52 protein-coding genes (2 of these 52 running past the window's edge) are annotated in these 55734 nt (G+C 62.9%); 25 read left to right on the forward strand and 27 right to left on the reverse strand.

Features of this window, described 5'->3' with window-relative positions:
• From odhB to sucD, 5 genes are all read left to right on the forward strand, one after another.
• On the forward strand, positions 1-928 hold the 3' portion of the coding sequence (gene odhB / locus HA052_RS02230) for a 2-oxoglutarate dehydrogenase complex dihydrolipoyllysine-residue succinyltransferase (RefSeq protein ID WP_081544315.1). It extends 314 nt beyond the left edge of the window; 928 of the gene's 1242 nt are visible here — the last part of the coding sequence; its start codon lies off the left edge, out of view; the stop codon is at positions 926-928.
• Positions 929-982: 54 nt separating this feature from the next.
• A complete protein-coding gene (locus HA052_RS02235; protein ID WP_081544316.1) occupies positions 983-1165 on the forward strand; it encodes a hypothetical protein in 183 nt (60 codons plus the stop codon).
• A gap of 49 nt (positions 1166-1214) precedes the next feature.
• A complete protein-coding gene (lpdA, locus tag HA052_RS02240) occupies positions 1215-2648 on the forward strand; it encodes a dihydrolipoyl dehydrogenase (RefSeq protein WP_166450602.1) in 1434 nt (477 codons plus the stop codon).
• A gap of 199 nt (positions 2649-2847) precedes the next feature.
• Positions 2848-4020 (forward strand): ADP-forming succinate--CoA ligase subunit beta, encoded by a 1173-nt coding sequence (gene sucC, locus HA052_RS02245; protein ID WP_166450603.1) that lies wholly within the window; start codon positions 2848-2850, stop codon positions 4018-4020.
• A 27-nt stretch (positions 4021-4047) separates the two neighbouring features.
• Entirely contained in the window at positions 4048-4932 is an 885-nt protein-coding gene (sucD, locus tag HA052_RS02250; RefSeq protein ID WP_043592732.1) for a succinate--CoA ligase subunit alpha, read from the forward strand.
• Positions 4933-5046: 114 nt separating this feature from the next.
• On the opposite strand, the gene HA052_RS02255 is transcribed toward sucD, so the two are convergent.
• Positions 5047-5691 (reverse strand): TetR/AcrR family transcriptional regulator, encoded by a 645-nt coding sequence (locus HA052_RS02255; protein ID WP_081544319.1) that lies wholly within the window; start codon positions 5689-5691, stop codon positions 5047-5049.
• A 291-nt stretch (positions 5692-5982) separates the two neighbouring features.
• On the opposite strand from HA052_RS02255, the gene HA052_RS02260 reads away from it, so the two are divergent.
• Both HA052_RS02260 and HA052_RS02265 read left to right on the forward strand, forming a co-directional pair.
• On the forward strand, positions 5983-7869 hold the full coding sequence (locus tag HA052_RS02260) for a methyl-accepting chemotaxis protein (RefSeq protein ID WP_081544320.1): 1887 nt from the start codon (positions 5983-5985) through the stop codon (positions 7867-7869).
• Positions 7870-8000: 131 nt separating this feature from the next.
• Positions 8001-8435: a hypothetical protein gene (locus tag HA052_RS02265; protein ID WP_166450604.1), complete on the forward strand. Its 435-nt coding sequence runs from the start codon at positions 8001-8003 to the stop codon at positions 8433-8435.
• A 46-nt stretch (positions 8436-8481) separates the two neighbouring features.
• On the opposite strand, the gene HA052_RS02270 is transcribed toward HA052_RS02265, so the two are convergent.
• The gene (locus HA052_RS02270) at positions 8482-8934 is read right to left on the reverse strand and encodes an LEA/WHy family protein (RefSeq protein WP_166450605.1); all 453 of its coding nucleotides are present in this window, start codon (positions 8932-8934) and stop codon (positions 8482-8484) included.
• 27 nt (positions 8935-8961) lie between these two features.
• A complete protein-coding gene (locus HA052_RS02275) occupies positions 8962-9852 on the reverse strand; it encodes a LysR family transcriptional regulator (RefSeq protein WP_166450606.1) in 891 nt (296 codons plus the stop codon).
• Positions 9853-9973: 121 nt separating this feature from the next.
• Between HA052_RS02275 and HA052_RS02280 the strand changes: the two genes are divergently transcribed.
• Positions 9974-10405: a CidA/LrgA family protein gene (locus HA052_RS02280; RefSeq protein ID WP_081544324.1), complete on the forward strand. Its 432-nt coding sequence runs from the start codon at positions 9974-9976 to the stop codon at positions 10403-10405.
• Complete coding sequence (locus HA052_RS02285) at positions 10395-11078, forward strand: LrgB family protein (RefSeq protein WP_052370280.1); 684 nt, start codon at positions 10395-10397, stop codon at positions 11076-11078. Before HA052_RS02280 ends, HA052_RS02285 begins: the two co-directional genes overlap by 11 nt.
• A 180-nt stretch (positions 11079-11258) precedes the next feature.
• Here HA052_RS02285 and HA052_RS02290 read toward each other — a convergent pair whose 3' ends face one another.
• Positions 11259-11918 carry a YiaD family glycine zipper/OmpA-like lipoprotein gene (locus HA052_RS02290; protein ID WP_081544326.1) on the reverse strand — a complete coding sequence of 220 codons (660 nt, stop codon included), beginning with the start codon at positions 11916-11918 and terminating at the stop codon, positions 11259-11261.
• Positions 11915-12385, reverse strand: a complete 471-nt coding sequence (locus HA052_RS02295) for a Cd(II)/Pb(II)-responsive transcriptional regulator (protein ID WP_019103421.1) — start codon at positions 12383-12385, stop codon at positions 11915-11917. Before HA052_RS02295 ends, HA052_RS02290 begins: the two co-directional genes overlap by 4 nt.
• Positions 12386-12661: 276 nt before the next feature.
• Between HA052_RS02295 and HA052_RS02300 the strand changes: the two genes are divergently transcribed.
• Positions 12662-14908, forward strand: a complete 2247-nt coding sequence (locus HA052_RS02300; protein ID WP_166450607.1) for a heavy metal translocating P-type ATPase — start codon at positions 12662-12664, stop codon at positions 14906-14908.
• A gap of 173 nt (positions 14909-15081) precedes the next feature.
• Here the strand turns inward: HA052_RS02300 and HA052_RS02305 are convergent, their stop codons facing one another.
• Positions 15082-15750, reverse strand: coding sequence for a putative metalloprotease CJM1_0395 family protein (locus HA052_RS02305; protein ID WP_166450608.1), 669 nt, complete (start codon positions 15748-15750; stop codon positions 15082-15084).
• Between the two features lie 153 nt (positions 15751-15903).
• Between HA052_RS02305 and HA052_RS02310 the strand changes: the two genes are divergently transcribed.
• Positions 15904-16410 (forward strand): acyl-CoA thioesterase, encoded by a 507-nt coding sequence (locus HA052_RS02310; protein ID WP_081544329.1) that lies wholly within the window; start codon positions 15904-15906, stop codon positions 16408-16410.
• Entirely contained in the window at positions 16403-17089 is a 687-nt protein-coding gene (locus HA052_RS02315) for a TIGR01621 family pseudouridine synthase (RefSeq protein WP_166450609.1), read from the forward strand. Before HA052_RS02310 ends, HA052_RS02315 begins: the two co-directional genes overlap by 8 nt.
• 19 nt (positions 17090-17108) lie before the next feature.
• Here the strand turns inward: HA052_RS02315 and HA052_RS02320 are convergent, their stop codons facing one another.
• The 12 genes from HA052_RS02320 to ccoN all read right to left on the reverse strand — a co-directional run bounded on the left by HA052_RS02320 (position 17109) and on the right by ccoN (position 28607).
• On the reverse strand, positions 17109-17930 hold the full coding sequence (locus HA052_RS02320) for a ChbG/HpnK family deacetylase (protein ID WP_166450610.1): 822 nt from the start codon (positions 17928-17930) through the stop codon (positions 17109-17111).
• Positions 17931-17983: 53 nt separating this feature from the next.
• Complete coding sequence (locus HA052_RS02325; protein ID WP_166450611.1) at positions 17984-18391, reverse strand: GtrA family protein; 408 nt, start codon at positions 18389-18391, stop codon at positions 17984-17986.
• Positions 18388-19401 (reverse strand): glycosyltransferase family 2 protein, encoded by a 1014-nt coding sequence (locus HA052_RS02330; RefSeq protein WP_081544333.1) that lies wholly within the window; start codon positions 19399-19401, stop codon positions 18388-18390. Before HA052_RS02330 ends, HA052_RS02325 begins: the two co-directional genes overlap by 4 nt.
• Before the next feature lies 1 nt (position 19402).
• Positions 19403-20887, reverse strand: a complete 1485-nt coding sequence (locus HA052_RS02335; RefSeq protein WP_166450612.1) for an ArnT family glycosyltransferase — start codon at positions 20885-20887, stop codon at positions 19403-19405.
• A 185-nt stretch (positions 20888-21072) separates the two neighbouring features.
• Positions 21073-22449, reverse strand: coding sequence for a peptide MFS transporter (locus tag HA052_RS02340; RefSeq protein ID WP_081544335.1), 1377 nt, complete (start codon positions 22447-22449; stop codon positions 21073-21075).
• A gap of 437 nt (positions 22450-22886) precedes the next feature.
• Positions 22887-23303 (reverse strand): YbaY family lipoprotein, encoded by a 417-nt coding sequence (locus HA052_RS02345; RefSeq protein WP_085951918.1) that lies wholly within the window; start codon positions 23301-23303, stop codon positions 22887-22889.
• A gap of 2 nt (positions 23304-23305) precedes the next feature.
• A complete protein-coding gene (locus HA052_RS02350; protein ID WP_166450613.1) occupies positions 23306-23833 on the reverse strand; it encodes a FixH family protein in 528 nt (175 codons plus the stop codon).
• A 3-nt stretch (positions 23834-23836) separates the two neighbouring features.
• Positions 23837-25288 carry a cytochrome c oxidase accessory protein CcoG gene (ccoG, locus tag HA052_RS02355; RefSeq protein ID WP_166450614.1) on the reverse strand — a complete coding sequence of 484 codons (1452 nt, stop codon included), beginning with the start codon at positions 25286-25288 and terminating at the stop codon, positions 23837-23839.
• 154 nt (positions 25289-25442) lie between these two features.
• A complete protein-coding gene (gene ccoP / locus HA052_RS02360; protein ID WP_081544339.1) occupies positions 25443-26360 on the reverse strand; it encodes a cytochrome-c oxidase, cbb3-type subunit III in 918 nt (305 codons plus the stop codon).
• A complete protein-coding gene (locus HA052_RS02365) occupies positions 26357-26548 on the reverse strand; it encodes a cbb3-type cytochrome oxidase subunit 3 (RefSeq protein WP_019102682.1) in 192 nt (63 codons plus the stop codon). The genes ccoP and HA052_RS02365 overlap by 4 nt, the downstream gene beginning before the upstream one ends.
• 3 nt (positions 26549-26551) lie before the next feature.
• A complete protein-coding gene (gene ccoO / locus HA052_RS02370) occupies positions 26552-27166 on the reverse strand; it encodes a cytochrome-c oxidase, cbb3-type subunit II (protein ID WP_019102681.1) in 615 nt (204 codons plus the stop codon).
• A gap of 16 nt (positions 27167-27182) precedes the next feature.
• On the reverse strand, positions 27183-28607 hold the full coding sequence (gene ccoN / locus HA052_RS02375) for a cytochrome-c oxidase, cbb3-type subunit I (RefSeq protein ID WP_081544340.1): 1425 nt from the start codon (positions 28605-28607) through the stop codon (positions 27183-27185).
• Positions 28608-29078: 471 nt separating this feature from the next.
• Between ccoN and HA052_RS02380 the strand changes: the two genes are divergently transcribed.
• The gene (locus HA052_RS02380; RefSeq protein WP_166450615.1) at positions 29079-30857 is read left to right on the forward strand and encodes a M61 family metallopeptidase; all 1779 of its coding nucleotides are present in this window, start codon (positions 29079-29081) and stop codon (positions 30855-30857) included.
• A gap of 82 nt (positions 30858-30939) precedes the next feature.
• On the forward strand, positions 30940-33564 hold the full coding sequence (gene pepN / locus HA052_RS02385) for an aminopeptidase N (RefSeq protein ID WP_166450616.1): 2625 nt from the start codon (positions 30940-30942) through the stop codon (positions 33562-33564).
• 83 nt (positions 33565-33647) lie between these two features.
• Here the strand turns inward: pepN and HA052_RS02390 are convergent, their stop codons facing one another.
• Together HA052_RS02390 and HA052_RS02395 are read right to left on the reverse strand one after the other, a co-directional pair.
• A complete protein-coding gene (locus HA052_RS02390) occupies positions 33648-34079 on the reverse strand; it encodes an Hsp20/alpha crystallin family protein (RefSeq protein WP_166450617.1) in 432 nt (143 codons plus the stop codon).
• A 108-nt stretch (positions 34080-34187) separates the two neighbouring features.
• On the reverse strand, positions 34188-35867 hold the full coding sequence (locus HA052_RS02395; protein ID WP_166450618.1) for an SgrR family transcriptional regulator: 1680 nt from the start codon (positions 35865-35867) through the stop codon (positions 34188-34190).
• Between the two features lie 119 nt (positions 35868-35986).
• Between HA052_RS02395 and HA052_RS02400 the strand changes: the two genes are divergently transcribed.
• From HA052_RS02400 to HA052_RS02420, 5 genes are all read left to right on the forward strand, one after another.
• Positions 35987-37198: an MFS transporter gene (locus tag HA052_RS02400; RefSeq protein WP_166450619.1), complete on the forward strand. Its 1212-nt coding sequence runs from the start codon at positions 35987-35989 to the stop codon at positions 37196-37198.
• 101 nt (positions 37199-37299) lie between these two features.
• On the forward strand, positions 37300-38217 hold the full coding sequence (locus HA052_RS02405) for an alpha/beta hydrolase family protein (RefSeq protein ID WP_166450620.1): 918 nt from the start codon (positions 37300-37302) through the stop codon (positions 38215-38217).
• 59 nt (positions 38218-38276) lie between these two features.
• Positions 38277-38921 (forward strand): 2OG-Fe(II) oxygenase, encoded by a 645-nt coding sequence (locus HA052_RS02410; protein ID WP_166450621.1) that lies wholly within the window; start codon positions 38277-38279, stop codon positions 38919-38921.
• A 57-nt stretch (positions 38922-38978) separates the two neighbouring features.
• Positions 38979-40079 carry a chorismate synthase gene (gene aroC / locus HA052_RS02415; protein WP_166450622.1) on the forward strand — a complete coding sequence of 367 codons (1101 nt, stop codon included), beginning with the start codon at positions 38979-38981 and terminating at the stop codon, positions 40077-40079.
• Positions 40080-40129: 50 nt separating this feature from the next.
• The gene (locus HA052_RS02420; protein ID WP_081544347.1) at positions 40130-41566 is read left to right on the forward strand and encodes an EAL and HDOD domain-containing protein; all 1437 of its coding nucleotides are present in this window, start codon (positions 40130-40132) and stop codon (positions 41564-41566) included.
• Positions 41567-41653: 87 nt separating this feature from the next.
• Here HA052_RS02420 and HA052_RS02425 read toward each other — a convergent pair whose 3' ends face one another.
• The 3 genes from HA052_RS02425 to HA052_RS02435 all read right to left on the reverse strand — a co-directional run bounded on the left by HA052_RS02425 (position 41654) and on the right by HA052_RS02435 (position 44346).
• Positions 41654-42013, reverse strand: a complete 360-nt coding sequence (locus HA052_RS02425; protein WP_166450521.1) for a hypothetical protein — start codon at positions 42011-42013, stop codon at positions 41654-41656.
• A 121-nt stretch (positions 42014-42134) separates the two neighbouring features.
• Complete coding sequence (locus HA052_RS02430) at positions 42135-43319, reverse strand: FAD-dependent monooxygenase (RefSeq protein WP_166450623.1); 1185 nt, start codon at positions 43317-43319, stop codon at positions 42135-42137.
• Positions 43320-43413: 94 nt separating this feature from the next.
• Positions 43414-44346, reverse strand: a complete 933-nt coding sequence (locus tag HA052_RS02435; protein WP_166450624.1) for a LysR family transcriptional regulator — start codon at positions 44344-44346, stop codon at positions 43414-43416.
• A gap of 328 nt (positions 44347-44674) precedes the next feature.
• Between HA052_RS02435 and HA052_RS02440 the strand changes: the two genes are divergently transcribed.
• The 3 genes from HA052_RS02440 (at position 44675) to adhE (ending at position 49401) form a co-directional block, all read left to right on the forward strand.
• Entirely contained in the window at positions 44675-45040 is a 366-nt protein-coding gene (locus HA052_RS02440; protein WP_081544350.1) for an ester cyclase, read from the forward strand.
• Positions 45041-45198: 158 nt separating this feature from the next.
• The gene (locus HA052_RS02445; RefSeq protein ID WP_240937249.1) at positions 45199-46302 is read left to right on the forward strand and encodes a carbonic anhydrase; all 1104 of its coding nucleotides are present in this window, start codon (positions 45199-45201) and stop codon (positions 46300-46302) included.
• 429 nt (positions 46303-46731) lie between these two features.
• A complete protein-coding gene (adhE, locus tag HA052_RS02450; RefSeq protein WP_166450625.1) occupies positions 46732-49401 on the forward strand; it encodes a bifunctional acetaldehyde-CoA/alcohol dehydrogenase in 2670 nt (889 codons plus the stop codon).
• Between the two features lie 67 nt (positions 49402-49468).
• On the opposite strand, the gene HA052_RS02455 is transcribed toward adhE, so the two are convergent.
• Positions 49469-50866 carry a methyl-accepting chemotaxis protein gene (locus HA052_RS02455; RefSeq protein WP_166450626.1) on the reverse strand — a complete coding sequence of 466 codons (1398 nt, stop codon included), beginning with the start codon at positions 50864-50866 and terminating at the stop codon, positions 49469-49471.
• 486 nt (positions 50867-51352) lie between these two features.
• On the opposite strand from HA052_RS02455, the gene HA052_RS02460 reads away from it, so the two are divergent.
• Positions 51353-52750 carry an amino acid permease gene (locus HA052_RS02460; RefSeq protein WP_166450627.1) on the forward strand — a complete coding sequence of 466 codons (1398 nt, stop codon included), beginning with the start codon at positions 51353-51355 and terminating at the stop codon, positions 52748-52750.
• Positions 52751-52810: 60 nt separating this feature from the next.
• Here the strand turns inward: HA052_RS02460 and HA052_RS02465 are convergent, their stop codons facing one another.
• Entirely contained in the window at positions 52811-53260 is a 450-nt protein-coding gene (locus tag HA052_RS02465; RefSeq protein ID WP_166450628.1) for a hypothetical protein, read from the reverse strand.
• 420 nt (positions 53261-53680) lie between these two features.
• Here HA052_RS02465 and HA052_RS02470 point away from each other — a divergent pair, with 420 nt between their 5' ends.
• Positions 53681-54022: a DUF6616 family protein gene (locus HA052_RS02470; RefSeq protein WP_166450629.1), complete on the forward strand. Its 342-nt coding sequence runs from the start codon at positions 53681-53683 to the stop codon at positions 54020-54022.
• A gap of 154 nt (positions 54023-54176) precedes the next feature.
• On the opposite strand, the gene HA052_RS02475 is transcribed toward HA052_RS02470, so the two are convergent.
• On the reverse strand, positions 54177-54944 hold the full coding sequence (locus HA052_RS02475) for a hypothetical protein (RefSeq protein ID WP_166450630.1): 768 nt from the start codon (positions 54942-54944) through the stop codon (positions 54177-54179).
• Between the two features lie 151 nt (positions 54945-55095).
• Between HA052_RS02475 and HA052_RS02480 the strand changes: the two genes are divergently transcribed.
• Complete coding sequence (locus HA052_RS02480; RefSeq protein WP_439823231.1) at positions 55096-55653, forward strand: GNAT family N-acetyltransferase; 558 nt, start codon at positions 55096-55098, stop codon at positions 55651-55653.
• Between the two features lie 64 nt (positions 55654-55717).
• On the opposite strand, the gene xseA is transcribed toward HA052_RS02480, so the two are convergent.
• Positions 55718-55734, reverse strand: partial view of an exodeoxyribonuclease VII large subunit gene (gene xseA / locus HA052_RS02485; RefSeq protein WP_166450632.1) — the final stretch only. 1336 nt of this gene lie beyond the right edge of the window; only the last 17 of its 1353 coding nucleotides appear in the window; its start codon lies beyond the right edge, outside the window; the stop codon is at positions 55718-55720.

Here is a 55734-nt window from a genome sequence, read left to right on the forward strand (position 1 = left end):
GGCAGGCGGAGCCGCCATGCCGTCCGCCGCCAAGCTGGCCGCCGAAACCGGCGTGGACCTGTCCAAAGTGGCCGGTTCCGGCCGCGACGGCCGTGTGTTGAAAGAAGACGTGCAGGCCGCCAAGCAAGCCGCTCCCGCCCAGGCCGGCCCGGTGCTGGCTCCGGCTGCTGCCGGCGCCGCGCTGTCCGCCACCCCGGCCGCGGTCAATGTCGCCGCCATTCTGTCCGACCGCCCGGAACAGAGCGTGCCGATGTCCCGTCTGCGTCAGCGCGTGGCCGAGCGTCTGATCCTGTCGCAGCAGACCAACGCCATCCTCACCACCTTCAATGAAGTGAACATGAAGCCGGTGATGGACCTGCGCGCCAAGTACAAGGACCGCTTCGAGAAGGAACACGGCATCAAGCTGGGCTTCATGGGCTTCTTCGTCAAGGCCGTGGTGGCCGCGCTGAAGAAATACCCCATCGTCAACGCCTCGGTGGACGGCAACAACATCATCTATCACGGCTACTTCGACATTGGCGTGGCCGTGGGCAGCCCGCGCGGCCTGGTAGTACCGGTGATCCGCAACGCCGACCAACTGAGCCTGGCCGACATCGAGAAGCAGATCTCCGAATTCGGCAAGCGCGCTCAGGAAGGCAAGCTGACGGTGGAAGAACTGACCGGCGGCACCTACACCATCTCCAACGGCGGCACCTTCGGTTCGATGATGTCCACCCCCATCATCAACCCGCCGCAGTCCGCGATTCTGGGCATGCACGCCACCAAGGAGCGCGCCGTGGTTGAGAACGGTCAAGTGGTGGTGCGCCCGATGATGTATCTTGCCCAGTCCTACGACCACCGCATCATCGACGGCCGCGAAGCCGTGCTGAGCCTGGTGGCGATCAAGGACGCGATTGAAGATCCGGCCCGCCTGATCCTCGACTTGTAATCACCCGCGGCCGGGAGCGCGCTCTCGGCCTGTCTTGCGATGAATGGAGCTTGAATGCAGTTGCCCGACTGGTTTTACGGAATTGCCGCCATCCTGGCCGGCGTGGCCATAGGCTGGCTGACCTGGAAAAAACGCAAAAACGGCGTGCGCGAAGACCTGTACAGCTTGATCGGCAAAAGCATTCTCTGCCTGTTCATGATCGCATTCGGCATTCTGCTGCTGAAGGTCGGCAAGTAGACCCGGCAGCCGGCGGGCCGCGCGCCCGCCACCGACAAAGGAAAACAAGATGAGCCAATCGTTTGATGTAGTGGTGATCGGCGGCGGCCCCGGCGGTTACGTAGCCGCCATCCGCGCCGCCCAGCTGGGCTTCAACACCGCCTGCGTGGACGCGTTCAAGAACCCGGAAGGCAAGGCGTCGCTGGGCGGCACCTGCCTGAACGTCGGTTGCATCCCGTCCAAGGCGCTGCTGCAGTCGTCGGAAAACTTCCACGCGGTGCAGCACGATTTCGCCAAGCACGGCATCAGCGTCTCCGGCGCCAAGATGGACGTCGCGCAGATGATTTCGCGCAAGACCGACATCATCAGCAAGAACGCCGCCGGCATCAGCTTCCTGTTCAAAAAGAACAAGGTCGCCAACATCCACGGTCTGGCCGCTTTCAAGGGCCGCCAGGGCGAGAAGTGGGTGATCGAGGTCAGCGACGGCGGCAAGGTGGTGGACACCCTGGAAGCCGGACACGTTATCGTGGCCACCGGCTCCAGCCCGCGCGCGCTGCCGGGCCTGGCCACCGACAACAAGCTGGTGCTGGACAACGAAGGCGCGTTGGCGTTGACGGACGTACCGAAGCGCCTGGGCGTGATCGGTGCCGGCGTGATCGGCCTGGAAATGGGCTCGGTCTGGAAGCGTCTGGGCGCGGAGGTCACCATCCTGGAAGCGATGCCGACCTTCCTCGCCGCGGCCGACCAGCAGATCGCCAAGGAAGCCTTCAAGACCCTGACCAAGGACACCGGCCTGGACATCAAGCTGGGCGTCAAGATCGGCGAAGTGAAGGCCGGCAAGAAGAGCGTCACCGTCAATTACGAACTGAACGGCGAAGCGGTCAAGGCCGAGTTCGACAAGCTGATCGTTTCCATCGGCCGCGTGCCCAACACCCAGGGCCTGGGCGCCGATGCGGTGGGTCTGCAGCTGGACGAGCGCGGCTTCGTGGCGGTGGACGACCATTGCCACACCAATCTGCCCAATGTCTGGGCGATCGGCGACGTGGTGCGCGGCCCGATGCTGGCGCACAAGGCGTCGGAAGAGGGCGTGGCCGTGGCCGAGCGCATCGCCGGCCAGAAGCCGCACGTGGATTTCGGCGTGATTCCGTGGGTGATCTACACTTCTCCGGAAATCGCCTGGGTCGGCAAGACCGAGGAGCAGCTCAAGGCCGAAGGCGTTGAGTACAAGAAGGGCTCTTCCGGCTTTGGCGCCAACGGCCGCGCGCTGGGCTTGGGCCAAGCGCAAGGCACGGTCAAGATCCTGGCCTGCGCCAAGACCGACCGCATCCTGGGCCTGCACATGATAGGCCCGATGGTGTCCGAGCTGGTCAGCGAAGGCGTGGTGTCGATGGAGTTCAAGGCCGCCAGCGAAGACCTGGCGCGCATTGTCCACGCTCACCCGTCCTTGTCCGAAGTGATACACGAAGCCGCCCTGGCCGCCGACAAGCGCGCCTTGCACGGCTAAGCGTTCGCCGGGTCGTGTACAATCGCGCACGGCTCGGCAAAACGGCTCCCTTGGGAGCCGGTTGACGGAGTATGCGGCGACGCCGGTCAGCCTGGGGGGTGACGGCGCGCGCCAGATACATTAAAGGTTTACAAGCGACTCAAAGAAATAGGGGCGTCGGTTTCAGCCCGCCATCCATTTCTCCGAAAGGAAACCATAGATGAACCTGCACGAATACCAAGCGAAAGAGCTGCTGGCCAAATACGGCCTGCCGGTGCAACAGGGCATTCTGGCCGCTACGCCGGAAGAAGCCGCTGCCGCTTACGATAAACTGGGCGGCAAATTCGCCGTCGTCAAGGCTCAGGTGCATGCCGGCGGCCGCGGCAAGGCCGGTGGCGTGAAAGTGGTGAAAAGCCGCGAAGAAGCCGCCGAAGTGGCCAAGGGCCTGATTGGTAAAAACCTGGTGACTTACCAGACCGACGCCGCCGGCCAGCCGGTGAACAGCGTGCTGGTGTGCGAAGACATGTACCCGGTGCAGCGCGAACTCTATCTGGGCGCCGTGGTTGACCGCGGCAGCCAGCGCGTGGTGTTCATGGTGTCCACCGAAGGCGGCGTGGAAATCGAGAAAGTGGCCGAGGAAACTCCGGAAAAGATCATCAAGATCGAAGTGGACCCGCTGGTCGGCATGCAGCCGTTCCAGGCCCGCGACGCCGCTTTCGCGCTGGGCCTGTCCGGCGCGCAAGTCGCGGCGTTCAGCAAGCTGATGCTGGGTTCTTACAAGGCCTTTGTTGAAAACGACTTCGCGCTGTTCGAAGTGAATCCGCTGGCGCTGCGCGAAAACGGCGAACTGGCCTGCGTGGACGGCAAGATCAATCTGGACTCCAACGCGCTGTACCGCCACCCGGACCTGCTGGCGCAACGCGACAAGAGCCAGGAAAACGAACGCGAAGTGAAAGCTTCCGAGTTCGACCTGAACTACGTGGCGCTGGAAGGCAATATCGGTTGCATGGTGAACGGCGCCGGCCTGGCGATGGCCACCATGGACATCATCAAGCTGAAGGGCGGCCAGCCGGCCAACTTCCTGGACGTGGGCGGCGGCGCTACCAAAGAGCGCGTGATCGAAGCCTTCAAGTTGATCCTGGCCGATACCTCGGTGCAGGGCGTGCTGATCAACATCTTCGGCGGCATCGTGCGTTGCGACATGATCGCCGAAGCCATCATCGCCGCGGTGAAGGAAGTGAACGTGACCGTGCCGGTCGTGGTGCGTCTGGAAGGCAACAACGCCGAGCTGGGCGCCAAGATCCTGGACGACTCCGGTCTGAAACTGACTTCCGCCCAGGGTCTGAACGACGCTGCCGAGAAGATCGTCGCCGCCGTCAAGGCCGCTGCCTGAGACCCGCACTGAGCTGAGGAATACAAAATGAGCGTATTGGTAAACAAAGACACCAAAGTGCTGGTGCAAGGCTTCACCGGCAAGAACGGCACTTTCCACGCCGAGCAGGCGCTGAAAGTGGGCACCAAGGTTGTAGGCGGCGTGACCCCGGGCAAAGGCGGTTCCGAGCACCTGGGCCTGCCGGTGTTCAACACCATGAAGGACGCCGTGCGTCAGACCCAGGCAGACGCCTCGGTGATCTACGTGCCCGCGGCCTTCGCCAAGGATTCCATCCTGGAAGCGATCGACAGCGGCGTGAAGCTGATTGTCTGCATCACCGAAGGCGTGCCCACCCTGGACATGCTCTACGTGAAGAAAGCTGTGGACGAAGCCGGCATTCGCCTGATCGGCCCGAACTGCCCCGGCATCATCACTCCGGGCGAGTGCAAGATCGGCATCATGCCGTGGCACATCCACAATCCGGGCCGCATCGGCATCGTGTCCCGTTCCGGCACCCTGACCTATGAAGCCGTGGCGCAAACCACCGCGCTGGGTCTGGGTCAGTCCACCTGCATCGGCATCGGCGGCGACCCGATCCCGGGCACCAGCCACATCGACGCGCTGAAACTGTTCCAGGATGATCCGGACACCGACGCCATCGTGATGATCGGCGAAATCGGCGGTTCCGCCGAGGAAGAGGCGGCCGAGTTCGCCAAGTCCTACGTGACCAAGCCGGTGGTCGGCTACATCGCCGGCGTGACTGCTCCCAAGGGCAAGCGCATGGGCCATGCGGGCGCCATCATCTCCGGCGGCAAGGGCACGGCGGAAGAGAAGTTCAAGGCCTTCGAGAAGGCCGGCATCGCCTACACCCGCAGCCCGGCGGAAATCGGCAAGACCATGTTTGAGTTGCTGAAAAGCAAGGGCATGATCTAAGAAGCGGTTCACGATCTGCTGCGCTTGTTCTAGCTCGCGAGATCGTGGATGGATTCTAAGGCCGCATGCAAAACACCCCTGGTTGGCCAGGGGTGTTTTTTTATGCCTCGCCGTTCAGGCGTAGCGAGCGCAGACGCGGTCGAACGGCGGCCGGTAGCGCGGATCCACGTAAGGCGTCAGCAGATAGAGCAGGCTGCGACAGCCGTCTTTCACCATGCGTTCCAGCTCGCTGGGCGTGGCGGAATGCTTGAGCGTGGTCACCCAGCCGGTCTGCACCATCTGAAAGTGCTGGACCAGGTGCGCCAGTTGCTTGTCGTCGCCCAGCAGCACGCCCTCTTCGCGCAGCCGTGAGAACAGCTGGGCCAGCTTGCCGGCCAACTGGCCGCGCGACAGCTGCTGGTGGTTTTCCGCCAGTTCTGGGTGCAGGTAGTACAGGCTGGGCATGCTCTTGGGCAGGAAGCGGAAGCTCCAGATGTGCCGCAGCGTTTTTTCCATCGCCCCCACCATCGCCTCTATAGAGTTGCTGTGCCGGAGCGCGGCCGACAGTTGCTCCGCCATGCCTTTGACGTAGCGCTGGTAGAGCTCGCTGATGATCTCTTCCTTATTGCGGAAGTGATAGTACAACTTGCCGGTGCTGATATTCATCCGCTCGGCGATATGATTGGTGGTGATGACGCGCTCGCCCTCCTGATTGAACAGCTGCAAGCTGGCGTCAACGATGTTCTGAAAGGTTTGCGACCGTTCGCCGCTTTTACTCATCTTGGCCCCTTTCTGTCTAATAACCGGGCGCCGCCCATTGCCGTGGCCGCGTCCAGGCGCAAGTATCGCTCAAATTGGGGTGAAATTGTCGTGGTTAGGGCAAATTGTCGACATTTTGTGACGCAAGCGTCGGCAAGATAAGCTCCGCAGGCGTTACGAGTATCTGAAATGCATGATTGAGGTGGCAGTTTGATTTAAAACATGCGCAAATATTTAAAGACATTGTTATTTTTAACAATGCATGACATCTCGTATGACGGATAATAACGCTTTTATCAGCAACGGCTTATCATGCGCTCCATCCGTCACAAGCTCACGCTGCTGACAGCGGTGTCCATTCTGGTCGCCACGCTCAGCATCACCATCACCGCCTGCCTGAATATCCGCTCCCACGCTTATCAAGAAGCGGAGCGGGAGATCAACCAAGTCGCCCAGCTACAGGGCGGCTTCGTGTCCGAATGGCTGTCGGTTCGCAAGAATCTGATCAGCGCCAGCCTCAGCCACGCCGACGACGCGCAGGTCAGCTACTATCTGCAGCAGCTGGCCAAGGGCGGCGGCTTCAACGTGATTTACGCCGGCAACGGCGCGACCGGCGACATGAAGTACTCGGTGCCGGGACGTCCCAAGCCCAGCGCCGACTACCAGCCGGCGCAACGTCCGTGGTTCCAGCAGTCCAAGGCTCAGGACGGCCTGATCGTCACCGACCCGTACAAAGACTCCGAGCCGGAAACCAAGGACAAGCTGGTGATCACCATCGCCGACAAGGTCAAGGGCCAGGACATCGTGGTGGGCGGCGACATTCTGATCGACAAGCTGGTCAAGTCGGTGCTGGACATCAAGCTGGCCGGCAAGGGCCATGCCTTCCTGCTGACCAAGCAGGGCAAGATCATCGCCTATCCCAAGCCGGGCAATGAACTCAAGCCCATCGGCAGCGTGATTCCGGCCTTGGACGAAGCCGCCTTCGCCAGCCTGTTGCAAAGCGACCAGGCCAAGAGCGTGGACATAGACGGCGGCGCCTATATGGTGGCCTTGCGTCCGATCGCCGGTTCCGACTGGGTGATGGGCGTGGCCGCGGACGAAGACGTGATCTCCTCCCAGGTCAACGGCATCATCTGGCTGATCGCCGGCGCCGTCGCCATCGTGCTGGCGGTGATGCTGACCTTCAGCTCCGCCTATCTGGGCCGCCTGCTCAAGGGCCTGTTCCAGGTGCGCGACGCGATGCGCGAAATCTCCCAGGGCGAAGGCGATCTGACCCGCCGCATCGAAGTGGCCGGCGAAGACGAGGTGGCGCAGACCGCGCAGGCCTTCAACCAGTTCGTGCAACGCCTGAACGGCATGTTCCGCGAACTGCGCGACGAAGCCGGGCAACTGACCCAGGGCGTCATCGAAGTCAGCGGCGCGGTGAAGCGTCTGGCCGATGATTCCCACGTGTTGGCGGATATCTCCAGCTCCAACGCCGCGGCGATCGAAGAAGTGACGGTGAGCATCTCCCACATCGCCGACGCCACCCGCGAGACCGACAGCCTGGCGCGCAATACCGGCGAGCATTCGCGCGAGAGCGCCAACGATATGCAGCGCATCAGCAGCGAGATGTCGCGCACCAGCGAATCGGTGGGCGAACTGTCCGGCCTGCTGGCGTCCTTGGAACAGCGTTCGCAGGAAATCTCCAAGATCACCAATGTGATCCGCGACATCGCCGACCAGACCAATCTCTTGGCCTTGAACGCGGCGATCGAAGCCGCGCGCGCCGGCGAGCAGGGCCGCGGCTTCGCCGTGGTGGCCGACGAAGTGCGCAAGCTGGCCGAGCGCACCGGCCAGGCCACGGTGGAAATCAGCCAGATGGTGGAAAACATTCTGGGCGAAACCGGCAAGGCGGTGCAGAACATGAACAGCACCGTCGGCGCGGTGGACAACAGCGTGGACCTGACCGCTCAGGCGCGCGCGCGCCTGACCGCGATCAGCGAGGCGATGCAGCAGGTGGTGGACAAGATCGGCGACGTGGCCCTGTCCACCAGCGAGCAGCACAACGCCACCACGGCGATGGCGCAGAGCACCGAGTCGATCAACAACCAGATCATCGACTCCGACTCCGCGCTGCAATCGGCGATGCAGACCCTGGGCTCCTTGAACGACCTGGCCCGCGGCATGCAGAGCACCTTCAACCGCTTCCGGCTCTAAACCGACTCAGCGATTGTCCGCGTAAGGAAACTCTCGCGCTTTCACATGGTCAGTCATACAACGCCGGCTCCGTTCAGGGGCCGGCGTTTTGTTATGCTATGGATAGTGAAACGGGGATTGAAGGATTTCGGATGAAAAGACTGATGATGATGTCGGCGCTGCTGCTGACCGCCTGCGGCACCTTTCCGACCCAGGAAGGCTATGCGCAGAAGGCGTATTACTGGCAGGGTCGAGATGTGAATCAATTGCTGGCGGAGTGGGGCGCGCCGCAGAAAACCCTGAAGATGCCGAACGGCAATATGCTCTACACCTACAGCAAGGAATTCACTCAGCGCGAGCCGCTGCGCGAAAACCGCGTGTACGAGCCGGGCGCCAAAGTGACTTACAACGAGAACGGCCAGAGCAAGACCATAGAAACGCCGGGGCGCTGGGTCAACACCGGCATGATAGGCGGCGGCTCCACCCATTACAGCTGCACCACCAATTTCGTGGTCAATCCCAAGAGCCAGCTGGTGGAAACCGTCAGCTTCGATGGTAACAACTGCGTGGCGGTGCCGCGGCAGTAAGTTCCGGCCCCGCCGGCAGGCGGGGCTCCAGATATTTAGAGCGCGTTTACTGGCCGGGCAGCTTCCATTCCCCCTTGCTGCGGAAGGGTACCCGGCCCATGCCGTTCAGATCTTCCAGCGTGCCGCTCAGCTGGTATTCCAGCTTGCCGCCGTTGCCGGCCTCCATCGCCTTGCCTATCTGCTTCAGCCAGCCGGCCAGCGAGGTATGCAATTGCAGCGTGATCAGGCTCTCGCCCAGCGCCGGCACCGCGATCGCCTGATTGCTGACTCCGGTGGCCAGTTTCTCGCCGGCCACGTTCAGTTCCAGGGTCATGCCCTTGGCGTTCAAGGCCAGGTTGTTGGGATTGCTGACCCGCAGGCTGACTTCGAAGCTTTGTTCGAACAGCGTGGCCTTGCCGGGTTTGACGTCGGCGATGCTGACTTGGGGCTTCTGGTAGTTCAAGGCCGCGCAGCCGCTTAGCAGCAGAGCGAATAGGGCGAGGTTCAGATATCGTTTCATATTCGGTTTTCCTTGGGTTGACCGGCGTTATTCCAAACCGCCCAGCACGTCGCGCGTCACCGCCAGCCAGGCGCGAGCCGCATGCGACAAGTATCCGTTTTTTTGCCAGATCAGCGCCAGGTGCCAGACCAGCTTGGGCTCGGCCAGCGGGATCACATCGTAGGCGGCGCGGTCCAGCCGTTCCACGATGGAGCGCGGCAGCAGGGTGACGCCCATGTGGGCCGAAACCAGTTCGACGATGAAGTCCCAATGCGCGCTGCGCCCCACCACATGCAGCGGGCGGCCCAGCTCGCGGAAGGCGTCGCTGACCCGGCGCGCCAGCGTGAAGTCCTGCGGATACAGCACGAAGGGATGGCTGGCGATTTCATCCAGCCGCACCACGCTCTGACCATGCCAGGGCGAGCCGGCCGGCGCCACCAGGCACAAAGGGTCGCGCACCACGGCGAATTGATCGAAGGCCTGCTTGTCCACCGGCAGCACCGCCACGCCGATTTCCAGCTCGCCGCTGCGCACGCTGCTCTCGATCGCCAGCGCGCCGTCTTCCACCATTTTCAGCTCGATCTGCGGATAGCGCTGGCGGAAGCTGCTGACCACCGGTGCGAAAAAAGCCACGCCCACCATGGGCGGCAGGCCGACCACCAGTTCGCCGCGTTTGAGCGCGGATAGGTCGGACAGCTCGGTTTTCAACTGGTTCATCGCCGACAGCACGTCCAGGCCGCGCTCATAAGTGGCGCGGCCGGCGTCGGTGAGGCGGAAGCTGCGGCCCTCGCGCAGGATCAGCGGGCAGCCCAATTCCTCCTCCAGCTGGCGCACCATCTTGCTGATGGTGGGCTGGGTCACATAGAGGGCTTCGGCCGCCTTGGTGAAACTTTGGCGTTTGACCACCTCGATGAAATAGCGCAGCGCGCGGATGTCCATATGTGCTTGTCCGGATCATGCATTCCAGATTGGAATGCGTGAAATAATTTTAATTCATTTTTTGAATGCATGCCGGCGCTCTATACTCGAACCACTCCCTGTGTTGTGTAGTGGCTCAATCATGGCAAATCCGAATCTTTCCGCATTCAAGCAAGTGGCGCTGACCATCGGTCAGGTGGCCTTGCTGAGCTTGGTGTGGATCGCGGCCAGTCAATTGAGCAGCCATTTCCTGCCTGTGGTGCCAGCCGGCGTGCTGGGGATGTTCCTGGTGCTGGCGGCGCTCTGGCTGGGCTGGTTGCCGCTGGACTGGTGTCGCAGCGGCGCCCGCTGGTTGTTGGCTGAAATGTTGTTGTTCTTCATCCCCGCCGTCGTGGCGGTGATCCAGTACCCGGACGTGATCATGGCCGCCGGGTTGCGGATTGTGGCGGTGATCGTGTTGTCCACCTTGCTGGTGATGGCGGCGACCTCCTGGGTGGTGGACAAATGTTATCGCTTGGAAGTGGCCCTGCGTTGGCATGGCCGCCAGAAGCAGGTGAAGACGCATGGAGCATGAGATTGCACTGGCCAGCTTGCTGATTACCGTTGTTTTGTACGGGCTGGTCAAAAAGTTTTATCTGAAGAAGCGCAGCTGGTGGAGCGCCCCGATTCTGGCGGTGCCGTTATTGGTGATTGCGCTGGTGGTCTTGGCCAAGGTGCCGTATCGGGTGTATTTCGAAGACACCCGTTGGCTGACTTGGATGCTGGGACCGGCCACGGTGGCTTTCGCGGTGCCGATCTACGAGCATCGGGCGATGATACGCCGACACTGGCTGTCGCTGAGCTGCGGCGTGCTAGTGGGCATGCCGGTGGCGGTGTTCAGCTCGATCTGGCTGGCGCGCCTGCTGGGCTTGTCCGATTTGTTGCAGCGCAGCCTGGCGCCGCGTTCGATCAGCACCCCGTTCGCGTTGGCGACGGCTTCCGGCATCGGCGCTTCGCCTGACTTGACGGCGGTGTTCGTGGTGATGACCGGGGTGTGCGGCATGTTGTTGGGCGAAGTGATGCTGGCTTGGATGCCGCTGCGTTCCAGTCTGGCGCGAGGGGCCTTGTTCGGCGCCGCCGCTCATGCGGCCGGCACCGCCAAGGCCAGCGAGCTGGGTGCGGAAGAAGGCGTGGTGGCCAGTCTGACCATGATGCTGGGCGGTTTGGCGACGGTGTTCGCCGCGCCGCTGATAGGTTTGTTGTTGTAGTTTGTGTGTGTACTTGTTGTGACCCGTATTCCCGTGGGGTGGCGTGCGGTGGTTTCTCCTCATCTCCCCAAACGAGCGTTGTTAGGGCCGACCCAGTGGGTTGGCCCCTTTTTTTTGTCCGTCAGCCGGTGAGGGCGTGAAAAAGTCCGGCCGGAGCCGGACTTGGATGCCTGCCGCGGTTCAACCCATCTGCTGCGGAGTGATCATGATTTCCACGCGGCGGTTTTTGGCTTTGCCGCTGTCGCTGGCGTTGCTGGCCACCGGCTGGGCCGCGCCATAGCCCATGGTGCGCACCCGCACCGAATTGACGCCCTGACCTTGCAGATATTCGGTCACCGACTGAGCGCGCTTTTCCGACAGCGTCTGATTGTAGGCGGCGGCGCCGCTGCTGTCGGTGTGGCCGGCCACGGTGATCGAGGTGTCCGGGAACTGCACCAGCACGCCGGCGATATCGCCCAGCGGTTTTTGCGCCCTGGCGTTCAATTGATAGCCGTTGGTGGGGAAGGTGATGTTGTCGGGCAGGGACAGCTTGAGTTGATCGCCGATGCGCTCGACCGCGATCTGGCTGTTCTTCAGCTTCTCGCGCAATTGTTTTTCCTGGTAATCCATATAACCGCCAATGCCGGCGCCGATCGCGCCGCAGGCCAGCGCCGAATTGCGGGCGCCTTTGCCGCCATGGGTCAGCGCGCCCACCAGGCCGCAGGCCGCCGCGCCGCCCAGGCCGTAGAGCGCGGTCTTGCTGATTTCGGTCTGGCCGGTTTGAGGGTTGGTGGTGCAGGCGGACAGGGCCAGCGCGACTAGCGTCGCGGCGGCGGTGGCGGGCTTGAACAAACGGGTCATTGCTTCTCCACGGAATGGGGGTGAGGGTGCGGATCCTGACCGAAGGGCGTGTGACAGACGCAGGGCTCGCCTTCGGACGCTTCCACCAGGGTTTGCAGAATGCCGCATTCTGCCACGGTGTGATGGTCGTGGCAGCGGTCGCGCAGCGCCAGCAGCTGCTGTTCCAGCAGACGCAAGCTTTCCACTTGCTGATGGACCTTGCTGACCTGGCGGTCTATCAACTGGTTGATGTCGTCGCAGGCCAGCGAGGAGTCTGCCTTGAACGCGGCCAGTTGTCGGATGTCGGCTAGGGACATGCCCAAGGAACGGCAGTGCAGGATGAAATTCAGTTCGCCCAATTGCTCGGCGTTGTAGCGGCGATAGCCGGAGGCGCTGCGCAGTGGCGCGGACAGCAGGCCTTCACGCTCGTAATAACGTATGGTTTCCACTTCGCAGCCAGTCTGGCGCGCCAGTTCTCCAATCAGCATCTCAGTTCTCCCGCAAGACGCCCGACGATGGGGCGATGGCGGCGATTTCCCGCCGGATGATGGAATTTTAGCAAAAAAGCTTGACCTTGTAGCGACTATAGGGTTTGCAATGAGGCTATATCAATCCGACCAAGGGAGGCAACCATGTTCCATCCAGCGCAAAAACAGCGACGCGGGCTTGCTCCGCATGCCGGTCATGCTTCTTGCCGGAGCGGAGAGGGCAAGCCCGATCCGCGCCAGGCGGATGATTGCTGCGGACACAAATTAGAGGCGGCGATGCCGGCGCGTGAGCGCGATCATGACCACGATCATGGTCACACGCACGACCAGGATCATGCCGGCAAGGTCTGCTCGGGCCATGACCACGGCGCGGAAGCGCCGCGCGCGGTGGCGCTGGGCGAGGGCGGCCGGCAGCAAGCGCGCTTGCATATCCAGGCGATGGACTGCCCGACCGAGGCCAAGCTGATTGAAAAAGCCCTGGGCGGTATGACGGGGGTGGCCGCGCTGGAGTTCAACTTCATCGAACGCGTGCTGCTGGTGCGTCACGACCTGCCCAATCTGGACGGCGTCAAACAGGCCATCGCCAAGGTGGGCATGAAGGCGGTGGAGCTGACGGACGCATCGGCGCCGGTGGAGCAGCCCAAGTCCTCGCGCCGCGGCAATTGGCTGCTGGCCTTGTCCGGTCTGGCGGCGGCGGGCTCGGAAGGCGTGGCCTGGCTCAGCGGCGCGGATCAGGGCTGGGGCAGCGCGGCGTTGGCTTTGGTCTCCATCTTGCTGGGCGGCATCCCCACGCTGAAAAAGGGCTGGATCGCGCTGTCCACCCGCACGCTCAACATCCATTTCCTGATGTCGGTGGCGGTGATAGGCGCGATGCTGATCGGCCAATGGCCGGAGGCGGCGATGGTGCTGTTCCTGTTCGCCATCGCCGAGCGGCTGGAGGCAATGTCGTTGGCGCGCGCCGGCGAAGCAGTTAAAGCCCTGATGTCGCTGGCGCCGGAAACCGCCTGGGTGCAGAGCGGCGGCGAATGGGTGGAGCGCCCGGCCGCCGAAGTGGCGCCGAGTAGCCGAGTGCGGGTGCGTCCGGGAGAGCGAGTGCCTTTGGACGGCCGCATCGAACAAGGCCACAGCGCGTTCAACGAAGCGCCGATCACCGGCGAGAGCCTGCCGGTGGACAAGTCTCCGGGCGAGGCCGTCTTCGCCGGCAGCATCAACGGCAGCGGCGTGGTGGAAGTGCTGACCACGGCGGCGGCCAACGGCAGCGTGTTGGCACGCATCATCGACACCGTGCGCAACGCCCAGGCCAGCAAGGCGCCGACGCAGCGTTTCATCGACCGCTTCGCCGAGGTTTACACCCCGGTGGTGTTGGCGGCCGCGCTGCTGTTCGCCGTGGCCACGCCTATGCTGGGTTGGCTGAGCTGGAGCGAGGCGGTCTACAACGCGCTGGTGATGCTGGTGATCGCTTGCCCGTGCGCGCTGGTGATCGCCACGCCGGTGACCGTGGTCAGCGCCTTGGCCTCCGCCGCCAAGCACGGCCTGCTGATCAAGGGCGGCGCGCCTCTGGAAATGGCGGCCAGAATAGACGCGGTGTGTTTCGACAAGACCGGCACGCTGACCGAGGGCGAGCCGCAGGTGACGGGAGTGGTGGCGCTGGCCGATGCGGATCAGGACCAGCTTCTGCGTTGGGCCGCGGCCCTGGACGCACACTCCACTCATCCGCTGGCCAAGGCGGTGTTGGCGGCGGCGAACGCGCGAGGCCTGTCCTGGCCGGAGGCGGAGCAAGTCAGCGAACAAGCCGGGCGGGGCGTCAGCGGCCTGGCGGATGGCCGGAAGCTGGCCTTGGGCAGCAGCCGGCTGGCGCGGGAGCAGGGCGCTTTGAACGAGGCCTTGCAGGCCGAGCTGTCGCGCTTGGAATTGGCCGGACAGGGCGCCTTGGTGTTGCTGGAGGGCGAGCGGGCGCTGGGCGTGATCGCGGTGGCCGACCGGATTCGTCCGGAAGCGCCGGCGGCTCTGCGTCAATTGGCCAAGTTGGGCGTGGCGACGGTGATGTTGAGCGGCGACAACCAGCAGGTGGCGCAGGCGGTGGCGGCGCAGACCGGTATTGTCGAAGCTCATGGCGGCCTGCTGCCGGAAGACAAGCTGGAGCGCATCGTTCGATTGCAGGCGTCCGGCAAGACGGTGGCGATGGTGGGCGACGGCGTCAACGACGCGCCGGCGCTGGCCCGCGCCGATCTGGGCATCGCCATGGGCGCGGCCGGTTCCGACAGCGCGCTGGAAACCGCCGGCGTGGCCTTGATGGACGACAAGCTGGCCAAGCTGGCCGATTTGCTCAGCCACGCGCGGCGCACCTCCGTGGTGTTGAAGGTGAATATCGCGGTGGCGCTGCTGACCAAGCTGGTGTTCTTCGGCCTGGCCATGTTCGGCCTGGCCAGCTTGTGGATGGCGGTGTTCGCCGATGTGGGCACCAGCCTGGTGGTGATCGCCAACGGTCTGCGGCTGGCGCGCGGCGTGCGCAAGGCGGAGTGACGGCGACCGCGCAGGATGTCGCCTGAATCTGGAACGTGTTTACGATCTAGCGAGCTAGAGCGAGACAAGGCGTTGTGGCTGAAGACGCGGAATGTACATAGGGTAGATGAGCATTCTGAAGGTGTACTCACCGTGTAACGCTCCGCGGCGCGCAGCAGATTGTAAACAAGTTCTCAGGCGTAAGTATCGATGTTGGACCCCAGCCCCGGGCCTTGTTGCTCGGGGCTGTTGATTTTCTGTCGCGCCTGCAGCGGGCTCAAGCCCTGCTTGCCGGCTTGCTGCTGCATCAGTTCAATGCGCGCCTGCTGTTCCATCTGCGCGGCGGCGGCGGCCACCGCGCGGTCCTGGCCGGAGGGGTCGGCCGGCGCCAGCGCGGCGCGCTGCACGGTCTGGGCATTGCTTATGGTTTCTTGCGGGGTGCTGCCCCGCGCCAGGCGGATGCCGACTTCGCCGCCTATCGCATATTGCTTGCCGTCCGGGCCTTGCTGATAGCTATAGGTGGCGCCGCCGCCGGCCAGCGCGCCGCCGGCCGCCAGATGGGCTTGTTCGTGCTGGCGCACATCGCTGTCGCGCGCCTTCAGCGCTTCCACCTGTTTTTGCTGCTGCTCGTCCAGCGGCTTGCCGTCGATGCCGCGCGCGGCATTGGGCTTGGCTTGATCCGGTTGATCCGGCGCGGCGTCGGCGTTGCCGGTGTGGTTTCCGGGCGCAGCGGCAAGCGCCGCCGGCGCCGCGGCGCTGGCCAGGCTTTGCTGGCAGGCCGGACACTGGCAGTTGACGCCATGGCTGGCCTGTAATGCGTAGCCGCCATAGCCGCCGTAGCTGGATATCCCGGAAAGGCTCATGAATTCATGGTTTTAGCTTGATATTTCTCATTTTAGCCGCTATGGGCGGGCTTTGCCCAAATCAACAGCGGTTTCAGGCAGAGTGGGCAAAAACTGTTTAAAACGGAGGGATGGGGGCACAATAGGCGGTTTCGGATTTTTTGGGAGCGAAACATGGCGCAGCAAGTGGATCAGGCGAGCCAGCGCGAACTGGTGATGTCGGTGTTGATGACGCCAGACATGGCCAATTTTTCCGGCAATGTCCACGGCGGAGTGCTGTTGAAGCTGCTGGACCAAGTGGCTTACGCCTGCGCCAGCCGTTACGCCGGCTGTTACGTGGTGACCTTGTCGGTGGACCAGGTGCTGTTCAAGCAGGCCATCCACGTTGGCGAACTGGTGACCTTTCTCGCCAGCGTCAATCACGTGGGGCGCACCTCGATGGAGGTGGGCATCAAGGTGGTGGCGGAAGACATTCAGAAGCGCACGGTGCGCCACACCAATAGCTGTTATTTCACCATGGTGGCGTTCGAGAACGGCAAGGCGGTGCCGGTGCCGCCGCTGTCGTTGGAAACGGTGGAGCAGCAGCACCGTTTCCGAGGCGCGGAAATCCGCAAGAAGATGCGGATGGAAACCGAGCAGCGCATGCGCCAAGCCTCTCGCCAGGACGGCGCCGATGCCTGAGGCGGCTTTCACTCTTTTGCACGCGGATCCTCGCTTCTACCTGCTGGACAAGGCGCCCGGCGTCAGCTTTCACCGCGACGGCGAGGAGGCCGGCCTGATGGAGGCCTTGCGCGCCGGCCTGGGCGACGAGGCCTTGTGGCCGGTGCACCGTTTGGACCGCATTACTTCCGGCTTAATCCTGATGGCGCGCTCGGCCGAGACGGCGGCGCGGCTGGGCGAGGCTTTCGCCGGACGAGAGATCGAGAAATATTATCTGGCGCTGTCTGACCGCAAGCCGAGCAAGAAACAGGGCAAGGTGGCGGGAGACATGAGCAAGGGGCGCGGCGGCGCCTGGCGTTTGCTGAACAGTCAGGAGAACCCGGCGGTGACGCAGTTCTTCAGTTATTCGCTGCAGCCGGGCCTGCGCTTATTCCTGCTGCGGCCGCGTAGCGGCAAGACCCATCAGTTGAGAGTGGCTTTGAAATCGCAATCCGCGCCTATCTTGGGCGATCTGCTCTACGGCGGCGCGCCGGCGGACCGCGGCTATCTGCACGCCTACGCGCTACGCTTTGAGCTGGAAGGCGAGCCATTCAGCTTCGTCTGTCCGCCGAGCCGGGGCGAAGCCTTCCTGTCCGAAGCCTGCGGAGCAGTGTTGCGAGGCTTGGGCGCCCCCTGGGATTTGAATTGGCCGGCAGTGTGAGCGGCCGGCCGCGGCCTGCTCAGGCCGCCAGCGGAGTGGTGGGAACGGCCTTGTCGAAGCGCGCCAATTCCACGCCGTACTGGCCGCAGAGATCGGCGAAGGCCTGGCTGGCGAGGAAGCGGAATTCCTTGTCCCGCGTCGAGGCAATCGGGTCGTCTTTATCCACGGCCAAGTGGCCGGGATGGCACATGATCAGGCCGCGGTCCGGGCTGCGCGCCAGCCACTGCTGCATCAGCCCGGCGAAGTCGGCTTGCGGCGTCAGCGAGTACATGCCGCCGAACCAGGGCGTGGTGCTGAAGCCCAGCTCGCGAGCGCCGTCGTCAAAACCGGTGCTGACGCTGCGCAGCACCAGCGCCTTGAGCCGATTGTCGCCGGGGTGGCCCAGACGGTCCGGCGAGCGAAGATAGGGCAGCGCCTGGTCCTGCCAGCGCTGGGCAATGGCTTCGAATAGCGCGTCCCGCACTACCGGCAGCGCGTGCACATGCTGGTGGCCGTCGATGAAGTCCGGCAGCCGGCCGTAATGTTGGCAGAACAGGTCGATTTGCATGGCGGCGGCATCGCGCAGCGTTGGGCGCGACAGCTGGCGCAGCTGGCTTTTCATCAGCCAGTGCGATAAGGGGCGGGCCTGATCGCCAAAGGGATGGCTCAGATTGAAATGCAGGCCGATGTCGGCTTTGCCGTCGAAGGCTTTTAGGTCGGAGGCGTGGCTGGCCCAGCAGGGCGCCTGGCTCATCACGCTGGTGGCGGACAGGCGGCCGGCGGTCAGCAGCTCCAGAATGCCGGCGCTGATGGCGTCGGACTGTGCGAAGTCGTCGGCGCAGAGTGTCAGTCGTTTTGTCATGGGGGTGTGACCGGGGCAAGCGGATAAAGTTTTATACTCGTTTGTGCTGGAAATTAAGGGTTTCTGTGTGGTTTTTGTATCGGCGGCGTTCCGCGGAAGGCCCACAACTTGCTGAGCGCGAAGGTCAGCGCCGCCACGACGATCAGCACCAGCAACAGGGCGGCGCGATAGTTCAGCGGCGTGAAGCGCAGCAGCAGCCCGTACATCGCCTCGTTGACAACGAAGCTCATGCAGGCAACGCCGAAGAAGCGCGGCAAGGCCTGGCGGTGGGGGATGTGCCTAGCCTGGAAGGTCTGTTGCCGGTGGCCCCAGTAGCTGACCTGGAAAGCGATTAGAAAGCCCAGCACATTGGCCTGCAGCGGCGCCATGCCCAGCGGCACCAGCAGCCAGGCCACCACACCGAAATGCACCAGCATGGCGGAAACGCCGACCACGCCGAACCAGAACAATTCGCGGCTCATTCGACGGCGTTCCCGGCATCGCTCGCTCCGCGGCCGCTGATGCGGCTGACCAGATAGGTGGGCCGCTGCTTGACCTCGTCGAAAATGCGGCCGACGTATTCGCCTAGGATGCCGATGGACAGCAGTTGCACGCCGCCGAGGAAGCTGACGGCCACCGCCAGCGTGGGCCAGCCGCTGACCGGATTGCCGAACAGCAGGGTATGGGTCAGTTCCCAGGCCGCATAAGCGATGGAGCACAGCGAAATCAGGCAGCCGATCACGGTCCAGATGCGCAGAGGCATATTGGAGAAGGCGGTAAGGCCGGTGATGCCCAAATCCAGCAGTCGGCGGTAGTTGAAGCTACTTTGGCCGGCGCGGCGCTCCCGGGTCTGGGTCGGCATCGGACGTTGGGTGAAGCCCACCCAATGATACAAACCCTTCATGAAGCGGTTGCGCTCCGGCATCTGGCGCAAGGCTTCCACCACGCAGCGGTCCAGTACGCGGAAGTCCTGGGTGTCGGCCGGCATCTTATGGCGGCTGCCGCTGTTGGCCAGCCGGTAAAAGGCGCGGGTGAACAGGCGTTTGGTCAGCGGCTCGTCTTCGCGGCTGCTGCGCACGCTGTAGACCATGTCGTAGCCTTTGCGCCATTCCTGCAGGAACACCGGCACCATCTCCGGAGGGTGCTGGAAGTCGCTGTCGATCAGCACGGCGACGTCGCCCTGGACGTGGTCGACGCCGGCGGTGAGCGCGATCTCCTTGCCGAAGTTGCGGGACAGCTGGATCAGCGTTACCGGCAGTTCCGCGGCGTGGGTCAGCACCTGCTCCACGGTGTCGTCGCGGCTGCCGTCGTCCACCACCACCAGTTCGTGGCGATAGCCGGCGTCGTTCAGCAGCTGATGCAGGGTTTGCAGCATCGGCACGATGTTGGCGGATTCGTTGTAGGCGGGCACCACGCAGCTTACCAGCGGATCAGCCGGGCGTTCCTTGGCGCGCAGGCCAAGCAGATAAGGGGGGACGAAGGCGTTGCTCATATTAATTGGCCTCGGTCGGGGCCGCCGGCGCGGTATCGGCCAGCAGCAACATGGTGTCGCTCATGATGTTGAAGCGGGCGCGCTCGGTGAAACGAGCGCGAACGTCGGCCGGCAGCCGCTCGAGATCGTTGGCGTCGCAGACGATGAAGCTGCCGGGCTTGCCGGCCAGCCAGGCGCGCAGTTGCTGAGGGTCCTGCGTGGTGCGCGCGCGGCCGTGGGAGTAGAACTCCGCGGAAAATTCGCGGCGGCCGCTCCAATAAATCAGCGCGCTGTCCGCTCTTGGGTTTTGCGCTTGCCAGGCGGCGATCACCTGTTTTTGGGTGCGCAGGTAGCGGTTGCCGTCGTAGTGGTTGAAGGCCAGCAGCGCCAGCATCAACAGTGCGCCGATCGCGGCTATCCAGGGCAGCGCGCTGCGCTCGGCGCCGTCGGCGCGCGCGCGGCGCCACAGTTCGGCGAACAGCAGAGCGCAGCCCGGGAGCATGGGCAGCGAGTAAGGGAAGATGATGTTGCCGGACATCGTGAAGAACAGCAGCGTCATCAGCGTCCACAGCGCGAGATAAAGCAACCACCCGTCGTCGTCGCGGCTGAGCCTCGGCAGTTTGGCCCCGTGGCGCAGCAGCCAGGCCAGCATGGCGACGGACCAGGGAAAGATCGCGCCCAGCGCGTACAGCCAGATCATGCCGCGCGGGGTGGCGTGGGCGAAGCCGTATTTGTCGCCCTTCCAGCCGGAGTCCAGGAAGCGGCTGACATGCTCGCCCATGATGAAGTAATCGAGGAAGCCCGGCGTGCGCAGTTCGGCCAGCGCGTACCAGGGCGCGGCGACGGCGAACGTCAGCAGGGTGCCGCTGATCCACGGCAGCTTGCGCCACAGCGCCAGCCACTGATTGCGCAGCAGTACCCAGAAGAAGATGGGCATGCCCACCAGCACCACCGCCAACGGGCCTTTGGCCAGCAGGCCGAGGCCGAGGCCTGTGAAGAAGATGTAGCCCCAAGCGCGGCCGCCGCGCGTCAGCGCGTGCCAGAACGCAGCCTGGCTGAGCGTTACGCAGAACAGCAGCGCCGGATCTGTCATTACCGTGCCGGCGGCGCCGAGGAAGAGCAGGCTGCTGGCCAGGATCAGTGCGGCGGCCATGGCGGCGTCACGGCCGCTGCGGCGCAGCATCAGGTGGGCGCTGAGTCCTAATGTGGCGATGGCCAGCAGCAGCGAGGGCAGCCGCGCCGCGGCTTCATTGACGCCGAATAGCGCCATGCCGGCGGCGGACAACCAGCTGGAAAGCGGGGGCTTGGCCCAGAAGGGGATGCCGTAATCGTGCCACAGCGTCACCCAGTTGCCGGTTTCCAGCATCTTGCGGGCGATTTCGCCGTAGCGCGCCTCGGTGGTGTCGGTCAGCGGAATCGTCCACAGGCCGATGAGGCGGAGCAGCAGCAATAGCAGCAATATGGTGATGCCGAGTTGCTGCCAGCGGTAGGTATTGGTTTTTTTCATTCGGAACGCGGTTTGCCGGACAGGGCGCGACGGCGGCTGTGGCGGCAGTGATCAAGCCAAGGCTGGAAGCCCCGTATGATAATGCCTTTTCCCCTTGCCGTGTTGCGGAGGGGGTCAGCAAAAAGCCGGCTGGCGCCGGCTTGGAAGGATTTGTCCGGCCCCGGCGCTCCGGGGCCTCGCCGTGTTTATTGCAGGCCGTGCATCATTTTCTTCAGCTTGTACGACAGCGCGAACAGTACCAGCGAGCTGACGCCGGCCATGGCCACGAACAGCATGAAGAAGTCGTGCAGATTGCTGATGGCGTAGCCGAGGAAGTGTGGCACCGGCTTGCTTGGGTCCGGGTACAGCTCCGACAGTGTGCCGGCGAACTTGTTGGCGGCGGCGTTGGACAGGAACCAGATACCCATCATCAGGCCGGTGAAGCGGGCCGGGGACAGTTTCACCACCAGGGAGAGGCCGATGGGGGACAGGCACAGCTCGCCGAAGGTGTGCAGCACGTACAGGCTGACCAACCACAGCATGCTGACCTTGACGCCCGGCTCCAGGCCTTCGACGCCGAAGGCGATCACCAAGTAGCCCAGCGCGAGGAAGAACAGACCCAACGCCATTTTCACCGGCGAGTTCGGCTCGCGGTTGTTCTGGCCCAGCTTGGTCCAGATAAGGGCGAAGATGGGCGCGAAAATCACCACCGAGATGGGGTTGATCGACTGGAAATAGGAGGCCGGCACGGTGAAACCGAGCAGGTTGCGGTTGGTCTGTTCTTCGGCGAAGAAGGTCAGCGAGGCGCCGGCCTGTTCAAAGGCGGACCAGAAGAAGATCACGAAGGCGGATACGATCAGGATCACTGCCAGGCGCTCCTTCTCGACGCGGGTTAGCGGCGCGTGAACCACTTTCTCGCCGCTGGCGTGGTGACGCTGCGGCGCCAGGCCGATCGGTTTGCCTTCCGGCGTGACCAGGTATTTGTTCTTGAACAGCGAGAAGATCACCAGGCTCAGCAGCATGCCGAAGCCGGCGGCCATGAAGCCCCATTTGAAATCGGCCGGATGGCCGGTGTCGCCCAGGGTGCCGCATACCAGCGGTGCGATCAGCGAGCCGGCGTTGATGCCCATGTAGAAGATGGTGAAGGCGGAGTCGACGCGCTTGTCGCCTTCGGGGTAGAGCTGGCCCACCATCGAGGAAATATTCGGCTTGAACAAGCCGTTGCCGGCGATCAGCATGCCCAGGCCGCCGTACAGCAGCCAGGAGGCGCTTTGCACATTGGTCTCATGCAGCGAGCCGGAGAAGAACAGCATGAACTGGCCGATGGCCATCAGCACGCCGCCCGTCAGAATGGAGCGGCGATTACCCCAGTAGCGGTCGGCGATGTAGCCGCCGATCAGCGGAGTCAGATAGACCAAGCCGGTATAAGTGCCGTAGATGTCGGCGGCGTGAGCCTTGTCGAACATCAGAGCCTTGATCATGAACAGCACGAAAATGGCGCGCATGCCGTAATAGCTGAAGCGCTCCCACATTTCGGTCACAAAAAGCAGATAAAGCCCTTTGGGATGCGAAGTGGCCGACATAGATTATTTCCTTGTGTGACTTGAGTGACATCACTTGAACGAGCAAGAACGAGTGAGGTGTTGTTGTAGTTTTTACTTGCCTTGGATTTTGTAGGCAATTTTTGATAATAACTAGGAAATGTTTGGATGTGAAAATTTTTTAATCTTTACTGCCATACAATCGTAATTAATAGAGTAAATGCGTCACTAACTGTCTCCATTTGTCATATTTATTTGTAAGCAAAATGACATGGGTGCAGTGCGGCTTCGTATTTGGGCTATTGTCGAAAATCCCGTTGGGAGAAGGGTTTATGCGTGTTTGCCGCCGGATGGGAGCTTGAGGGACGGTTTGCGTCTCTACGCGCCGATGCTGAGGCAAAACAGCAACACTCAATCGGCGTTGGGGGGCGGGCAAAGAAAAAGCCCTGCGGGAAGCAGGGCCTGGAGGGGAGGGCGGCTCAGTTGCCGCCGACGGTGTCCAGCCTCAGCTGCGGATGTTCGTCGGCGCCGGCTCGCAGCACCTCGGTCTGGCGGCTGCTGTTGTAGCGTAATTCGCCGTTCACGAAGATCTGACCTTCCACCACATAGCGGCCATCGGGTTTGATCGCCTGCTTGTCGTAACACAGAGAGAAGTCCGCCGGAATGCTGCGTGGTTTTTCCAGAATCTGTTCGGCCAGCAGTTGCGGGGGCGCATCCTGGCGGCTTTGATCCAATAGGCGCACCTTGACGAGCACGTCCTTGGCCTGGGACAGCGTGGCGCTCTGTTGCGGCGCGATATTGCCGGTCAGATAGGCCGGCACGAAACCGCCGGCGTGGGCGGCGCTCAAAGCCAGGCCAAGAGCCAATGCGCATAGGGAGCGGGTCAGTCGTTTCATCATCAGTCCGCCGGCTCCAGGTTTTGGTGGCCGAGGGAGATGGTCTGGCCTTCGGCCGGTTTCCATTCGCCCTGCAGCCGCCATTGCTTGGCCTGGTCTTCCAGCAGGATGTACCAGTGATTGGCCTTGACCGGCACCGCCGGCAGCACGGCCTGGTAGAGATTGGGGCCGGCCTGGCGCATTTCCACCTGTTGGTCGAAGTCGTCCTGCGCCGGATGAACCATGCGCATGGTGATGACGGAGGGCAGTGGCACCTTGCTGGTGGTGATCAGCCGCAGCGTGCGTTGATCCGTGCCCACCATCAGCTGCGCGCTCAAGCCCATATTGAAGGCTTGCTTGTCGCGGCGCAGCTCCATATTGATGGCCTTGCCCTTTTTGTAGTAGTCGTCGGTGACCAGGCCGTCGTCGGTGCGGATCGCGGTGGCGAGGAACATCACGCCGACGATGACGGACACCAGCGGCAGGCCGAACAGAATCCAGGGCCAGGGCTCGCGGTACCAGGGGCGCGGAGCGGGGGCGGTATGCTGCATGTATTACTCTCCGATGAAGCTGGACTTCTCTTCCACTTGCAGGGAAGGGTGGTTGATGGACTGGATCAGGAAGCGGATTTCATGGCTGCCTTTGGTCGCGTACTGCGGATCGGCCTGCACGTGGACGGTGACGTCGGTGTTGCCGGTGGCGGCAACGGCGATATCGCCGCGGTCGGCCTGAACTTTCAGGCCGGGCAAGCCCGATGCTGTGATCCTGAAATGCTGATTCTGTTCCGTAGTATTGATAATTTTAATGATATAGGTGTTTTCCAGCCAGCCGGCGTCGGTTTCTCGCACCAGCGAGGCGCGGTCGCGGATCACATCCACTTTGAACGGCTTGCGCATCCACATGGAGCCGATGGCGGTGGCGATGACGACGGCGAGCACCAGCGTATACAGTATCACGCGGGGGCGCTTGAGCCGGGAGGCGATGGCTTTCTCAGGGTATTTGCCTTCCAGCGCATTTTCCGTGGTGTAGCGTATCAGGCCGCGCGGATAGGCCATTTTGTCCATCACTTCGTCGCAGGCGTCGATGCAGGCGGCGCAGCCGATGCACTCGTATTGCAGGCCGTTGCGGATGTCGATGCCCACCGGGCAGACTTGAACGCAGATGCTGCAGTTGATGCAGGCGCCCAGACCTTGCTCCTTGGGGTCGCTGCCTTTCTTGCGCGCGCCGCGCGGCTCGCCGCGCTTCTCGTCGTAGGAAATGATCAGGGTGTCGGCGTCGAACATCACGCTCTGGAAGCGCGCGTACGGGCACATGTATTTGCAGACCTGTTCGCGCATGAAGCCGGCCAGCAGATAGGTGAAGCCGGCGTAGAAGAACATCCAGAAGGTTTCCCACGGCCCGTAGTCGAAGCGGGGCGCGGCGGCGACCAGATCGCGGATCGGCGTGAAGTAGCCTACCAGCGTGAAGCCCGTCCACAGCGAGAACAGGATCATCAGGCCGTGCTTGGTGAATTTGAGGCGAAACTTGCGCGCGCTCATCGGCGCCTTGTCCAGCTTGATGCGCTTGCCGCGGTCTCCCTCCACCCATTGTTCTATCCACAGCATGATTTCGGTGTAAACCGTTTGCGGACAGGAGTAGCCGCACCATAACCGGCCGGCGATGGTGGTCCAGGTGAACAAGGCGAAGGCGCAGCACATCAGCAGCGCGGCCAGATAAACGAAGTCCTGCGGCCAGATGGTGAGGCTGAACAGATAGAACTTGCGTTCGATCAGGTCGAAATGCAGCGCCTGGCGTCCATTCCAGTTCAGCCAGGGCAGGCCGAGGAAGACCAACTGGGTGCCGACGACGAAGAGCACGCGCAGATTGTTGAACAGGCCTTTGACGGCGCGCGGATAGATCTTGGTTTGCGACTCGTACAGAGAAACGGTCTCGGTGGCGTCGGGCTGCGAGCCGGCTTGGCGCGGCGGTTCTACCTTGATCGGAATTTCCTTGAGCGAATCGGACATGGGCGTTTCCTTCTCTGCGGATTTGGCCAAGGCCATGGGGGTATGGGCTTGGCGAAATGCGCGGCTGCGTCGGGGCGGAGATGTTATATGAAATCATATAACATCCTCGCGAAAGAATACTGCCCGCATTAGCGGGCAGTAGATCAGTACCGGTTTATTGCGGCGCTTTGGGGTTGTTGGACAAGCCCCAGACGTAAGCGGTCAACAAGTGTACTTTGCCTTCACCCAGGAAGTCTTTCCAGGCCGGCATCTGGTTGTTGCGGCCGTTGGTGATGGTTTCGATGATGGTTTTCTCGCTGCCGCCGTACAACCAGTTGTTGTCGGTCAGGTTGGGCGCGCCCAACTGCTGGTTGCCCTTGCCGTCCGGACCATGGCAGGCGATACAGACGGTGGCGAAGGTTTCCTTGCCGCGAGCCGCGCGCTCGGCGTCATGCTTGCGTTTGGACAGCGACAGCACGTAGTTGGCGACGTCCTTGACCTTTTCCTCGCCGAACGCCGCGCCCCAGGCCGGCATCTGGCCATGACGGCCTTCGGAGATGGTGGTGTGGATGGTCTTGATGTCGCCGCCCCACAGCCACTTGTTGTCGGTCAGGTTGGGGAAGCCCTTGGCGCCGCGGGCGTCGGAACCGTGGCACTGCACGCAGTAGGTCTGGAACAGACGCTTGCCCATTTCCTGAGCTTTGGGGTCGGCGGCCACGGCCTTGACGTCCTGTTTCAGGAATTGGTCGTACAGCGGCTGATACTTGGCTTCCGCCTGCGCGCGCTCCTTCTTGTACTGGTCTACCGAAGTCCAGCCGAACACGCCTTTCCAGGTGCCCAGGCCAGGGTACAGGATCAGGTAGACCACGGCGAAGGCCAGGGTCACGTAGAACATCAACATCCACCAGCGCGGCAGCGGGTGGTTGTACTCGGAAAGGTCGCCGTCCCATACGTGGCCGGTGATCTCAACCTGTTCGCCCTTTTGCACCTTGATCTTGGATTGTGAAAACACCAGATAGGTCAGCCAGACGAGGCCGCCCAGCACGATCGCGGTGATCCAGATGTTCCAGAATTCGCTCACGAAATCACTCATTTTTTTGCTCCGTTGGAAGCTTGGTCTTGTTCCGCTTCCTGCACCTTGTCGTCGTCGAGGAAGGGCAGGTTGGCCGCGTCCTCATACCGGTTCTTGGAGCGCTTGCTGTAGGCGATGCCCAGCACCACGATGAAGAATGCAAAGCACACTACCGTGAACAGCGAGCGTCCGATGGTTACCCAGTCCATGGCTTAACGAACGTTCTTCAAGGCAAGGCCCAAGCCTTGCAGGTAAGCGACCAGCACGTCCATTTCCGACTTGCCTTCCACCTGGGCCTTGGCCTCGGCGATGTCTTTGTCGGTATAGGGGACGCCCACCAGGCGCAGCGCCTTCATCTTGGTCGGCACGATGTCGGCGTCGGCCAGATTCTTGGCCAGCCATGGGAAGGCCGGCATATTGGACTCGGGAACCACGTCGCGCGGGTTGATCAGGTGCACGCGATGCCATTCGTCGGAGTAGCGGGCGCCCACGCGGGCCAGGTCCGGACCCGTGCGCTTGGAGCCCCACAGGAAGGGGTGGTCGTACACCGATTCGCCGGCCACGGAGTAATGGCCGTAGCGTTCGGTTTCCGCGCGGAACGGACGGATCATCTGCGTGTGGCAGGTGTGGCAGCCTTCGCGGATGTAGATGTCGCGGCCGGCCAGCTGCACGGCGGTGTAGGGCTTGACGCCGGCCACCGGCTGGGTGGTCGATTTCTGGAAGGCCAGCGGCAGGATTTCCACCAGGCCGGCCACGCTGACGACCAGCAGGGTGAACACGATCAGATAGCCGACGTGTTCTTCGATCAGTTTTTGTATCTTATCCATGATGTTTCCTTGCGCCTCAATGAGCGTGGGCGGTGATGGCCGGGATCTTGGCGTCTACGGCCCGGCCCGCGGTTACGGTGCGGAAGGTGTTGTAGGCCATCAGGAACATGCCGAGCAGGTACAGGAAGCCGCCGAGCAGACGCACGAAGTGGTACGGATAGGTGGCCTTGACCGCTTCTACGAAGGCGTAGGTCAGGGTGCCGTCCGGGTTCAGCGCGCGCCACATCAGGCCCTGGGTCACGCCGGAGATCCACAATGCGGCGATGTACAGCACCACGCCGACGGTGGCGAGCCAGAAATGGGCTTCAACCAGCTTCAGGCTGAACATGGATTCGCGGCCGAACAGGCGAGGAATCAGGTAGTACATGGAACCGATGGTGATGAAGCCCACCCAGCCCAGCGCGCCGGAGTGCACGTGGCCGATGGTCCAGTCGGTGTAGTGGGACAAGGCGTTGACGGTCTTGATCGACATCATCGGGCCTTCGAAGGTGGACATGCCGTAGAAGGACAGCGACACCACCAGGAATTTCAGCACCGGGTCGGTGCGCAGCTTATGCCAGGCGCCCGACAGGGTCATGATGCCGTTGATCATGCCGCCCCAGCTCGGAGCCAGCAGTACCAGGGAGAACACCATGCCTACGGATTGGGTCCAGTCCGGCAGGCTGGTGTAGTGCAGGTGGTGAGGGCCCGCCCACATATAGGTGAAGATCAGCGCCCAGAAGTGCACCACGGACAGGCGGTAGGAGTAAACCGGACGGCCTGCCTGTTTCGGGATGAAGTAGTACATCATGCCGAGGAAGGCGGCGGTCAGGAAGAAGCCCACGGCGTTATGGCCGTACCACCATTGCACCATGGCGTCCACGGCGCCGGAGTAGGCGGAGTAGGATTTCCACAGCGACACCGGCACGAAGGCGGAGTTGACGATGTGCAGCAGGGCCACGGCCAGGATGAAGGCGCCGTAGAACCAGTTGGCCACGTAAATGTGCTTGACCTTGCGGATGGCGATGGTGCCGAAGAAAACGATGGCGTAAACAATCCAGATCACCGCGATCAGCAGTTTGATTGGCCATTCCAGCTCCGCGTATTCCTTGCTGGTGGTCAGGCCCAGCGGCAAGGTGATGGCGGCCAGCACGATCACCAGCTGCCAGCCCCAGAAGGTGAAGGCGGCGAGCTTGTCGGAGATCAGCCGGACGTTACAGGTACGCTGCACTACGTAGTAGGAAGTGGCGAACAAACCGCAGCCGCCGAAGGCGAAGATGACCGCATTGGTGTGCAGCGGGCGCAGGCGGCCGAAGTGGAACCAGGGGCCGAAGTTCAAATCGGGCCAGACCAGTTGGGCCGCAATGATGACGCCCACCAACATGCCGACAATGCCCCACACGACGGTCATGATGGCAAATTGGCGCACCACCTTATAGTTATAAGTGGATTGCGTTTCCATTTAGGTTTTTCTCCAAGGTTGCTAACTCAGAACGTGACATATCTAATCGACGGCTTGAAGTCCGGGCGACTGTCCCAATCTGTACCGATGTGACTGTATCCAGACGAAGCCGCAGGGAAATCGACTTTTATTAAAATCAAGCGCTTGACCCGGGTCGCAGCGGTACTGATGTCTGTATTAGCAGTTCATCCCGTATTGCGACAGCGCAATTTCCCCATTTAGTTAACCCGGCATTCTAAATCAATTACCCATATCGGGCCAGTTTGGACGGCCGGGGGATGTCGCTTTCCCATTTGTCTTTATTTATGTCTCAAGCGAGCGTGACAGTTCTTGCAAATACTGTTGCCACTGGCGAGATTGTATTGTCTGGCGGCCCAGCCTTCTTGACCTGGATCAAGATGTCATAAAACGCAGCGTTTACCCGCGGCAAGTGCTAAAATCAGAAGGTTTTGCAACGATTGCAGGCAGATCATGACCGTTTCCGTCCGCTACACCCTATGTCCATGCGCCCCGGAGGCGCATCTTTTCGAGGTCGTCCTGACCGTTCCCAAACCCGCTAAGAACGGCCAGATTTTCTCGTTGCCGGCTTGGATTCCGGGTAGTTACATGATCCGGGAGTTCTCCAAGCATATTGTGGAAATTCGCGCGGAATCCGCGGGAAAAGCGGTGCAGCTGGTCCAGTTGACAAAAAACAGCTGGCAAGCCGCGCCGGTCAAGGGCTCGCTGGTTCTGCGCTATAAAGTTTATGCGTTTGATCTCTCCGTGCGCGGAGCGTATCTGGACGCGCAGCGAGGCTTCTATAACGGCACCAGCGTTTTCCTGGCGGCTGACGGCTATGAAAACGAGGCCTGCTCGGTGGACATCCTGCCGCCGGAAGGCAAGGCCTACGCCGACTGGAAAGTGGCGACCAGCTTGCCGGCGCGCGGCGCGGACAAGAAAACCGGCTTCGGCGGCTATCAGGCGGCTTCCTACGACGAGTTGATCGACCATCCGGTGGAACTGGGCGCTTTCGAACGCGTCAGCTTCAAAGCCTGCGGCGTACCGCACGAATTCGTCGTCTCCGGTCGTTTCCGCGCCGACCTCAAGCGCTTGGCGCGCGACGCCAAGAAAATTTGCGAATACCAGATCAAGTTGTTTGGCGAGCCGGCCCCGTTCGAACGCTACGTGTTCATGCTTTTCGTCGGCAAAGACGTCTACGGCGGCCTGGAGCATCGCGCCTCCACCGCGCTGGTGGCCAACCGCGACGACTTGCCGCAACAGGGCGTCGAGGAGATTAGCGACGGCTATCTGAAACTGTTGGGCCTGATCAGCCACGAATATTTCCACAGCTGGAACGTCAAGCGGATGAAGCCGGCGGCGTTCACGCCCTACGACCTGAATCAGGAAGGCTACACCCGTTTGCTGTGGGCCTTTGAGGGCATCACCTCCTATTACGACGACCTGAGCCTGGTGCGCTGCGGCCTGATAGACGAGAAGCGCTATCTGGGCCTGCTGGCGGAAACCATCAGCGGCGTGGAGCGCGGCGCCGGCCGCTTGAAGCAGACGCTGGAGCAATCCAGCTTCGAAGCCTGGACCAAGTACTACCGGCAAGACGAAAACAGCCCCAACAGCATCGTCAGCTATTACACCAAGGGCGCGTTGGCCGCGTTGGCGCTGGACTTGACCATACGCCGCGACAGCCAGGGCCGTCAGTCGCTGGACGACGTGATGCGCGCGCTGTGGCGCAAATGGCTGGACGACGGCAAAGGCCTGGCCGAGGACGAGTGGGAAAGCCTGGCGCAGGCCGCCACCGGCCTGGACCTCAAAGCCTTCTTCGACCGAGCGTTGCGCGGCGTCGAGCCCTTGCCGCTGGCCGAGCTGCTGGCTGCCCAGGGCGTGGAACTGCGCTTTGAGCCGGCGGCCAACGCCGGCGATCGCGGCGGCCTGGCGCTGAGCGGCAAGCCGGCTCCGGCCAGCCTGGGCGTCAAGGCGGTGGCCGAGGCCCAGGGCGTGCGCGTGATCAACGTCTACGACGGCGGCGCGGCGCAGCGCGCCGGGCTGTCCGGCGGCGATGTGATCGTGGCCATAGACAAGCTCAAGGCGGTGGATTTGGACAAGGCGCTGGCGCGTTACCAGCCGGGCGCTAAGCTGAAACTGCACTGCTTCCGCCGCGATGAGCTGATCAGCGCGGAAGTAGAGCTGCAAGCCGCGCCTGCCGACGCCTGCCGCCTGCTGTTGCAGGACGACGGCGCCCGGTGGCTGCGCCGCTAACATTCATCGGGCCGGCGCCGCGCCCCGGCGCCGTTCCCCTCCAGCCAAGACCGGCGCAGCCGGCATCGAAGGAGACGTAGACATGGCTCAACAGCCGCAAGTCAAGTACCGCAACGACTACGCAGCCCCCGCTTTTCTGATTGACCGGGTCGATCTGAGCTTCGACATCGAAGACGACGCCACCCGCGTGCACGCGCGCTTGGTGGTGACCCGCAACGACAAGGCCGCGCACCGGGACGATCTGGTGCTGGACGGCAGCGCCGCGCTGGTGGCGGTGACGCTGGACGGCGAACGCCTGGGCGAAGGCGGCTACGCGCTGGCCGACGATCAACTGACCGTGCGCGGCGTGCCGGACAGCTTCATCCTGGAAGTGGAAACCGAGATCGATCCGGCGGCCAATACCAGCCTGATGGGCTTGTACGCGTCCAACGGCAATCTGTTCACTCAGTGCGAGCCGGAAGGCTTCCGCAAAATCACCTATTACCTGGACCGTCCCGACGTGATGGCCAAGTTCACCACCACCATCATGGCGGACAAGCACAAATTCCCGGTGCTGCTCTCCAACGGCAACAAGGTGGGCGAGGGCATGGTGGACAAGAAGCGCCACTGGGTGAAATGGGTGGATCCGTACAAGAAGCCGTCTTATCTGTTCGCCTTGGTGGCCGGCAAACTGACGGCGCTGAAGGACAGGTTCGTCACCATGCGCGGCCGCGAAGTGGCGCTGGAGATTTGGACCGAGCCTGCCGATCAGGACAAGACCCAGCACGCGATGGAGTCTTTGAAGCACTCGATGAAGTGGGATGAGCAACGTTTCGGCCTGGAATACGACCTGGACATCTATATGATCGTCGCCGTCGGCGACTTCAATATGGGCGCGATGGAGAACAAGGGCCTTAACGTCTTTAACACCAAGTACGTGCTGGCGCGCAAGGACACCGCCACCGACGCCGACTTCCAGGGTGTGGAGCGGGTGATCGGCCATGAATACTTCCACAACTGGACCGGCAACCGCGTTACCTGCCGAGACTGGTTCCAGCTGTCGCTGAAAGAAGGGCTGACCGTGTTCCGCGACCAGGAGTTCGGCGCCGACATGAGCAGCCGCGCGGTCAAGCGAATCGAGGACGTCAAGGGCCTGCGCGCTCACCAGTTTCCGGAGGACGCGGGCCCCACTTCTCACCCCATCCGCCCGGACAGCTATATCGAGATGAACAATTTCTACACCATGACGGTGTATGAAAAAGGCGCGGAAGTGGTGCGCATGTATCACACCCTGCTGGGCGAAGCCGGTTTCCGCAAGGGCATGGATCTCTATTTCAAACGCCATGACGGCCAGGCGGTGACTTGCGACGACTTCCGCGCGGCGATGGCCGACGCCAACGACGTGGACCTGGGCCAGTTCGGCTTGTGGTACAGCCAGGCCGGCACCCCGGTGCTCAGCGTCAGCGGCCGCTACGACAGCGTGGCGCGCAGCTACACTCTGAACGTGCGCCAATCCTGCCCGGCCACCCCGGGCCAGGAGCAGAAGCAGCCCTTCCACATCCCGCTGGCCCTGGGTCTGGTGGGCGCCGACGGCGCCGACCTGCCGCTGCGGCTGGAGGGCGAAGCCGAAGCGCAGGGCGGCACCCGGGTGCTGGACGTCAAGGCGGCGGAGCAGAGCTTCACCTTCGTCGGCGTGCCGGCCGAGCCGGTGCCTTCGCTGCTGCGCGGTTTCTCCGCGCCGGTGAAGCTGGATTTCGATTGGCGCGACGACCAACTGGCTTTCCTGATGGCCAACGACAGCGATAGCTTCAGCCGTTGGGAAGCCGGCCAAACTTTGGCCGAGCGCCTGTTCAAGCAGCTGTTGGCGACGCTGGCCGGCGGCGGCGAGCTGAAGTTGCCCGAAACCTTCGTCGCCGCCTTCCGCGCGGTGCTCAAGGACCATGTCGCCGATCCGGCGTTCAAGGCTCTGATGCTGGCCCTGCCTTCCGAGGCGGAAATCCTGGAGATGGTGGAGGAGGCCGATCCGGCAAGCATCCATCAGGTGCGCGATTTCGTACTGGACGAGCTGGCGCAGGCGCTGCGCGGCGAGTGGCGTGAGGCGTACGAGCTGAGCCAGACCCGCGATTACAAGCCGCAAGACGCGGGCAAGCGCGATCTGAAAAACCGCGCATTGGCCATGTTGAACCGCCTGGACGACGCCTGGCCGGCGGAAGCCGCTGCCAAGCAGTGTCGGGAAGCGGACAATATGACCGACCAGATGGGCGCGATGCTGGCCTTGCGCGATCGCGACGGCGCCGAACGCGACGATTGCTTCACCGCTTTCGCCTCCCGTTGGCAGGGCGACGCGCTGGTGATGGACAAGTTCTTCATGCTGGTGGCCGGCAGCCAGCTGCCGGGCACGCTGGAGCATGTGCAGGCGGCGATGCAGCATCCTGCCTTCACCTTGAAGAACCCCAATAAGGCGCGCGCGCTGATCGGCACCTTTGGCGCCAATATGGCCTTGTTCCACGCCGCCGACGGCAGCGGCTACCGCTTCCTGGCCGATCAAGTGCTGGCGCTGGACGCGATCAATCCGCAAGTGGCCAGCCGCATCGTCAACGCCTTCCGCCGGCTGAAAAAGCTGGAGCCTGCGCGTCAGGCGCTGATGCGCGAGCAATTGCAGCGTCTGGCCGGGCAGCCGCTGTCCAAGGACGTGTACGAGATCGTGTCCAAGATTTTGGAGGCCTGAGCCGTCTCGCGCCGTTCAACACAAAGCCCCGGTTTGAAACCGGGGCTTTTTTCATGGCCGGCGAGGCGGATTCACCGCGAGGCTTATTCTATGCGCAGCCGCTGTCCGCCCTGTCCGCCTTGCTTCTTCGGCAGCGTCAGGCTGAGCACGCCGTTTTCGTACTTGGCGCTGGCCGCGTTGCGTTCGATCTCCGCAGGCAGCTGGAAGCTGCGCGACACCGCGCCGTAAAAACGCTCGGTGCGCAGTTGGCGTTCGTCCTTGCGCTCGCTGTCCGCCTGGCGTACTTCCGCTTTGATGGTGACCAGTGGGCCGTCCACTTCCACATGGATGTCCTCTTTGCTGACGCCGGGAATCTCCGCGTGAACGGTGAACTGGGTTTCGGACTCCTTCACGTCGATCTTGATCTGGCTAGGTAGCGGATCGCCGTGCAGCGGTTTGATGAAGAAGCCTGGGGTGAAGTCGCGGAACAGTTCGTCAAACAGGCTGACATTGCCGCGGGAAGGCAGGATATTCATCTTACTCTCCTTTTAGATCAATGATTTAGGTGTAAAGCGGGCCCTGTTGTCGATATAGGGACGCCGCTCGGATTCTCAAGTCCCCAAGAAGGGAAAATTCATCGGGATTCATGCCGGCCAGTCCGATTGGACAGGCCGCAGCCACAGGCCAGCGAAATCGGTCCAGCCGTTTTCGCTCATTTGCAGGCCGGCCAGTTGCGGGCTGGCCTGATGTCCCTGGCGCTCATGAGACAGCGGGAGCACCCAGCCCTCGGCGCACAGCCAGTCGCCGATGGCGGCGTATCCGGCCATGCGCCGCCGGGTGTCCGCTTGGCGTTGGATGTCCCGCAACTGCGCGTTCAGCCGCGCTTGCGCCTCCGCGCCCAGGCCGCGCTGCAACGGTTGCCGGGTGCCCAGCCACTCGTGGCAGCTATAGTCGCGATCGTCGTGCAGCACTTCGCTGCACAGCATGAGATCGGCCTGCCGCCACCAGTCTTGATCGTGAAAAAAATCGCGCCGGCTGAGGGCGTGGATCTCCAGCTCAATGGCCAGCCCGGCCAGGCGTTGACGGACGGCGGCGGCCAGCGGCGGGAAGCAGGGGAGGTCGTAATGGAACAGGCGCAGGCGGGTACGGTCGAGCCGAGGCCGGCGCTCGGCTTGCGGCAAGGGGTGACGCCAGCCTGGCAGCAAGCCGAGCGCCGGCGTTTGCAGGGTGTCGTTGGCCTGGACCAGCGCGGGTTCGGCCAACCAGCGCATCAGCGGCGCGCGCTCGCTGTCCGGCAGTGCCGGATTCAGCAGCAAATAAGTGCAGGCGGATTGCAGCGTGCCGTTGGCGTCGTCGTTGGCGTAATCCAGACGCAGGTGGAAGTCTTGGCCGTCGTTGCCGGAGGGAATGAACCACAGTTCGATCTCGTCCAGCAGTGCTCGTTCGCGGTAATGGTTGGCGAAGGCGGCCAGGCTCAGCCGCTGCTCGCTGTGACGCAGCGCCCGGAACGGTCCGCTGCCCACCGGCAGGCGGTCGAAGTCGGCATTGCGCCGCAAGGGGACGATGGAGCTGTTGGCGGTGGCCAGCCGCTGCGGCCAGAGAAAATCGCCGTCGTCCAAGCGGCAGCTGAAGGACAGCGCGTCGTGGACCTCGACCGCGCTCAGATGGAGGTATTGTCGCTGATAGGGGTTGTCGGGTTTGTGCAGGCGCAACAGGCTGGCGGCCGCGGCGTCGGCTTGCAAGGGCGAGCCGTCGTGGAATTGCAGGCCGGGGCGCAGCCAGAAGCGCCAGCGCCGTGCCTCGGCGTCGCTTTCCCAGTGGTGTGCCAGGCCGCTCTGCAGGCTTTGCAGCGCGCGGTCGAAGCGGCATAGCCGGTCGAATATCTGCCGGACCAGGTGGGACTCAAGCCGGCCGCTGACGGTGACCGGGTCCAGGCTCAACGGCGCATGCGGTATCGGGATGCGCAGGCAGCGGCCTTGCGCGGCGCTGCCCAGGTATTGCGGCAGCGCGCTCAGCAATTGTTCGCGCCGTTGCGGTGGCAATTGGGCGAAGGCCTGTTCCAGTTTCCCGTCGCGCAGCAAGTGCTGCAGACGCTGCCATTCCAGTTGCTCTGGCGAGCAGAGCAGGCTTAGCCGCGATTTGCGGCCGCGTCCGCGGCCCGGCTCCCAGGACAGCCAGCCGCGCGCGCGCATCTTGGCCAATTGCAAGCGGGCGTTGCGCTCGCTGCAGTTCCACAGCGCGCACAGTTCGGCCAGCCCCGGCTGAGAGGGCTGCCGGTCGGCGTAGGCCTGGTGCAGCGCCTGATATTGTCGTTCCAGCTTCATGCTTGTTTCCGGCTGAGGGCTCCGATAAAAGCGGAAGCTATTTGTTTTGTTCACATCCATTTTTGCATTCCGCTTTTAGCAGGATACTGGGGGCACTTCCTGTTTGCATAGGCCTTGGCATGATTGACGAAAAAGAAATCCAAGTGCGTTGGTTGCTGGCCAGCTCCTGGTTGTTGACGATGAGCCGGGCGGTGATCGCGCCCTTGCTGGTGCTGACCCTGGGGCGTCAGTTGAGCTTGAACGGCGAGCAGACCGGTTTGTTGCTGGGCGGGGTTTTGCTGCTGTCCGCCTTGATGGGCTTGTACGGCGGCCATTTGCTGGATCATTGGCCGCGGCGGCCGGTGCTGTTGGGCTCCGTGGCGTTGATCGCGTTGAATTATCTAGTGCTGCCGCTAAGCCAGCAGCTGTGGTGGAGCGCGTTGGCGCTGGCGCTCAGCGAGATCGGCCAGGCGGTGCACAGCATCGCGATCAAGGCCTTGATCAGCGATTTGTTGCCGCCGGAGCGGCGCGGAAAGGCTTTCTCCCTGCGCTACACCTTGGCCAACGTCGGCTGGGCGCTGGGGCCGCTGCTGTGCAGCCTGCTGCTGGCTTGGGACGGGAACTGGCCGTTCTGGTGCGCGATCGGGCTGGCCGCGGCCGGCGGCCTGGCGACCCCGCGCGGCTCCTGCGCGCCTCGTCGGGAGGCCGGCGCGCCGGCGCCGGGTTTTCTGGAGACGCTGGGCCGTTTGCGGCAAGACCGGGTGCTGGTCTTGTTCACCCTGAGTTGCGCCTTGGCCAACCTGGTCTACGCGCGCTTTTCCAGCTATCTGCCCCTGTATCTGATGCAGAGCTTGCCGGAGGCCGAGGTGCTGCGCTGGATGTCGGCGCTGATCAGTTGCAACGCGATTGGCGTGGTTTTGCTGCAATATCCGCTGGGCAGGCGGATCGGCGGCGCCGGCTTGATGAAAGCCATCGGCACCGGCTTCCTCCTGCTGGGGCTGGGCACCTTGGGCTTGGGCTGGGTCCCCGGCGGGTTGCTGGGCATGTGCGCGGCGATGCTGGTGTTCACCGTGGGCGAGATCGTGCTGGTGCCGGCCGAATACCTGTACATAGACGCGATCGCGCCGGAGGACTGCAAGGGTGTTTACTACGGCGCGCAGAACCTGGCCAGCCTGGGCGGAGCGCTGGGGCCGATGCTGGCGGGCTGGATGTTGGCCCGCGCGTCTGGCGGAGTGTTGTTCGCTGCGATGGCGAGCTTGTGCGCGCTGGCCTGGTGGCTGGCGCTGCGCGGCGAGGCTTTGAGGCAGGCCCGGGGCGACGGCTCGTGGCAGGGGGCCGCCCTGAAGGTATGAAGCGGGGCGGGCTTTCTCTTTGACGACTTTTTTGTCATGATCAATCGCTTGTTTGAAATGTCGCGCAGACGACGAAGCAGACGCCGATACGAGGAGAAGGCATGGAAAAGCGCCAGCAAGACCACTTTGTCGCGGTGGGCGGCGAGCAGTTGTATCTGAAACGCATTTATTGCCACGAGGACGGCCCGCCGGTGTTGCTGCTGCACGGGGTGATGGCCAACGGCCGCACCTTTTACAGCGACTCCGGTAGAGGATTGGCTCATTACCTGGCCGAGGCCGGCTGCGATGTGTTCGTGGCCGACCTGCGCGGCCGCGGCCGCAGCTTGCCCAAGATCAGCCGCGCCTCGCGCCACGGGCAGACCGAGACCATCTGCGAGGATCTACCGGCGCTGCACCGCCACATCCGCGAACTCAAGGACGGCGCGCCGTTGCACTGGATGGCCCATTCCTGGGGCGGCGTGCATATGTCCAGCTGCCTGATCCGCTTTCCCGAGCTGGCGGAGCAAGTGGCCAGCCTGGTCTACTTCGGCAGCAAGCGCAGCGTGCGGGTGCGCAATCTGAACAAGCTGGTGGAAGTGGATTTCATGTGGAATATCGCCTCGAGGGTGTTGATACGCCTGTTTGGCTATCTGCCTGCGAGACGCATCCGGCTGGGGGCGGATGACGAGAGCGACAAGAGCCATCTGCAAAGCAAGCTGTGGGCGCAGCCCAAGCCCTGGGTGGACAGCGACGACGGCTTCGATTACGGCGCCGCCGCCCAGGGCGTCCGTTTGCCGCCGGCCTTGTACTTCGCCGCCGGCAACGATCCCTGTCGCGGTCACCCGGAGGACGTGCGCCGTTTCCGCGACGAATCCGGCCCGCATTTGTCGCGGCTGCGTCTGCTGTCGCGACGCGCCGGCCATCTGCACGACTACAATCATGTGTCATTATTGACCCACCCGGATGCCATTCGGGACCATTTCCCGCTAGTATTGGCATGGCTGCATGGTGAGTATGATCAGGTCAGCGAAAATTACTGATAAATGACATTTTCCTTGGCGCGCGGCTGTGGTAGAAATCGCGCCTGGGAGAATGAACCATGACACAAGACTTTGAAGTTTCGCCCTATTTGCTAGGGCCCGTTATCGACAACCTTGCCGAACAGGGCTGGGTCGTGGACCGCAGCCTGTTCACCGCTGAAGAAATCCGCCTGCTGCGCGAGGAGTGCCTAGTCAACTGGCAGCAGGGCAAGTTCCACGAGGCCGCCGTTGGGCGCGCCGCAGAGCAGAACCGCCGCAGTGAAATCCGTTCCGATTCGGTGCTGTGGCTGGAGCCGGAGCAAGCGGACTCCGCCGCATCCTTGTATTTCTCCAAGCTGGACGCTGTCCGCCAGGCGGTCAACCAGGCGTTTTACATGGGCCTGGAAGACTTGGAATCCCACTTCGCCGTGTATCCGCAGGGCGCTTTCTATAAAAAACACCTGGACCGTTTTCGCAACGACGACGCGCGCGCGCTGACCGCGGTGCTTTACCTGAACGACGACTGGCCGGCCGACGCCGGCGGCGAGATGCGCCTGTATCTGGACGAGGAGGGCGAGCGCCATGTCGATGTCCGGCCGGAAGCCGGCACCCTGGCGCTGTTTCTGTCCGATCGTTTCTGGCACGAGGTGTTGCCGGCCGGCCGGCAGCGTTTGTCCATCACCGGCTGGTTTCGCCGCCGCATGGCGACGGCGGCCGGCTGGTAGCCTGGCGGCTCGTGCTAGAATCTTCGCCAAGGATTCCGCATACAAAGGACAGTGAAGATGTCAGGCAATACCATGGGGTTGTTGTTCACGGTGACTTCCTTCGGCGAAAGCCACGGCCCGGCCATCGGCTGCGTGGTGGACGGCTGCCCGCCTGGGCTGGAGATCAGCGAAGCCGACATCCAGGCGGAACTGGACCGGCGCAAGCCCGGCACCAGCCGCCACGTTACCCAGCGCCGAGAGCCGGACGCGGTGGAAATCCTGTCCGGCGTGTACGAGGGCAAGACCACCGGCACGCCGATCGCGCTGCTGATCCGCAATACAGATCAGCGCAGCAAGGACTACGGCAATATCGCCGACACCTTCCGTCCCGGCCATGCGGATTATTGCTATTGGCATAAGTACGGCATCCGCGATCCGCGCGGCGGCGGCCGTTCCTCCGCTCGCGAAACCGCGGTGCGGGTGGCCGCCGGCGCCATCGCCAAGAAATGGCTGCATCAGCGCTACGGCATCGTCATCCGCGGCCATATGAGCCAGATCGGCGAAATCGCCATCCCGTTCAAGGGCTGGGAGCATGTGTCCGGCAACCCCTTCTTCGCCGCCGATCCCGAGGTGGTGCCGCAGCTGGAAAGCTATATGGACAGCGTGCGCAAGAGCCTTGACTCCATCGGCGCGCGGCTGCGGGTGGTGGCCGAGAACGTGCCGGTGGGCTGGGGCGAGCCGGTGTTCGACCGTCTTGACGCCGACATCGCCCACGCGATGATGAGCATCAACGCGGTCAAGGGCGTGGAAATCGGCGCGGGCTTTGGCTGCGTGACCCAGCGCGGCAGCGAGCACGGCGACGAGCTGACGCCGCAGGGCTTCGCCAGCAATCACGCCGGCGGCGTGCTCGGCGGCATTTCCACCGGCCAGGACATCGAGGTGTCCATCGCCATCAAGCCGACGTCCTCCATCGCCCAGCCGCGCCGCTCGATCGACAAGCAAGGCCAGCCGCTGACCATGGAAACCCACGGCCGCCACGATCCTTGCGTCGGCATCCGAGCCACGCCCATCGCAGAGGCGATGCTGGCGCTGGTGTTGATCGACCACGCCTTGCGCCATCGCGCGCAATGCGGCGATGTTTCGGTAGATACTCCCAGAATTGCCGGCCGAATCGGCTAGACTGTAAACCGTAAGCCGGGACGACGCCGGCATATCCGGTAGGATGGAACATGCTGAAAAATCTGATCAGCGGCCTGACCGGCCGTCTGAAGAAATCTTCGGACTCCACCAGCGACGAACCGCTTGTGCCCGCGCCGTTCACCGAGCTGGCTCATGGCTCGCCGGCCAGCCGGCAGTTGGAGAACGCGCCGCCGCTGGATTTGCCGCCCACCCTGGGCTTTGTTTCGCATCAGCCGGTGATGGACAGGCTGCAAAGGGTGGTGGCTTACGATTTCTTCGTGCGCCAGGGCAAGCGCAATATCGCAGCCGGCAAGCAGCAGGAGTTTGACAGGCTGATGCTGAGCACGCTGCAGAATATGGATATTTTCCGCTTGCTGGCCTTCCGCCGCGCTTTTGTCCATATCTCCATCGACACCCTGGATGAACCGATGCTGTCGAATATGCCGGCCAGCAGCGTGATCTTCGTGTTGGAGCCGTCGCAGACCGGCTCGGTGTCCGAGGAGATGATCAAGCAGCTGGACGCGCTCAAGCAAAAAGCGATGCGTTTCGCGCTGGAGCCGGCGGCCTACGATCCGGGCAGCTTGCCGGCCCATCTGCATAACGATCTGTTCAGCCGCATGGACTTCATGATTCTGGACTTCGACGCGCCGTCGGCCAAGGTGCTGGAACCCATCCTGGATCAATTGCCCAAGCGTTACCCCACCGTGCGCTGGATGGCGCGAAACGTAGGCACCGCGGAGGATTTGGACGTCTGTCTGCGCGGGCCCGGGCATAATCGATTCGCCCTGTTCCACGGGCCTTTCATCGCCACGGTGCGCGCGCTGGAGGGCGGCAAGGTGGACGCCAGCCAGACCCGGGTGCTGCAAATCATGCGCATGTTGCGCGCCAATGCCGAGGCCGCCGAGATCGAAACCCAGTTCAAGCTGGATTCGGTGTTGCTGTTCAAATTGCTGCGTTTCATGAATTCGCCGGTGCACGGCTTGTCGCGCAAGGTGCAGACCATAGAGGAAACCTTGCTGTTGCTGGGCCGGGAAACCTTGTTCAAGTGGTTGTCCATGCTGTTGTTCACCGCGCGCAAGGATGACGGCACCGCGATGTCGCTGCTGGAAAAATCGCTGATCCGCGCCCGTTTGCTGGAGCGCATGGGCAGCTACCGCGGCAACCGGGTGGAGGCCGAGCATCTATTCCTCACCGGCATGTTCTCCATGCTGGACGTTTTGCTGGGGACGCCTTTCCCGGATGTGCTGGACCCGTTGGAGCTGGCCTCGCCGGTGCGCGAGGCGGTGGTGGAACACCGCGGTATGTTCGCGCCTTTCCTGGCGATGGCGTTGGCTTGCGAGCAGGGCGACACTGAACAGGTCGAGGCATTGGCCAAGGTGCTGGATTTCGATGTCGAGCTGGTCAACCAGTACTATATGGACGCCGCGGTGTGGGCGCAGGTGGTCTTGCGCGACAGCGAAGTCCACAACAATGTGGAGGCGGTTTGAGGGCCTGTTCCAAATCAGGCATGACGGCGCGCTGACAGCAAACAGGCCGCATCCTCGGATGCGGCCTGTTTGCTTTCCTGTGCTTGTTTATTGGCTGTTGCCGGCCGGAGCCTGTCCCTGAGCGGCCGCATCGTCGGCACCCGGCGCCGCGCGGCGGTCTCCCGGCGGTTCCCCATGGGCCGCGCCGTGTTGCGGGCCGCCGTTGGCGTTGCCGGGTGCATGACCGCCGTCATGGTTGCCGCCGCCTCCGGAACCACCGCCGGCGCCGCCTCCCTCATGTCCGCCGCCGCCGGAACCTCCGCCGCCGCCCTCGTGTCCACCGCCACCGCCACCGCCACCGCCAGCCTGGCTGAGCAGTGGCCCGTGGGCAGGCGAGAAGGACCAGGCGGGGGAGGAAAGGGCGCCGAGCGAGTAAAGCAGCGCCGCCAGCAATGTCAGACGTGTCATGGAATGGCCTCCTTGAGCGATGGCCGACCCGCCGCGACGGCGGCGCTGATGAGGGCCAGACGCTTCAGCATAGCCGCCAAGGGGCGATGACGCCGGCCGCTCAAGGAGACGCCGCCGGGCGTCAGCCGCCTTTCAGCCCCAGCGCGTAGCGTATCGCTTCGCGCTTCAGCGGACCGGCGTGATTGGCCAGGCGCATCCCCAGCTTGCGCGCCAGCCGCAGCGGGGCGATATCGTTGCCAAAGCCGTAGCAGAAGGCGTCCATCGCGGTTTGCATCGCAAGGTTGGCCGGTTTTCGCGCGCGCTGATAGCGCTGCAGCGTGTCGACGGCGGCGAAATCCCTGCCTTGGGCCGCGGCTTCCAGAATCACTTCGGCCAGTTTGGCCGCGTCCTGGAAGCCCAGGTTCACGCCTTGGCCGGCCAGCGGGTGGATGGTGTGGGCGGCGTCGCCCACCAGGGCCACGCCGTCCTTGACGTAGCGCTGCGCGTGGCGGCGGGTCAGCGCGAAGCTGCCCTTGGCCACGATGCGGCGGATATTGCCCAGCTTGCGCGGAAAGGCGGCGTGAAAGGCCGCGGCCAGCTCCGCCTCGTCCAGCGCTAGCAGCCGCTGGACGTCCGGCGGACGGTGATACCAGACCAGCGAGCCGTATTCGCCGGTCAGCGGCAAAAAGGCTTGCGGGCCGGTGGGGGTGAAGCGTTGCCAGGTGATGTCCTGCTGCGTTTGCTCTTGCTCGCAGCAAGCCACCAGCGCGTGCATGGGATAGTCCCAACTGGTGACGCCGATGCCGGCGGCGTCGCGCACCGACGAGCGCGCGCCGTCGGCGGCGATCAGCAAGCGGGCGCTCAATTGACGGCCGTCTTCCAGTTCCACGCGGGAGGCGAAGGGCTGGTAGACGATGCGGCGGATGGTGGCCGGGGCCAGATAGTCGACGTCGGCGCATTGGCGCAGGGCCTGGGTGGCGGCCAGTTGCACCACCCGGTTTTCCACGATGTGGCCGAGCGCGGCCTCGCCGGCCTCCTCGGCGGTGAACAGCGTGCCGTCGGCTTCTTCGTCCTCCCACACCTGCATGCGCAGATAGGGGGCCGCGCGCATCGCCAGCACCGCGTCCCAAGCGCCGATGCCGGCCAGAAAGCGCGCCGAGGCGGGGCTGATCGCCGAAACCCGCAGATCCGGCGCTTGGGCCGCGTCGAACGGGGCGGGCGGCGTCTGCTCCAGCACCGCAATGCTCAGGCCGTGGCCGGATAGCGCGGCGGCCAGTGCCGAGCCCACCATGCCGCCGCCGACGATGAGAATATCGCTGTATTGCATAAATCCCTTTCCAATCGTTTGCCCGCGCTTTTCGCCGAGCGCCGGGTCGCGCGCCAGCATAGCCCAGAGGAGGCGCCGCGCGTCTTGGTCTGGATCAAGCCGTTTGCGGTTCCGCCGCCAGCAGGGCGCGCAGCCGCGGCACCACATGTTGGACGAACACCTCGTTCTTGCGCGGCAGCGGGTGGCGGTAAGGGTAAACCAGAAAGGCAGGCCAGCAGTCGTGGCTCCAGCCCGGCAGCACCGGCAGCAACTGGCCGGTGGCGAGAAAGCTGCTGGCCACATAGTGGGGCAGCAGCGCCAGGCCGCAGCCGGCCACCGCGCCGGAAACCAGCGGAGAATACTGATTGCAGCTGAGCACCGGCCGCACCGGCATGCGCACATAGACGCCGTCTTTCTCCAGCGCCCATTCCACTGTCTTGTTGGGCGCCTTGCTGGAATCGTACAGCACGCGGTGCAGGCACAAGTCCTCCGGGTGTTCCAGCCTGGGCGCTTGCGCAAGGTAGCCGGGCGAGGCGTAGACGGTTTCGCGCATGAAGCCCAGCGGTTTGGCCACCAGTCCCTCGTCGTAGACATTGCGCGTGCGCACGCAAAAATCCAGCCCTTCCGCCACCGGGTCTTGCAGCCGGTTCTCCACTTGCAGCTGCATCTCCAGCCCCGGGTATTGATTGGAGAGCTCGGACAAGATGGGCACCAGCAGGAACTGGGCGAAGGCGGACGCGGAGCTGATGACCAGGGGGCCTTCCACGCAATCCTGAACATTGCCCACGTCGCCGCGTACCCGGTCCAGCATCTCGCGCAGCTGGCGCGCGTGCACGGCCAGCCGCTGGCCGGCCTCGGTCAGCGCCACACGCCGGGTATTGCGCAGTACCAGCACCGCGCCCAGCTCCAGCTCCAGTTGCTTGACCAATTGGCTGACGCGGCTTTTGGCGCAGCCTAGCGCGTCGGCCGCCGCGGTGAAGCTGCCGTGGCGGGCCAGCGCGTCGAAGGCCAGCAGAGCATCCGGAGAGGGAGGGTGGTTTGTTTTCATTTCAGAACAGTGTGTGGGTATTTCACGGATTTTATTGTATAGGCATGTAGATTAGCATGCTTGCGTGATCAATAGCAGAACAATTGGAGCGCATCATGGCATTGGGAACCAAGGGGGCGTGGAGTCGGTTTTGGGGGCGGCTGGGCCGCTTGTGGTGGCAAGGGATGCGGGCCCACGCGCAGCGCGCGCTTCGCGACGAAACCGAGGCGCTGGAGCGTGTGAGGTGCGAGGCGTCAAGCGGGGGGCGGCCGTGCGCCAATCCGGTGGATTGCGCGCGGAACCGACGGGTGTTTCATTGACAGTGATGTTGAATCGAGGAGAAACGAAAATGCAGGATACCAGAGCGGTAGTGACGGGGTTTTTGAACGAGGTGCGTTCCGGACGCAATCCGGACGCGGCCGGCGATTATCTGTCGCCCAAGGTATTGGCGCATCAATTGGTGGCGGAGTCGCCGTATACGCTGGAGCGCAGCCCGGCGGATTACGCGGCGCACGTGCGCGAGTTCCTGCGCGACTATGGCGCCTTTGAGCTGAGGGTGGATGAATTACTGGTGGACGGAGACAAGGCGTACGCGCGCTGGACTCAGATGGGGCGAAATCTGGCCGGCAGCGGAGCACCGCTGCGTCAGATCGGCAGCGCCTGCTATCGAGTGGCGGATGGCCGCATTGTCGAGTACTGGATACAAAGCAGCTGAGTCGTTGGCGCTATTTGCATGCGGCGCCTCACTGGTTTAACTTATTGTCATAATTTTGTGTTAATTGCAGGTCAATTAATATCGTCTTTCAGTTTTATCAAACATGGCCGATATTGCATAAATATAATGACCGCCAAGATGACAATAAGGAGCTGTAAATGGGGATGCTTGGACGCAAGCGCCAACTGGCGCTTTGTCTGCTGTTGTTGACGACCCAGGCTTGGGCGGAAGAGGCGGCGCCGGCCGAAGGGTCTCAGCCCAAGACGGTGATCAAGTTGCCGCTGAAGTTGAAGCCCGCGGCGCCCGACGCCCATAAGGCGGAACCGGCCAAGCCGGCAGCGCCGGCGGCGGAACACAAGACCGAAGCCAAGCCGGCCGCCAAGGCGGAGGCCAAGCCCGAAGCGAAACACGCGGAAGCCAAGCCGGCAGAGGCCAAGCCCGCTGAAGCCAAACAGGCCGAATCCAAGCCGCCGGAGAAAATGGAGCCGGCGGTGAAGATGGCGCCTCCGCCGGCGGCCAAGAATTTGAGCGAGCCCAGCCCGGAAGTGCACGCGCCGGTGAAAAAGCGCCGCGCGGCCAAGCCCAAGCGCAAGGTGGTTCCGGCCGAGCACGGCGACGCGCATTCGGCCTCCGAGGCCCAGCAGGTGCGCGGCGTGGTGGACGCCATCGTCGAAGCCAACGCCCGCTATATGAAGTCGCACGACAAAGCCTATTTCGAACGCTTCGCCGAGCATCAGAGCCCGCGCGCCACCGTGGTGACCTGCTCGGACTCCCGGGTCCAAACCAACGCCTTCCACGGCGATGCGGTCAACGATTTGTTCATGGTGCGCGACATCGGCAATCAATTGGCCACCGCCGAGGGTTCGGTCGAATACGGGGTGCGGCATTTGCACACTCCCTTGCTAATCATCATCGGCCATGCCGCCTGCGGCGCGATCAAGGCCGCCTCCGGCGACTACGGCGGGCTGGAGCCGGCGATACGCAAAGAGCTGGCCACCATCGATATCCCCAAGGGCATAGACCCCACCAACGGCGCGCTGCTGAACGTCAACAACCAGGTGGAAACCGCGATCATGACCTTCGCCGGCGAGGTGGAGGGGGGCAAGCTGGCGGTGCTTGGCGCGTTCTACGATTTCCGCAACGATCTGAAGCAAGGCTACGGCAAGCTGGTGATCACCAATCTGAACGGCGAGACAGATCCGGCCAAGATCCGCGAAATGACCCGCGCCGGCCAGTTCTTTAAATACAGCTTTATGAAATAGCGGCGCGCCGTTTTTTCGCTTCGACACCATGGCCGCCTTCAGGCGGCCATTTTATTTGCGCGACGCCGGCGCGGTAGCGCCGTCATTACAGCCGGCGCGCGCTGATTTTCCTTCATGATTCCGGTTGAGACATTTTTTCTCCGCTTAATCCGTATTTGTTTGGCAATGCGCAAAAACGAATATCGTTTTTTCGCTTAGCATGGGCTTATCGATGCCGCCGCTACGGTTTCTCGTTTGCGAGCGACAGGGTTTTTCCGTGTTGAGAGCGTATCGATGTAATGCGCTTGCTACAAAAAAGTTTTGAAGCGATGAGAATGAGCGGTGAATGGACAATAATATTGTCTAGATTTAATTTTCATAAATGAAATTAAATGCCACCAATTAGTCATTCTCTCGCCGCGACAGGTTTAACTGTTTGGGAGACTTGAAATGACCGTTAGCAATGAACTGGAACTGGACGCGCTGGTGGCGCGGGTGAAAAAAGCACAGGCCGCGTTTGCCGGCTTCAGTCAGGAGCAGGTGGATCACATCTTCCGCTCCGCGGCGCTGGCCGCCGCGGACGCGCGGATACCGCTGGCCAAGATGGCGGTGGCGGAAACCGGCATGGGCGTGCTGGAAGACAAGGTGATCAAAAACCACTTCGCCTCCGAATACATCTACAACAAGTACAAGGACGATAAAACCTGCGGCGTGCTGGCCGAGGACGACACCTTCGGCACCATCACCATCGCCGAGCCGATAGGCCTGATCTGCGGCATCGTGCCCACCACCAACCCCACCTCCACCGCCATCTTCAAGGCGCTGATTTCGCTGAAGACGCGCAACGGCATCATTTTCTCGCCGCACCCGCGCGCCAAGCGCTCCACTTGCGAAGCGGCGCGGTTGGTGTTGCAGGCGGCGGTGGCGGCCGGCGCGCCGCCGGACATCATAGGTTGGATAGACGAGCCTTCGGTGGCCTTGTCCAATCAACTGATGCACCACCCTGACCTCAACTTGATTCTGGCCACCGGCGGGCCGGGCATGGTGCGCGCCGCGTACTCCTCAGGCAAGCCCGCCATCGGCGTGGGCGCCGGCAATACGCCGGCGGTGATAGACGAGACCGCCGACATCAAGCGCGCCGTCGCCTCCATCCTGATGTCCAAGACCTTCGACAACGGCGTGGTGTGCGCGTCGGAGCAGTCCGTCATCATCGTCGACGAAATCTACGAGGCCGTGCGCGAGCGCTTCGCCAAGCACGGCGGCTATATCCTGTCCAAACGGGAAGCGGAGGCGGTGCGCAAAGTGATTCTGCAGGACGGCGGCCTCAACGCCGCCATCGTCGGCCAGAGCGCGGCCAAGATCGCCGCGATGGCCGGCATCGAGGCGCCGCCGGCCACCAAGGTGCTGATCGGCGAAGTCAGCGACGTATCCGCCGCCGAAGCCTTCGCCCATGAAAAACTGTCGCCGACGCTGGCGATGTACCGCGCCAGCGACTTCATCGACGCTTGCGACAAGGCCGCTGCGCTGGTGGCGATGGGCGGGATCGGCCACACCTCGGCGCTGTACACCGATCAGGACTTGCAAGGCGAGCGCATCCGCTACTTTGGCGACAAGATGAAAACCGCGCGCATCCTGATCAATACGCCGTCGTCGCAAGGCGGCATCGGCGACCTCTACAACTTCAGCCTGGTGCCGTCGCTGACCCTGGGCTGCGGCTCCTGGGGCGGCAACTCGATCTCGGAGAACGTAGGCCCCAAACACCTGATCAACAAGAAAACCGTGGCCAAGAGGGCCGAGAACATGTTGTGGCATAAGCTGCCCAAGTCCATTTACTTCCGCCGCGGCTGCTTGCCGGTGGCGCTGGAAGACCTGTCCGGAAAACGCCGCTGCCTGATCGTCACGGGCCAGTATCTGTTCGACAACGGCTTCGTCGACGAGCCTATCCGCCTGCTGAAGAAAATGGGTTTGGAGGTGGAGGTGTTCTTCGAGGTGCCGGCTGACCCGACGCTGGCGGTGGTGCGCAAGGGCGCGGACCTGGCCCATGCCTTCAAGCCGGACGTGATCATGGCCTTGGGCGGCGGATCGCCGATGGACGCGGCCAAGATCATGTGGGTGATGTATGAGCATCCGGAAGTGCATTTCGAAGACTTGGCGCTGCGCTTCATGGACATCCGCAAACGGATTTACCAGTTCCCTAAATTGGGGCGCAAAGCGGAGTTGGTGGCGGTGCCCACCACCTCCGGCACCGGTTCGGAAGTGACGCCGTTCGCCGTGGTCACCGATGAGAACACCGGGGTCAAATACCCGATCGCCGACTATGAGCTGACGCCGAACATGGCTATCGTCGACGCCAACTTGGTGATGAACATGCCCAAGTCGCTGACCGCCTTCGGCGGCATCGACGCGGTGACTCATGCGCTGGAAGCCTACGCTTCGGTGATGGCCAACGAGTACTCTGACCCCCAGGCCTTGCAGGCCTTGAAGATGCTTAAGGACTATCTGCCGTCCGCCTATCGCAACGGCGCGGGCGATCCCAAGGCGCGCGAGCAGGTGCACAACGCCGCCACTATCGCCGGCATCGCTTTTGCCAACGCTTTTCTCGGCGTTTGCCATTCGATGGCGCACAAGATAGGCGCCGAGTTCGGCCTGGCCCACGGCCTGGCCAATGCGCTCTTGATCAGCAATGTGATCCGCTACAACGCCGCCGACGTGCCGACCAAGCAGACCGCCTTCAGCCAGTACGACCGGCCCAAGAGCGTGGCGCGCTACGCTGAAATCGCCCGCCATCTGGGCCTGGAAGCCAGCCGCGACCACGAGCGGGTGGAGAAGCTGATCGAATGGGTGGACGCGCTCAAGCGCACGCTGGACATTCCGGCGTCCATCCAGGCCGCCGGCGTGGCCGAGGCGGATTTCCTGGCCAAGGTGGACTTGTTGGCGGAGGCCGCTTTCGATGACCAGTGCACCGGCGCCAACCCGCGCTATCCGCTGATCAGCGAACTGAAGCAGCTGCTGTTGGACAGCTATTACGGCCGCGCTTACAAGGAAAGCTGGGAGCGCGAAGCGGGCGCAGAAGCCAAGCCCGAGGGGCGCCCGGCCAAAGGCAAGCTCAAGGCGGTGTGAGTCCCGCCGCTGTCAGTCAAGCCGCCGCGCGTCAGCCCGGCGGCTTTTTCTTGGCGTGACGGCCGGCTCAGTATTTGAAATAGCTTATGGTCTGCGCCAGCTCCACCGCCTGCTCGCTCATGCCGCGCGCGGTAGCTGTCAGTTGTTCCGACGCCGCGGCGTTGGCCTGCATGGAACGGCTGATTTCGCTGACGCCCTGATTGATCTGTTCCACCCGCTGCGCTTGCTGGTTGGAGGACTGATTGATTTCCTGCACGAAGCTGGCGGTGCTCTGTATCGTCGGCAACATCTGATTGAACAGTTCGCCCGCGTGTTCGGCGCGGCGCACGCTGCTTTGCGTCAGCTGGCTGATTTCCTTGGCCGCCTGCTGGCTGCGCGCCGCCAGCTTGCGCACCTCGCCGGCCACCACCGCGAAGCCGCGGCCGTGTTCGCCGGCGCGCGCCGCCTCTATCGCCGCGTTCAGCGCCAGCAAATTGGTTTGATAGGCGATATCGTCGATGATCAGCACTTTGTTGGCGATGTCCCACATCGCGGCGATGGTTTCGTCCACCGCTTGGCCGCCGGCCGCCGCGTGCCTGCTGCTGTCGTTGGCCATCTGGTCCGTGGTGCGGGCATCGTCCCGGTTCTTCCACACGAAGGCGGAAATCTGCTCCAGGCTGGCGCTGTTCTTGTCGATGTTGTTGGCTTGCTCAGATGCTTGCTGGCTCAGCGTGTCCACCGCCTGGCTGATCTGCCGCGCGGCGTTGGCCAGGTCCGAGGAGAAGGCGTCGATATGCGCCAGAATGCCGGCTAGCTTGGCCACCAGCCGGCGCGTGGATTCGGCCAGATCGCCCAGCTCGTCCTGGCTGGCGTATCGCGGCGGCGCGGTCAGATCTCCGTCGGCGATGGCGTGCAGGGCTTGGCTCACTTCGCGGATGGGCTGGTGCAGCAGGCGGCGCAACAGCAGTGACAGAACCATGACGGTGACCAGATCCAGCAACAGGATTTCCGCGGACACCCGCCACAGCACCGCGTGCAGCTTCTCGCGGATTTCTTCCGTAGATACTTGCAGGCTCAGTTTGCCGACGGTGCGCGCGGTCGCGCCGTCGTGAAAGACCACGACGCGTTCGCGGGTCATGTCCGCGTCCGGGGCCTGCCTTTCGCCGCGCAGCAGCGAGCCGTCGGCCTCGCGGCGGTAGCCGGCGAACGGCGCGCCGTTGGCGTCGTGGACGAAAACGCCGCGAAGCGCGCGTTTTCCCATCTCCGCCTCCAGCACCCGCAAACCTTGGGCGCTGTCGAAATTCCACATCGGCCCGGCCAGATTTGACGCCAGCCGCGCGCCGATCGCGGCGATTTCGCTGTCCAGCGCCTGGCGCAGCTCCTGTTGGGTGCGCCAGTAGTCCAGCGCGCCGAACGCCGCCAGCAGGGCGGACATGATGAGCATGAAGGCCAGGTTAAGCTTCAGGCTGATGCTGTTGTGCCGCATAGGTGCATGCTCCCGGCTCGATAAAGCGATTCAACGCTTTATTGATAGCACCTGTCGGCTTTGGCCGGACTGTTGGATGCCGACGATCAAGCCCGGCGGAGGGGCGCCGCGCCGGTGACGGCCGGCGCGGATACGGAGGCGTCGGCATTAAGCGCCGCATTTATGCTTTTTGCGCGTATCTATATTCTGAAACATGACATGACAAAGGTCTTGAGGTAATCTCCTGCCCCATGTGTTATGGGCCACAACGACAATCCCAAGCCATAGCATCGGCGGCGGCGCTGCCCTTAGAACCTGTTTACGCTCTGCTGCGCGTCGTGAGGCGCCGCACGGTGAGTACGGCTTCGAAATGCTCATGTACCACTCGTACATTCCGCTTTCTCCGCCGCAACGCCTTGTCTCGCCTTAGCTCGCGAGATCGTAAACACGTTCTAAGCGCCAAGGCTACAACCCTTACGCAATACAAAGACAGTTAAAGGAGCAACTATGCAACCTGCTCAGGACTCCCTGCACAGGGGACTGGAAGAGCGGCATATCAACCTCATGGCCCTGGGCGCCACCATCGGCGTCGGCCTGTTTCTGGGATCGGCCACCGCCATCAAAATGGCCGGCCCCGCCATCATGCTGGCTTACGCCCTAGGCGGCTTCGCCATCTTCCTGATCATGCGCGCGCTGGGTGAAATGGCCATTCATAATCCGGTGGCCGGATCGTTCAGCCGTTACGCGCTGGATTACCTCGGCCCCTTGGCCGGCTACCTGACCGGCTGGAACTACTGGTTCCTGTGGCTGGTGACTTGCATGGCGGAAATCACCGCCGTCGGCGTCTACATGGGCATCTGGTTCCCGGACATTCCAGCCTGGTATTGGGCGCTGGCCGCGCTGCTGGCCATGGGCGGCGTCAACTTCATCGCGGTCAAGGCCTATGGCGAATTCGAGTTCTGGTTCGCGTTGATCAAGATCGTCACCATTGTGCTGATGATCATCGGCGGCCTGGGCATGATCGTGTTCGGCCTGGGCCACGGCGGGGTGGCCACCGGCATCTCCAATCTGTGGAGTCACGGCGGCTTCATGCCCAATGGCTTCAGCGGCGTGCTGATGTCGCTGCAAATGGTGATGTTCGCTTATTTGGGCGTGGAAATGCTGGGCCTGACCGCCGGCGAAGCCAAGAATCCGAAGAAAGCGCTGGCTCGCGCGGTGGATTCGGTGTTCTGGCGTATTCTGATCTTCTACATCGGCGCGCTGTTCGTCATTCTGGCGATTTACCCGTGGAATGAGCTGGGCACCCGCGGCAGCCCCTTCGTGCTCACCTTCGAGCAGCTGGGCATCCCCGCCGCCGCCGGCATCATCAACTTCGTGGTGCTCACCGCCGCGCTGTCCTCGTGCAATAGCGGGATTTTCAGCACCGGCCGCATGTTGTACAACCTGGCCCAGCAACAGCAGGCGCTGCCCATCTTCGCTAAAGTGTCGCGTCAAGGCGTGCCGGTGTTCGCTTTGCTGATGTCGGTGTTCGCGCTATTGGCGGGCGTGCTGCTCAACTACCTGGCGCCCAAGGAAGTATTCACCTGGCTGACCGCGATCTCCACCTTCGGCGCGATCTGGACCTGGGTGATCATTCTGCTGGCCCAGCTGCGCTTCCGCCGCACACTGAGCCGCGAGCAGTTGGCGGCGCTGGCCTACAAGATGCCGTTATGGCCGTATGGCTCTTACATCGCCATGGGGTTTTTGATTCTGGTGGTGGGCTTGATGGCTTACTTCCCGGACACTCGCATCGCCTTGATTATTGGCCCGGGTTGGCTGGCCTTCCTGGTAGTGGTCTACTATCTGTTGGGCTACAACAAGCGCAGCGCCGAGGAAGTGGCGCGGCTGGCGCAAAACGCCCGCTGACGTTTGCCGGATTTCGGCCGCAATGAAAAACCCGCTCGCAAGGAGCGGGTTTTTTGCGTCTCAACGCGGCAGCCAGCTGCCGCGCAGCGAGTAATCGCCGGGCTGCTGCCGGGTGGGGCCGCTGAGCGGGTGAGCCGGCGGGGGCGCGTGTTGTTCGCAATTGCTCTGGCCGAAGCAACGCGGCAGCGGGTTGAAGCCTGCACTGGGGCAGCCCGGCGGCGGGTTGACGCCGATGCAATGCTGCATCCGCTCTCTTTGCATTCGTTCCCGCAAGCTGGGCGTGCTCAGATCCGCTTTGACCGAAAAATCCGGCCCGGCGTCCAGGTTCTTCAACTGCACCGCGCTTTTAAACTTGAGCGGCTTGTTCTTTTTATCCGTCTGCTTCATTGACGGCTTGGCGCGAGCGTCCCACGGGTCTTTCAAGGCGAAGTCGTAAGAAGGCAGGGGCGCCGCCGCCAGGCTCGCGCTCAAGGCGGCCAGCGACAGTAATAGGGCGTGTCTACACTGCATGATGAATCTTTGTCCTGCGGTGTCAATGCCGCTGGCGCCCGGCTGCTGCCAGGCAGGGAGGGGCGCGCGGAATGCTCTTGTTGGGGGAATTGGCTGGCGCGGCGGTAGCCGCGGTGGCTGTGCGCAGCTCACCGAAATTTCAATGGGAGCGTGCGGATGCTTTTTATAACATCAAAGTTTTTCAGCTGGCAATAAGATGCAATGACAGGCGAAGCGGCGCGCGGCTTAATCAGCAGGCCGCGGCTCAGAATGTGTTTACGATCTCGCGAGCTAAGGCGAGGCAAGGCGAAAACAGCTGAGAAAGCGGAATGTACACGTGGTACATGAGCATTTCGAAGGTGTGCTCACCGTGTAAGGCTCCACGACGCGCAGCAGATCGTAAACAGGTTATTAGGCCGTTCACACTCACGGAGATTTTCTATGGCGCACTATCTGGTGGAATTGTACAGCCCGAAACCGGCTTGGCTGTCTTTGAGTTTTTTGCACCGCACCGACTTCCTGGATCAGGTGAAAAGCAATATCGAGGCGCTGCCCGGCCTGGGCATTCAACTGCTGACCTTGAGCCAGATCTCGGCCGACGCCGATCAGGCGACGCCCTATCGCTTCCTGGGCGTTTGGAGCTTGCCCAACCGGGAGGCCTGTGAGGCGATGCTGGCCGGCATCCGCGCCAGCGGCTGGTACGACTATTTCGACCACGTCAACGCGGTGGGCGCGGCCGGCGGCGTGGACGTGCATCTGGCGGACCTGCTGCAAGTCAAGTAAGGCCGGCCGCGGGCTGCCGGATCATAGGCGGCCCGCAGGCTTACCGCGCCGCGGCGTAGGCAGTCAGAATGTGTTCGAAGGCGCCGCTAGGCTCGGGCCTGGCCGGTCGCCGTGCAAACCCCAATATCATGGTCGCGAGAGCGGCAACCGTTTTTCAGGAATATTTGGCTGTGATGTAGCTGCGGCAGAAGCGGGCGGTCATGCCCGCGATCAGCGCGCTGGCGTCGTCGATGTCGGTGAGCGCGCGCTTGGGCGGCGGGTTTTCCGACGCGCCGTGGCGGGCGTAGATGCCCAGAATGCTGGTGTTATTGCAGGCGGCGGTGAACAGGCTGAGCTGTTCCGGATCCGCGAAGGCGTCGATGCCGACGTCGATCTCTTTGGCGTAGTGTTTGACGCTGTCCAGTATCTTGTTCAGCGTACTCCAGGCCAGCACTTTTTCCAGCGTGGTGTTGGTGGAAATCAAGCCCAGCAGGAACCGCAGATCGCGCAGGCAGACATCGTGCTTGGCCAGATAGAGCAGGTAGGACGGGTAGCGTTGGCGCGGATTCTCGTAACGGGTGTGAATCTGGTCGATCCTGGGATTGCGGCTGAACGGCTCTTCTTCTATCCGATGGGCGCTGATGGGATAGCTGCAGCCGTTCTCATAAGCGCTGAAGCCCAGGAACTGGACGGGCATGCTGCTTACGCTGCCGGCGGCGGCGCGCAAGGCACCGTTGAGCAGCAGCTGCAGGCTGTAGAGGCGTTGGGAAACGTGCTCGGGGTCTTCTAGTTCGTCGATGTGGCGCGAATAGGCGTAGAACTGCATGCCGATGTGGTCGTTCTCGTAGCCCAGGTCGATGTCGTTGCCGAAGAAATTATGAGCGAAATCGGGATAGTAGCCGCCGGCGGCGATGGTGATTTCCCATTTGTGTACTGGCGACATGAAGCTTCCCTGGCGGTGGCTGGAGGGGGATGGTTGCGGGCGCGGGCCGCGCTAGGGGCCGGATGCTAGCATAGCTTGAGTCCAAGCGCATAAATTGCTTGGGCCTGCGAGACTTTGGTCATGTCCGGCGCAGTGTTGATCGGGGGAGAGGATGGCGCTTGAAGATTTAAGCCCGGCGCCGACGTTGCCGGTCCGGCATGGCAATGGTCTGCTTTTGCGGGCGGCGGTTGCGGAGGAGATGGATGCCGTTTATCTGATGGGGCGGGATGTTTGGGGCGAGGGCTGCTCCGAGGCCGAGTATCTGCGAATCTGCCGGGATTCGCATAAGTATCGACGCGGCAGCTGGCATGTGTTGGCGGATACGGATGGAGGCTTGCTGTGTTCGGCGATTGCCTATCGCTTGCCGTCGCTGGCGGAACGGGAGGCAGTTGGCATCGGTTCGATCGCCACGGCGCCTGCCAGGCGTGGTCAGGGCTTTGCCAGCCTATTTTTGAAGGAAGTGTTGAGCGCCTACCGAGAACAATGCTTGGCGGAGGTGTTTTTGCTGTACGCCGATATCCATCGCGAGTTTTACCGACGCTTTGGCTTCCGAGTCTTGCCTGAGGCTTTGCAAGCGCGCGGCGATGCGCTGGGGATGGTGCTATGCGCGCCGGAGCTGTGGGAGGACGCCATGCTGGCGCTGGCTGAGCGTCCTCTTGGATATTTCTGATCGGAAGCGGGAAACTGGGCGTGCGGGTTTCCGCCGGCGCCTGCCTGCGCGGGCGCCGGCGGCGTCAGAACAAGCTGGGCT

The organism is Chromobacterium fluminis, from assembly GCF_011602385.1.
Classification (GTDB): domain Bacteria; phylum Pseudomonadota; class Gammaproteobacteria; order Burkholderiales; family Chromobacteriaceae; genus Chromobacterium; species Chromobacterium fluminis.

What these genes read in the sequence shown, in the direction of transcription:
- HA052_RS02235 (WP_081544316.1), top strand. Translation starts at nt 983, where the DNA reads ATGCAGTTGCCCGACTGGTTTTACGGAATTGCCGCCATCCTGGCCGGC.
- lpdA (WP_166450602.1), top strand. Translation starts at nt 1,215, where the DNA reads ATGAGCCAATCGTTTGATGTAGTGGTGATCGGCGGCGGCCCCGGCGGT.
- sucC (WP_166450603.1), top strand. Translation starts at nt 2,848, where the DNA reads ATGAACCTGCACGAATACCAAGCGAAAGAGCTGCTGGCCAAATACGGC.
- sucD (WP_043592732.1), top strand. Translation starts at nt 4,048, where the DNA reads ATGAGCGTATTGGTAAACAAAGACACCAAAGTGCTGGTGCAAGGCTTC.
- HA052_RS02255 (WP_081544319.1), bottom strand. Translation starts at nt 5,691, where the DNA reads ATGAGTAAAAGCGGCGAACGGTCGCAAACCTTTCAGAACATCGTTGAC.
- HA052_RS02260 (WP_081544320.1), top strand. Translation starts at nt 5,983, where the DNA reads ATGCGCTCCATCCGTCACAAGCTCACGCTGCTGACAGCGGTGTCCATT.
- HA052_RS02265 (WP_166450604.1), top strand. Translation starts at nt 8,001, where the DNA reads ATGAAAAGACTGATGATGATGTCGGCGCTGCTGCTGACCGCCTGCGGC.
- HA052_RS02270 (WP_166450605.1), bottom strand. Translation starts at nt 8,934, where the DNA reads ATGAAACGATATCTGAACCTCGCCCTATTCGCTCTGCTGCTAAGCGGC.
- HA052_RS02275 (WP_166450606.1), bottom strand. Translation starts at nt 9,852, where the DNA reads ATGGACATCCGCGCGCTGCGCTATTTCATCGAGGTGGTCAAACGCCAA.
- HA052_RS02280 (WP_081544324.1), top strand. Translation starts at nt 9,974, where the DNA reads ATGGCAAATCCGAATCTTTCCGCATTCAAGCAAGTGGCGCTGACCATC.
- HA052_RS02285 (WP_052370280.1), top strand. Translation starts at nt 10,395, where the DNA reads ATGGAGCATGAGATTGCACTGGCCAGCTTGCTGATTACCGTTGTTTTG.
- HA052_RS02290 (WP_081544326.1), bottom strand. Translation starts at nt 11,918, where the DNA reads ATGACCCGTTTGTTCAAGCCCGCCACCGCCGCCGCGACGCTAGTCGCG.
- HA052_RS02295 (WP_019103421.1), bottom strand. Translation starts at nt 12,385, where the DNA reads ATGCTGATTGGAGAACTGGCGCGCCAGACTGGCTGCGAAGTGGAAACC.
- HA052_RS02300 (WP_166450607.1), top strand. Translation starts at nt 12,662, where the DNA reads ATGCCGGCGCGTGAGCGCGATCATGACCACGATCATGGTCACACGCAC.
- HA052_RS02305 (WP_166450608.1), bottom strand. Translation starts at nt 15,750, where the DNA reads ATGAGCCTTTCCGGGATATCCAGCTACGGCGGCTATGGCGGCTACGCA.
- HA052_RS02310 (WP_081544329.1), top strand. Translation starts at nt 15,904, where the DNA reads ATGGCGCAGCAAGTGGATCAGGCGAGCCAGCGCGAACTGGTGATGTCG.
- HA052_RS02315 (WP_166450609.1), top strand. Translation starts at nt 16,403, where the DNA reads ATGCCTGAGGCGGCTTTCACTCTTTTGCACGCGGATCCTCGCTTCTAC.
- HA052_RS02320 (WP_166450610.1), bottom strand. Translation starts at nt 17,930, where the DNA reads ATGACAAAACGACTGACACTCTGCGCCGACGACTTCGCACAGTCCGAC.
- HA052_RS02325 (WP_166450611.1), bottom strand. Translation starts at nt 18,391, where the DNA reads ATGAGCCGCGAATTGTTCTGGTTCGGCGTGGTCGGCGTTTCCGCCATG.
- HA052_RS02330 (WP_081544333.1), bottom strand. Translation starts at nt 19,401, where the DNA reads ATGAGCAACGCCTTCGTCCCCCCTTATCTGCTTGGCCTGCGCGCCAAG.
- HA052_RS02335 (WP_166450612.1), bottom strand. Translation starts at nt 20,887, where the DNA reads ATGAAAAAAACCAATACCTACCGCTGGCAGCAACTCGGCATCACCATA.
- HA052_RS02340 (WP_081544335.1), bottom strand. Translation starts at nt 22,449, where the DNA reads ATGTCGGCCACTTCGCATCCCAAAGGGCTTTATCTGCTTTTTGTGACC.
- HA052_RS02345 (WP_085951918.1), bottom strand. Translation starts at nt 23,303, where the DNA reads ATGAAACGACTGACCCGCTCCCTATGCGCATTGGCTCTTGGCCTGGCT.
- HA052_RS02350 (WP_166450613.1), bottom strand. Translation starts at nt 23,833, where the DNA reads ATGCAGCATACCGCCCCCGCTCCGCGCCCCTGGTACCGCGAGCCCTGG.
- ccoG (WP_166450614.1), bottom strand. Translation starts at nt 25,288, where the DNA reads ATGTCCGATTCGCTCAAGGAAATTCCGATCAAGGTAGAACCGCCGCGC.
- ccoP (WP_081544339.1), bottom strand. Translation starts at nt 26,360, where the DNA reads ATGAGTGATTTCGTGAGCGAATTCTGGAACATCTGGATCACCGCGATC.
- HA052_RS02365 (WP_019102682.1), bottom strand. Translation starts at nt 26,548, where the DNA reads ATGGACTGGGTAACCATCGGACGCTCGCTGTTCACGGTAGTGTGCTTT.
- ccoO (WP_019102681.1), bottom strand. Translation starts at nt 27,166, where the DNA reads ATGGATAAGATACAAAAACTGATCGAAGAACACGTCGGCTATCTGATC.
- ccoN (WP_081544340.1), bottom strand. Translation starts at nt 28,607, where the DNA reads ATGGAAACGCAATCCACTTATAACTATAAGGTGGTGCGCCAATTTGCC.
- HA052_RS02380 (WP_166450615.1), top strand. Translation starts at nt 29,079, where the DNA reads ATGACCGTTTCCGTCCGCTACACCCTATGTCCATGCGCCCCGGAGGCG.
- pepN (WP_166450616.1), top strand. Translation starts at nt 30,940, where the DNA reads ATGGCTCAACAGCCGCAAGTCAAGTACCGCAACGACTACGCAGCCCCC.
- HA052_RS02390 (WP_166450617.1), bottom strand. Translation starts at nt 34,079, where the DNA reads ATGAATATCCTGCCTTCCCGCGGCAATGTCAGCCTGTTTGACGAACTG.
- HA052_RS02395 (WP_166450618.1), bottom strand. Translation starts at nt 35,867, where the DNA reads ATGAAGCTGGAACGACAATATCAGGCGCTGCACCAGGCCTACGCCGAC.
- HA052_RS02400 (WP_166450619.1), top strand. Translation starts at nt 35,987, where the DNA reads ATGATTGACGAAAAAGAAATCCAAGTGCGTTGGTTGCTGGCCAGCTCC.
- HA052_RS02405 (WP_166450620.1), top strand. Translation starts at nt 37,300, where the DNA reads ATGGAAAAGCGCCAGCAAGACCACTTTGTCGCGGTGGGCGGCGAGCAG.
- HA052_RS02410 (WP_166450621.1), top strand. Translation starts at nt 38,277, where the DNA reads ATGACACAAGACTTTGAAGTTTCGCCCTATTTGCTAGGGCCCGTTATC.
- aroC (WP_166450622.1), top strand. Translation starts at nt 38,979, where the DNA reads ATGTCAGGCAATACCATGGGGTTGTTGTTCACGGTGACTTCCTTCGGC.
- HA052_RS02420 (WP_081544347.1), top strand. Translation starts at nt 40,130, where the DNA reads ATGCTGAAAAATCTGATCAGCGGCCTGACCGGCCGTCTGAAGAAATCT.
- HA052_RS02425 (WP_166450521.1), bottom strand. Translation starts at nt 42,013, where the DNA reads ATGACACGTCTGACATTGCTGGCGGCGCTGCTTTACTCGCTCGGCGCC.
- HA052_RS02430 (WP_166450623.1), bottom strand. Translation starts at nt 43,319, where the DNA reads ATGCAATACAGCGATATTCTCATCGTCGGCGGCGGCATGGTGGGCTCG.
- HA052_RS02435 (WP_166450624.1), bottom strand. Translation starts at nt 44,346, where the DNA reads ATGAAAACAAACCACCCTCCCTCTCCGGATGCTCTGCTGGCCTTCGAC.
- HA052_RS02440 (WP_081544350.1), top strand. Translation starts at nt 44,675, where the DNA reads ATGCAGGATACCAGAGCGGTAGTGACGGGGTTTTTGAACGAGGTGCGT.
- HA052_RS02445 (WP_240937249.1), top strand. Translation starts at nt 45,199, where the DNA reads ATGGGGATGCTTGGACGCAAGCGCCAACTGGCGCTTTGTCTGCTGTTG.
- adhE (WP_166450625.1), top strand. Translation starts at nt 46,732, where the DNA reads ATGACCGTTAGCAATGAACTGGAACTGGACGCGCTGGTGGCGCGGGTG.
- HA052_RS02455 (WP_166450626.1), bottom strand. Translation starts at nt 50,866, where the DNA reads ATGCGGCACAACAGCATCAGCCTGAAGCTTAACCTGGCCTTCATGCTC.
- HA052_RS02460 (WP_166450627.1), top strand. Translation starts at nt 51,353, where the DNA reads ATGCAACCTGCTCAGGACTCCCTGCACAGGGGACTGGAAGAGCGGCAT.
- HA052_RS02465 (WP_166450628.1), bottom strand. Translation starts at nt 53,260, where the DNA reads ATGCAGTGTAGACACGCCCTATTACTGTCGCTGGCCGCCTTGAGCGCG.
- HA052_RS02470 (WP_166450629.1), top strand. Translation starts at nt 53,681, where the DNA reads ATGGCGCACTATCTGGTGGAATTGTACAGCCCGAAACCGGCTTGGCTG.
- HA052_RS02475 (WP_166450630.1), bottom strand. Translation starts at nt 54,944, where the DNA reads ATGTCGCCAGTACACAAATGGGAAATCACCATCGCCGCCGGCGGCTAC.
- HA052_RS02480 (WP_439823231.1), top strand. Translation starts at nt 55,096, where the DNA reads ATGGCGCTTGAAGATTTAAGCCCGGCGCCGACGTTGCCGGTCCGGCAT.